Below are 55,269 nucleotides of genomic sequence, written 5' to 3' on the forward strand. Positions count from 1 at the left end.
CCGCCATCACCCACCCGGCCGAGCACATCTCGCATGAGGCGATCGGATACAGCCTCGACTGGTTCGCCAAGACCCTGCAAGGCGGCACAAAGCTGCCGGCCGACGACCAGATCTGGTTCCGCAAGGAGCTCGGCACGCTGATCGCGTTTGCAGGTTTCGTCGCCTTGTTGATCGGCACGTTCGACGGTCTGCTGGAGGCGCAGATGTTCTCCCGTCTGCGCCTGCCCGCCGTGCCTGACGGCACCATGCCGCCGCATCAGTCCGCGGCCGGCCGGCGTTGGACCACGGCCTTCATCCTGTCCGCCTTCATCCCGGCCCTGACCTATTACCCGGCCTTTGCGCTCGGCGGCACCTTCGTCACGCCGACGGCTTTCCTGCCCCAAGGCATCACCAACCAGATCCTGGTCTGGGCCGTCATCAACGGCCTGATCACCCTGGCGCTGATGGGCTTCGCCCCGAAGCGCAAAGGCCGGACCGGGCTGTTCGGCCAGTCCCTCGTGATCGCAATCGCCTCGGTCGCGGTTGGCTATGCCGCGCTGTGGCTCGCCGACCTCGTCTTCAAGATCGACTTCCGTTTCTGGATCGTCGCGTTGAAGCTGATGAACCCAAAGCAGGCTCTCATCTTCCTGATCTACCTGATTCCATTCACGGCGTTTTTCGTCGTGGCGCTGCACGTCCTGCACCGGAATTTCTCGACCATGGCGGCGCCGCGGGTCGCGCTCTACTTGACCAATATCCTGGCGCTCACGTTGGGCTTCGTCGTGCTGCTCGTTCTGCAATACGGCACGCTCTGGCTGACCGGAAAGCTGTTCAACCCACTTCCTGACCCCGGCTTCGTGCCGCTTTCGACCATCGTCGCCATCCAGTTTGTACCGCTGCTCGCGATCGTCGCCGTCATCGCGACCTTTACATGGCGCAGGACCGGATCGAGCCTGCCGGGCGCCCTGATCTCCGGCCTGTTCGTGACCTGGTACATCGTGGCGGGCACGGCCACTCAGGCCGCGTTTTAGAAGCGATCTCGGACGGCACCGGTCCGCACGAGGGACAGGTGCCCAAACAAGATGCGACAGCCGTCATTCCGACCTCTTCGGAATGGCGGTTCTCGGCGGAAAGATGGGCTTAAAGTGCATAACCGCTCCGCTTTCGCCCGCCCCCGGGCGGTGCTATAGCGCGGGTTAATTTCCACCGCCGCCGTCAAAAGCGCCGTTCCCAAGAGGGCATCTCCGATCATGGCAAAAATCAAGGTATCCAATCCCGTCGTCGAGCTCGATGGCGACGAGATGACCCGGATCATCTGGCAGTACATCAAGGACAAGCTGATCAACCCCTTCCTGGATGTCGAGCTGCAATATTTCGACCTGGGCATGGAGTACCGCGACCACACCAACGATCAGGTGACCATCGACGCTGCCGAGGCGATCAAGAAGGTCGGCGTCGGCGTCAAGTGCGCCACCATTACCCCGGACGAGGCCCGGGTGAAGGAGTTCAACCTCAAGCAGATGTGGAAGTCGCCGAACGGCACCATCCGCAACATTCTCGGCGGCTGTATCTTCCGCGAGCCGATCATCTGCAAGAACGTGCCGCGCCTGGTTCCCGGCTGGACCAAGCCGATCATCATCGGCCGCCACGCCTATGGCGACCAGTACCGCGCCACCGACATCAAGTTTCCGGGCAAGGGTACCCTCTCGCTGAAGTTCGTCGGCGAGGACGGCACCGTGATCGAGAAGGAAGTGTTCAAGGCTCCAGGCGCCGGCGTCGCCATGGAGATGTACAATCTCGACGACTCCATCATCGACTTCGCCCGCGCCTCGTTCAACTACGGCCTGCTGCGCGGCTATCCGGTCTATCTCTCGACCAAGAACACGATTCTGAAGGTCTATGACGGCCGCTTCAAGGACATCTTCCAGGAGATCTTCGACAAGGAGTTCAAGAAGGAGTTCGACGCCAAGGGCCTGACCTACGAGCACCGCCTGATCGACGACATGGTCGCCTCGGCGCTGAAGTGGTCCGGCGGCTACGTCTGGGCCTGTAAGAACTATGACGGCGACGTGCAGTCCGACACCGTCGCGCAGGGCTACGGCTCGCTCGGCCTGATGACCTCGGTGCTGCTCACCCCCGACGGCAAGACGGTGGAAGCCGAAGCCGCCCACGGCACGGTGACCCGCCACTACCGCGAGCACCAGAAGGGCAAGGAGACCTCGACCAACTCGATCGCGTCGATCTTCGCCTGGACCCGTGGCCTGTCGCACCGCGCCAAGCTCGACAACAATGCCGAGCTCGCCAAGTTCGCGACCACGCTGGAGAAGGTCTGCGTCGATACGGTCGAAGAAGGCTACATGACCAAGGACCTCGCGCTGCTGGTCGGCGCCGACCAGCGCTGGCTGTCGACCACCGGCTTCCTCGACAAGGTCGCTGACAACCTCGTGAAGGCGATGGCGGCCTAAGCTGCCATCCGCATTTCCGCCCGACTGGGCCAGACATCATCACGGGCCGCGTCTTTGAGCGCGGCCCGTTCTTTTTTATGAGAGCCCTTCGCGGAGAGATGCGACCATGTCGACCAAGCTTGCCGTCCCCTGTCTGATGTTGCTCGCGGCCATGATCGGGCCGGCCGCTGCCGCGGAGACCGCGGTTGATGCCCCTCGCGGGGGAATCCGGCTCGTCGGCAACCCCGACACCATTGAGCGCCCAGTCGTGACCCTGAACGCTCAAGGCGCTCAGGTTTATGAATGCAAAGCGACTGCAGACGGCAAACTCGCCTGGAGCTTCCGGGAGCCAATCGCAACGCTAATCGAGAACGGTAAGACCGTAGGACGGCACTACGCCGGCCCGAACTGGGAACTCCAAGATGGGAGCGCGGTGACAGCCAAGGTCCTTGGCAGCACCGGCGGGACCGAGAGCGACATCCCTTGGCTAAAGCTCGAGGTCACCGCCCACCGCGGCAACGGGACGCTTTCCGAAGTCACCACCGTCCAGCGCATCAATACCCATGGCGGCAAGCTCGACGGCGCGTGCGACAAGGCCGGCGAGTTCAAGAGCGCGCCCTACTCGGCCGAATATGTCTTCCTGAAGAAGGGCTGACCGGTCAGCGGCCGTCGCCCTCGCGCTCCCCTTGCGCAAGCTCCGCAGGGGCCAGATCGCCGCCGGTCTCCTCCAGCCGCGCCTTGGCCGTCCTGTGGACATGCGCTGCGAGCGTCGGCATGCGCGCGATCAGGGCATGAAAATCCTGGGCATCGAGCACGAGCAGCCGGGTCTTGCGCGTCGCGGTCACGGTGCCGCTCCGCTTCGTTTTATGCAGCAGCGCGATCTCGCCGAAGAAGGTGCCGTCGGCGAGCCGCACATGCTGGCTCGGCAGCGCGATCTCGACCTCGCCGGCGGTGATGAAATACATCGACGATGCCGCATCGCCCCGCCGCACCAGGATCTCGCCCTGCTCGACGGTGCGGGCGCGCAGGAGCCGCATGATGTCGGCGATCTCCGCAGCCGACAGATGCGAGAACAGCGGCACGCGCGCCAGCATGCCCCAGGTCACGACGAAGTCGCGCCGCTTCACCTCTTCGGCAAAGGCGGTCGAGATGATCGCGACCGGCAGCGCGATCATGGCGAAGCCGCTGATGATGGTGAAGACGGAGATGATCTTTCCGAGCGCCGTCACCGGCACGACGTCGCCATAGCCGACGGTGCCGAGCGTCACGATCGCCCACCACATCGCCTGCGGGATGGTGCCAAGCTTGTCCGGCTGCACGTCGCGCTCGATTGCGTAGAGCAGCGAGGCGAACGTCAGGACCGCGCCGGCCAGGATGACGAGGCAGCCGATCAACGCGCGCCGCTCGGCATGCACAGCCGCGAGCAGCGAGCGCATCGCCGGCGAGTATCGTATCAGCTTGAAGAATGGCAGCACACCGAGTGCGGCCAGCGTCGCGTGCCGGCCGGTGGTCAGCACGACCGCAGCGGGCAGAAATGCCATGAGGTCGATGATGCCGAGCGCCGAAAAAGCGTAGCCGAGCCGGTCGGCGAGCGCCGAGGCCTTGCGCGGCGTGTGGCCCGCCACCGTCCAGAGACGCGCGGCATATTCCAGCGCGAACACGATCACGCAGAGGATGGTGATGCCCGAGAACAGCACGCCGAATTGCGCATCCAGCTCCGGCACCGAGGCGAGCACCATCGCGACCACATTGAGCACGATGACGCCGATGATGATCTGGATGAAGCGCGACCCGATCGAGTAGGCGAGCGGATCGTGCTCCAGCAATTCATAGAGGCGATCCCTCAAATTGGGATCACGAAGCCCACGTCCTCGCGGAACGAGGCGCACGGCGCTTACGCAGCCCCCATCGCTTTTTCGATCGCCGTCAGCGCCTCGGACGCCTTGGCACCATCAGGGCCGCCGGCCTGCGCCATGTCGGGCCGGCCGCCGCCGCCCTTGCCGCCGAGTGCCTCGGAGGCGACGCGCACCAGGTTCACGGCATTGAAGCGCGCGGTGAGATCGGCGGTGACGCCGACCACGACGCCGGCCTTGCCGTCCTCGGTGACGCCGACGATGGCGACCACGCCGGAGCCGATCTGCTTCTTGCCGTCGTCGGCGAGGCTCTTGAGATCCTTCATCTCGATGCCCTCGACCGCACGCGCCATCAGCTTGACGCCGCCGGCCTCGCGCACGCCGCTCGCTGCGCCATTGCTGCCGGCGGCCGCGCCGCCACCCATCGCGAGCTTCTTGCGGGCATCGGAGAGCTCGCGCTCGAGCTTCTTGCGCTCCTCCATCAGCGCGGTAATGCGCGCCGGGACGTCGTCGAGGGACGTGCGCAACTCGCTTGCCGCGGTCTTGGCCAGCGCCATGGTCTCGTTGGCGTGCCGGCGCGCGTAGTTGCCGGTCAGCGCCTCGATACGGCGCACGCCGGAGGCGACCGCGCTCTCGCCGGTCAGCGTGATCAGGCCGATATCGCCGGTGCGCCGCACATGCGTGCCGCCGCAAAGCTCGACCGACCAGCCGAGCGCGTTGGCGCCGCGCTCGCGCGCGGTCTTGCCCATCGAGACGACGCGGACCTCGTCGCCATATTTCTCGCCGAACAGCGCGCGCGCCCCCGCCTCGCGCGCCTCGTCGACGCCCATCACGCGGGTCGTGACCTCGTCGTTCTCCAGCACCACGTCGTTGGCGATGTCCTCGACGCGGGCGAGCTCTTCCGCCGTGATCGGCTTCGGATGCACGAAGTCGAAGCGCAGACGATCCGGCGCCACCATCGAGCCGCGCTGGGCGATGTGGTCGCCGAGCACCTGGCGCAGCGCCTCGTGGATGAGATGCGTCGCCGAGTGATGCGCGCGGATCGAGGAGCGCCGTGAATGATCGACCTCGAGCTGCAGCGCGGTGCCGACCTTCAGCTCGCCGCTCTCGACGGTGCCGACGTGCACGAAGAAATCGCCGAGCTTCTTCTGCGTGTCGGTGACGCGGAACTTGATACCGCCCTCGCCGATCAAAACGCCGGTGTCGCCGACCTGGCCGCCGGACTCCGCATAGAACGGCGTCTGGTTCAGCAGAAGCGCGCCGGTGTCGCCGGCCTTGAGGTGAGCCACTTCCTGCCCGTCCTTGACCAGCGCGGATACCACGCCCTCGGCGCTCTCGGTCTCGTAGCCCAGGAATTCGGTGGCCCCGAGCTTCTCGCGCAGCGGGAACCAGATCGCCTCGGAGGCCGCTTCGCCCGACCCTTTCCAGGACTCGCGCGCCTTGGCCTTCTGCCGCTCCATCGCGTCGGTGAACGCGGCCTGGTCGACGCCGATGCCGCGCGATTTCAGCGCGTCCTGCGTCAGGTCGAGCGGGAAGCCGTAGGTGTCGTACAGCGTGAAGGCGACGTCGCCGTCGAACATGTCGCCCTTCTTCAGGGACGCCGACTTCTCGTCGAGAATGGCCAAGCCGCGCGACAGCGTCTTGCGGAAGCGGGTCTCTTCCAGCCGCAGCGTTTCCTCGATCAGGTTTTCCGCGCGCATCAAATCGGGATAGGCCTGGCCCATCTCGCGGACCAGCGCCCAGACCAGGCGATGCATCAGCGGCTCCTTGGCACCGAGGAGCTGCGCATGGCGCATCGCGCGGCGCATGATCCGGCGCAGCACGTAGCCGCGGCCCTCGTTCGAGGGCAGCACGCCGTCCGCGACCAGGAAGGCCGAGGAACGCAGATGGTCGGCGATGACGCGGAACGAGGCGACGGTCTGCTCGTTCGGCCCGCTGCCGAGCGCGGACGACGTCGCGTCGATCAGATGGCGGAACAGATCGGTCTCGAACACGCTGTCGACGCCCTGCATGATGCAGGCCATGCGCTCGAGGCCCATGCCGGTGTCGATCGAGGGACGCGGCAGATCCACGCGCTCCTCCTTCGTCACCTGCTCGTACTGCATGAACACGAGATTCCAGAATTCGAGGAAGCGGTCGCCGTCCTCTTCCGGCGAGCCCGGAGGACCGCCCCAGATGTGACCGCCGCGATCGATGAAGATCTCCGAGCACGGGCCGCACGGGCCGGTGTCGCCCATCGCCCAGAAATTGTCCGAGGTCGGGATGCGGATGATGCGGTCGTCGGAGAAGCCGGCGATCTTCTTCCAGAGCCCGTGCGCCTCGTCGTCGGTGTGGTAGACGGTGACGAGCAGCTTGTCCTTGTTGAGCCCAAAGTCCTTCGTGATCAGCTTCCAGGCCAGCTCGATCGCGCGCTCCTTGAAATAGTCGCCGAACGAGAAATTGCCGAGCATCTCGAAGAAGGTGAGATGGCGCGCGGTGTAGCCGACATTGTCGAGGTCGTTGTGCTTGCCGCCGGCGCGCACGCATTTCTGCGACGTGGTGGCGCGCTGATAGGGCCGCTTCTCGACGCCGGTAAAGACGTTCTTGAACTGCACCATGCCGGCATTGGTGAACATCAACGTCGGATCGTTGCGCGGCACCAATGGCGAGGACGACACGATCTCGTGGCCGTTCTCGGCAAAGAAGTTCAGAAAGGTCGACCTGATCTCGTTGACGCCGCTCATGTTCATCCAATCGGGTGTGCTTGGACCCGCTTTCCTGCCATCCAAACCGCCAGTTTGGGCTGATATCTGCGGATCAAAGCGCTTTTAGACAAGGCCAGCTTCGCTGTCCAGAAACTGTGCAAGGAGATCAGAGGGTTGCCGCAGGCGCGTAATCCCGTTGGAAAGCTGCAAAGGGCGCGTTGACAGGCTTGGCTGGCCTGTGGTCTGTACCCATCTGTATCGTACGGCCACGTCGGGAGAGACCGGCTACAGCTAGCCGGCGCCGAAGGAGCAACCGCCCCGGAAACTCTCAGGCAAAAGGACCGCGTGGCTTTGACGACATCTGGAAAGAGGCGCTGACGGGCTTGAGGTCCGGACTGCGTCCGCCGACGGGATAATACTCTCAGGCACAGCGACAGATGGGGCTTCGACTGGATCCATCGGGGAATCGTCCCCGGGGAACCGCCGAGGGCCCCTGTGATGCCTGCGCGTGACGACAAAGACTCCCTGAAACGTACCCCCCTCTACGACCTTCACGTGTCGCTCGGCGGCAAGATGGTGCCGTTCGCGGGCTATGACATGCCCGTGCAATACCCCGCGGGCGTGCTGAAAGAGCACCTCCATACCCGCAGCCAGGCCGGCCTGTTCGACGTCTCGCATATGGGCCAGATCGCGCTGCGGCCGAAGTCGGGCAAGGTTGAGGATGCCGCCCGCGCGCTGGAACGGCTGGTGCCGCAGGACATCGTGGCAATTGCGCCGGGCCGGCAGCGCTATGCCCAGTTCACCAATGCCGATGGCGGCATTCTGGACGATCTGATGGTCGCCAATTTCGGCGATCATTTGTTCCTGGTGGTCAACGCCGCCTGCAAGGCCGAGGACGAGGCGCATCTGCGCGCGAATCTCTCCGACGACTGCATTATCGATTCGCTCGCCGATCGCGCGCTGATCGCGCTGCAGGGCCCGAAGGCCGAAACGGCGCTGGCCAAATTGTGTGCAGCGGCGCCCGCCATGAAGTTCATGGATGCCGGCCCGCACGAGGTCGCCGGCCTCGCCTGCTTCGTCTCGCGCTCGGGCTATACCGGCGAGGACGGGTTCGAGATTTCGGTCCCCGCTGGCGATGCCGAGCGCCTCGCCAAAACGCTGCTCGAAAACCCCGACGTGATGCCGATCGGCCTCGGCGCCCGTGACAGCCTGCGGCTGGAAGCCGGGCTCTGTCTCTACGGCCACGACATCGACACCGCGACCACGCCGGTCGAGGCCGCGCTGGAATGGTCGGTGCAGAAGAGCCGCCGCACCGGCGGCGCCCGCGCCGGCGGTTTTCCCGGCGCCGAAAAAATCCTCGCTCATTTCGACAACGGCGCATCGCGCCGCCGCGTCGGTCTCCGCACTGAGGGCCGCGCCCCGGTGCGCGAGGGCGCGCTGCTGTTTGCCGATAGCGCGGGCGGCGCGCCGATTGGCAAGGTCACCTCGGGCGGTTTTGGCCCGAGCCTGAATGCGCCGGTTGCGATGGGCTACGTGCCCGCGAGCCTGAGCGCGCTCGATACGAAACTCTTCGCGGAGGTGCGCGGCCAATTTCTGCCGCTCACCGTCGCCGCCATGCCCTTCGTGAAAAACACCTACAAACGCTGAGGATCGAAAATGACCACGACGCTGTACACTTCCGACCATGAATGGCTGGCGATCGAGGGCGATGTCGCCACCGTCGGCATCACCGATTACGCGCAGTCGCAGCTCGGCGACGTCGTGTTCGTCGAACTGCCCAAGATCGGCCGCACCCTGAAGAAGGCGGAAGCCGCCGCCGTCGTGGAATCGGTGAAGGCCGCCTCCGACGTCTACGCGCCGATCTCCGGCGACGTGCTCGAGACCAACGAGGCGCTCGCCGCAGAGCCTGCGCTGGTGAACTCGGATGCGCAAGGCAAGGCCTGGTTCTTCAAGATCAAGATTGCCGACAAGAGCGAACTCGGCGGCCTGATGGATGAAGCCGCCTACAAGGCACATACGGCGTGAGATGACGAGAGATCGAGCCACATCGTCATGGCCGGGCTTGTCCCGGCCATCCACGTCTCTCTCTCGGCACGAAGAACGTGGATGCCCGGGACAAGCCCGGGCATGACGGCGACGACAGAAGACTCAAAGCGAGGACCCATGATGACCGCGCACCGCAAATCCAATGGCGAAACCACCTCTTTCGTTCGCCGCCACATCGGCCCCTCCGCGCGCGATGTCACCGCAATGCTCGAGGCGGTCGGCGCCAAAAGCGTCGACGCGCTGATGGCGGAGACGCTGCCGGCCTCGATCCGGCAGGCCGCCCCGCTCGATCTCGGAAAGCCCTTGAGCGAGACCGAGGCGATCGCGCATATGGCAGAGCTCGCCCGCCAGAACCAGGTTTTCACCTCGCTGATCGGCCAAGGCTATTCCGGCACGGTCTTGCCGGCGGTGATCCAGCGCAACATCCTGGAGAACCCGGCCTGGTACACGGCCTACACGCCCTATCAGCCCGAGATCAGCCAGGGCCGGCTGGAAGCGCTGTTCAACTTCCAGACCATGATCTGCGACCTTACCGGGCTCGACGTCGCCAACGCCTCGCTCCTCGATGAGGCCACCGCTGCGGCTGAAGCCATGGCGCTCGCCGAGCGGCATTCGCAGGTCAAGGCAAAAGCCTTCTTCGTCGACAAGGACGTGCATCCGCAGACGCTGGCCGTGATGCGCACCCGCGCCGAGCCGCTGGGCTGGAATTTGATCGTCGGCGATCCCCTCACCGATCTCGCGAAGTGTGACGTGCTCGGCGCACTGCTGCAATATCCCGGTTCTTCGGGCGCGGTGCGCGACCTCCGGCCCGTGGTCGCGGCGCTGAAGGCCAAGGGCGCGCTCGCGATCGTTGCCGCCGATCTGCTGGCGCTGACCCTGCTCGCCTCGCCCGGCGAGCTCGGCGCCGACATTGCAATCGGCTCCGCCCAGCGCTTCGGCGTGCCGATGGGCTATGGCGGGCCGCACGCGGCCTATATGGCGGTGCGCGATGCGCTGAAGCGCTCGCTGCCGGGCCGCATCGTCGGCCTCTCCGTGGATTCCCGCGGGATGCCGGCCTATCGCCTCGCGCTGCAGACCCGCGAGCAACACATCCGCCGCGAGAAGGCGACCTCCAACATCTGCACCGCGCAGGTGCTGCTCGCCGTGATCGCCTCCATGTACGCGGTCTATCACGGCCCCGAAGGCCTTGCGCAGATCGCCCGCACTGTCCATCGCCGTGCCGCCGTGCTCGCCGCGGGCTTGCGCAAGCTCGGCTTTGCGCCGCAATCCGAAACCTTCTTCGACACGCTCAGCGTCGATGCCGGCGCCAAGCGCGCCGAGATCATCGCACGCGCAGCGGCCGAGAAGATCAATCTCGGCGTTGGCGAAGCTGCGCTCCGCATCGCGCTCGACGAGACCACCACGCCCGCGACCGTCGAAGCCGTCTGGCGCGCCTTCGGCGGCACGCTCGCTTACGCCGAGATCGACGCCACCACGCGCGAGGCCCTGCCCGACGCGCTGAAGCGCGCGACCGCCTTCCTGACCCATCCCGTATTCCACGCGCATCGCTCGGAGACCGAGATGCTGCGCTACATGCGCAAGCTCAGCGATCGCGACCTCGCGCTCGACCGCGCGATGATTCCGCTCGGCTCCTGCACCATGAAGCTGAACGCGACCACCGAGATGATGCCGCTGACCTGGCCGGAGTTCGCCTCGCTGCACCCGTTCGCCCCACGCGAGCAGGCCCAGGGCTATCACGCGCTGTTCGCGCGGCTGGAAAAGTGGCTGTGCGACATCACCGGCTATGACGCGATCTCGCTGCAGCCGAATTCCGGCGCGCAAGGCGAATACGCCGGCCTGCTCGCGATCCGCGGCTATCATGCCGCGCGCGGAGAAAGCCACCGCAAGATCTGCCTGATCCCCTCCTCCGCCCACGGCACCAACCCGGCCTCGGCCGCGATGGTCGGCATGGACGTGGTGGTGGTCGCCTGCGAGAAGAACGGCGACGTCGACGTCAATGATCTCCGCGCCAAGGCGCAAGTGCATGCGAAAGACCTCGCCGCGGTCATGATCACCTATCCCTCGACGCATGGTGTGTTCGAGGAGCACATTCGCGAGATCTGCGACATCGTGCATGGCCATGGCGGCCAGGTGTATCTCGACGGCGCCAACCTCAATGCGCAGGTCGGCCTTAGCAGGCCCGGCGACTACGGCGCCGACGTCAGCCATCTCAATCTGCACAAGACCTTCTGCATCCCGCACGGCGGCGGCGGCCCCGGCATGGGCCCGATCGGCGTCAAGGCGCATCTCGCCCCGTTCCTCCCCGGTCATCCCGCGACGCAAGCTGATGCGCCGGTGGGGCCGGTGTCGGCCGCGCCGTTCGGCTCGGCCTCGATCCTCACCATCTCCTACATCTACATCCTGATGATGGGCGGCGAAGGCTTGAAGCGCGCGACCGAGATCGCGATCCTCAACGCCAACTACGTCGCAGCCAGGCTCGATGCGCACTTCCCGGTGCTCTACAAGAATGCCAAGGGCCGCGTCGCCCATGAATGCATCGTCGATCCCCGTCCGCTCAAGACGACGTCCGGCGTCACCGTCGACGACATCGCCAAGCGCCTGATCGACTACGGCTTCCACGCGCCGACCATGAGCTTCCCGGTGCCGGGCACGCTGATGATCGAGCCGACGGAGTCGGAATCGAAGGCCGAGCTGGATCGCTTCTGCGACGCCATGATTGCGATCCGCAAGGAGATCGCCGAGGTCGAGGCCGGCCGCTTCAAGATCGAAGCATCGCCGCTGCGTCACGCCCCGCACACCGTGCACGACATCGCGGACGACGACTGGAAGCGCGCCTACGCCCGCAGTGAAGGCTGCTTCCCCGCGGGCACCTCGCGCACCGACAAATATTGGTGCCCGGTGGGCCGCGTCGACAACGTCTATGGCGACCGCAACCTGGTGTGCTCGTGCCCGCCGGTGAGTGATTACGCGGAAGCCGCGGAGTAAGGGATCAGAGTGGGTTAGACCGCGGCCGCGCGAAGCGCAGTCGCGGTGCTGTCCTGTTTCCGACCTAAGTGACCGATCTTAAGAACGGGAGTGGCCTGATTTGAGATCGCTAGGTTTTCTTGAGCAGGCTTGGTTTGGGGCTCACGGTTTCCCACAGGCTTGCGATTTGCCTACATGCACCTCTGATGTCGCGAAGACGAACCGCATTGTCAGCAGCCGGTCCAATTCTCTCACCGAGACGAACGTCTGCCACGAAGCAAAGATCGCGGTCCGGAACGCCCATTGCGCCGTCCTGAGCTTCCAGAAGGAGTTGCTGCATAGCCACCATGTAGCGCGCCATCTCGCGGCGGATTTCCCCTCGCCGCTGCCGAGTTTCCGGTCGCTTGCCACCAGCCGGATCGGGGGCCTTCGCGACCCTCAGGATGGCTGCCCCAACCCGGCTCCGGCCGCCGCCGCCACCGACTATGAAATCGGGACGAACTGAAACCATGACCCCCTCAATCTCGATTGCCCCGAAGGTTGGTGCCGCGCTGAGAGCCATCGAGCGCATGCCCAGTGCGTTCTCATTCCGCTCGAACAAATCGATGATTTCGAGACACCGGAGGGCTTCATCCCGCTGCTTCGGCATGATACCGGGCGCCTCAGATTTTATGGTTAACGTGTCCTTAACTCGAAGCAGAGTGTCCTGCGAACGTCGAGGATCTTGGTTGTATGCCCGAAGCGCTCTCACGGCCTCGCCATTGGCGGTCACGATGGGCGGACGGGAGTACTTGCTGTCATGCAAGATGTTCTGTTGCCCATCCGGGCGCAGGATCAAATACTCGGCGAGAGCCGCAGCCGACATGCGCGGTTCGCGACGTTCGCGGACCGAAGGATGAAGTGCAGGAGACGAAGGCATGGATGAAGACCTATCTGTTGCAATCGACAACCACAAAACATTGTGGCTCACTGAGATTTCCCGCGTCACCTTTGAAGACCAAGCTCTTGACGATCTTGGGGGTGATGGTGGCGTCTTTGTCGTATTGGAAGATAGCGCTGAGGGGACGTTTGAAGTCCTTGCCAAGGCTACTTCAATTTGGTCTGGCGAATCACTCTTAAACCTATTTGCCAATGCGTTGCGTAAAGCGCCACACCTAACTTTGGTTTCTCAATCCTGACGCGGCAGAAGGCGTTTGCCTCTTAGGATGTCGTCCGAACAAGCCCGCGACATCGACGGTGCGCTCTCTGTAGAGCCTGCGTTGTCAACGGAAACGCCGCCAGATTGGCGCCGAATATTCGGGGTAATTCAGGACGGCAAATCTTAGGCTTCATTCTCGTCGTCGCCGAAATCTGCAGCTACGCGCTTTTCTATGACTTGCATTTCGATTGCTCGGACGATTCCGTTTTCAACGAATCGCCGTATCACGCCGGCCCGCCCGGTGCCGTACCCGCCGATCTTACCGAGCTCGTCGAGGTACTCCACGATGACGGGGGGCAACCTCACATTTACAACTGGACTTGCCATGACCTCACTGTATGCGGCCTGTATGTCAAATGGGAGTCAATTGACATACAGCCCTAAACGTGAGAGATTCAAATCGACTCCTAAGCGCAACGTGGGCTTAGAATGTCGAAGGGCGACCTGCTTGTGACAGGCCGCCCCTCAGTCCAAGTCTTTGGCGGACGACCCCGATAAACAGTCGGCGTCGTCCGCTCCTGCTTTTGGGGTCGCGTTCCCCAAAACTCTCTGCCGCGGGCGAGACAGCGCGGCAATTCCTCAGTCAATCACGAATTGGCGTCATGCTCTTCGTCTCTTGACGGAGCGCCACCTAAATCGTCTGACGTAACGACCAATGCCCCGTCGATCATGTATCTGCCATGACCAACGCGAACCGCCCTTTGCTTTCGCCACAAATAGTTCAGCGCGTCAGCAATGGCTTTTGCAGTAGTCGAAATTCCCTCTGCTCCAACCGCTTTCTTAACATCGTCGATCGTCACTTCTTGTCCACGAGGGACAAGCTTGAGGATCGTGGCGAGAACTTCGCGCGGGCGAGCCTGGGAAGATGATGGGAAAAGCTTGGTGCGAACACGTTCCTGCATCTCAGGAGAAAGTTCGCCTAGGAAGGTCTTGACCGCGGCAACGATCTCTTCCGCGCGCGCGTCGTCCGACACGTCCTTCGCGGCTGAGTTATCGTTGATTTTCGCAGCGGGGCTCATGCGATCTATATCGCACAGATGCCCTCGTGAGTCTCGAAGATTCTCTGACTCAGACTTCTGATATCCCCACTCCCCACAGGTAGCAACCAGGAACCTAGCTTGGCACCACATATGGGTGTGGACGAATCGAAAGCGCGAATAACGACTCTGAATCAGAAGCGATACGGAAAGTACACTGACCTAGTCCTCCACAGTCAATTGCGGTGACCTGCTCTAAATCCGCGGCTGGCCTATTTGGGCCACTACACACGCCTCATGTCCGAGCCCCCATACCCAAAAAGAAACGGGCACTGACGACGTCGGCAACTCAACGTCCTCAGCGCCCGCTCCTCGCGAAACTCTACTGGTACGGCTTACTCGTCCGCCGGCTCCTCGCCGTCGGCGTCGCTCTCGGGCGTGCCGGCCAAAATCTGCTCGGAGATCAGGCCGGAGTTCTGGCGGATCGCGGTTTCGATCTTGGCGGTGATGTCGGGATTGGCCTTCAGGAACGCTTTCGAGTTCTCGCGGCCCTGGCCGAGACGCTGGCTGTCATAGGAGAACCAGGCGCCGGACTTCTCGACGATACCGGCCTTGACGCCGAGATCGAGGATCTCGCCCATCTTGGAGACGCCCTCGCCGTACATGATGTCGAACTCGACCTGCTTGAACGGCGGTGCCAGCTTGTTCTTCACCACCTTGACACGGGTGGTGTTGCCGACCACTTCGTCGCGCTCCTTGATCGCGCCGATGCGGCGGATATCGAGGCGGACGGAAGCATAAAACTTCAGTGCGTTGCCGCCGGTCGTGGTTTCGGGCGAGCCGTACATCACACCGATCTTCATGCGGATCTGGTTGATGAAGATCACCATGGTGTTGGATTTGTTGATCGAGGCCGTGAGCTTGCGCAGCGCCTGGCTCATCAGGCGGGCCTGCAGGCCCGGCAGCGCATCGCCCATCTCGCCTTCGAGCTCGGCCTTCGGCACCAGCGCCGCAACCGAATCGACCACCAGCACGTCCACCGCACCCGAGCGCACCAGCGTGTCGCAGATTTCCAGCGCCTGCTCGCCGGTGTCGGGCTGGGAGATCAGGAGCTCGTCGATATTGACGCCGAGCTTGCGGGCATAGACCGGGTCGAGCGCGTGCTCGGCGTCGATGAAGGCGCAGATGCCGCCCTTCTTCTGCGCTTCCGCCACCGTGTGCAGCGCCAGCGTGGTCTTGCCTGAGGATTCCGGCCCGTAGATCTCGACGATACGCCCCTTGGGCAGGCCGCCGATGCCGAGCGCGATATCGAGCCCGAGCGAGCCGGAGGACACCGCCTCGATGTCCATCGAACGGTCGTTCTTGCCGAGCTTCATCACCGAGCCCTTGCCGAACTGGCGCTCGATCTGGGAGAGCGCGGCAGCCAGAGCTTTACTCTTGTCCATGGAAGATCCTTCGACGATACGCAGGGCAGTGGTGGACATTGGGTCGTGCTCCTTATGGCGAGGATTCGGGTGCGGGACAAACGGTTGGCGCGGCGGGTCGTCGATAAAAGCAATGTACACGATCTGTTCCATGTTCGCAATATGTTCTTTTGGGAATTCCCGAGTGTCCTAAGTTGAATTTGGGGGTGTCCTAATTTCCGAAGTTGAACCTTGGAGCCTCCGTCACGGTTCCCCATCTGTGTTGAAGCTGGGAGCGTGACAGAAGGAAACGGTCCAATGAGCAATATGTGGGGGCGCTCTGGCGCCCCGATGATTCAGCCCACCAAGGACGAGCTTCGGCAGTGGTTGCATGAAGCCCGTGAGGAAGCAGACACCGAGCGCGGACGGCGAGTTCAAGCTGAGCACGAGCTAAAGCTCGCAAGACGAAAGCTGGGGCGCCTGGTACTTGAAGGCAAGATCGCTATCCCCGCCGAGCAACTCGGGGAGATCGTTCTTCGGATGGCCGAAGCCGACGAGATTGAGGCTGAGGACCGTGAAAGAAGGCTTCTAGCTCAAGACTGAAATCGAAGAAGCCGCCACAGTTGGCGGCCTCTTTCATTTAGACATCCCGCTGCGAAGCCCGGTCACTGAAGGTCGGTTGCACATATTATCCACACAATTCACAGCTGAATGTTTGCCAACCCCTCATCGGCAAACATTTTGTTTGCTCTCCTATCCGCGACGCCTTCAACGGACGCACCTCGCATGGCGTGATCGTAAAGACCTACAGCGTGGTCAACCTGGCTGTAAAAGATGCGGCGCGGCGCTACAGCCCGGCCGAAGTAGTATCAGTAGAGCGCGAGGTAGTAAGCGGCATCCCGGGCCACATCTCGACCAGCTACGTGGAGCGCCAGAACCTGACCCTGCCTGTACGTGTCCCACTACAACCTCTGCCGGGTCCATGAGGCTCTGCGGACCACGCCAGCGGTCGCGCTGGGCATTGTTGATCGCGTCTGGACGATTGGGGATTTGATTGATGCGGTGCTGCCGCAGGAGCCGAACCGGCCTATTCGGGTAAAGCGAAGCTTCCGCGTAATCGAGGGCGGCAAGAAGTGAGGTAAGGTCTTGATTGTATTACACTTACCTAAAGTATTGAAAAATAAAGAGGAATCTATTATATTCGTGCTATGAGCGCAACTTCACAGGTTTATAGTTCCCGTTCGATTGCCAACTATTTGTTGGAGCAATGTGGCGCGCGCGGTGGTCTGGACCCCCTCCAAACCATTAAACTGACGTACATTGCTCACGGCTTTCATCTTGGCTTTTATGACGACCCGCTGATTGAGGATGACGTCGAAGCTTGGAAGTACGGACCTGTTGTTAGGCCCGTCTACTCGATGGTTCCCTACGGCAGTTCAAAGGTTACGCAGCCAATTACTCTTGAGCGCCCCAATCTCACTGCCCGGGATAAGGGTTTGGTTGATGCAATCATCCAAAACTATTCCGGGCTGAGCGGCTTGTATCTCTCAAGCCTGACTCATCAACAGGGGACACCTTGGGCGATCACTTGGCAGAGGTTCGGCCAAAATGCCGTCATTCCTCGTGAACTAATTCGCGAGCACTACAAGCGGGTGATTGCTGGTGGAAGCGCAGCCGTCGGCACTCTCGGGCTCTGATCCCGTCCCTAATGTCCCGCCACCGCCGCCAGCGAACGGCGGTGGGGATGATTCTTTCGCACGAAAAGAAGCGGATTTTCTCAATCGTAAGGGCGAGTCACTAACCACCTGGGCTGCCGCGAACAAAATTCGCCGCGACGAATTTCTGCGCCACTGCTTCTTCTACGGAATATCCGTCCTGATTATTCTTGCCGTGATCCTGTTCGGATCAACCCTGTGCATATGGGTTTGGCACCTAGTCGCACCAGACAAATGGCGATGGCTCTCCGCGTCAGAACTGGAAAAGGTCCAAGTGTTGGTCTTTAGCGGTGCGGCTAGTTCGCTGGCGACGGTGCTCGGTAAGCGCATACTTGGTACGGACGATCCAAAACCGTAGTGTTCTAATCCCCCTCCGCGACTGTCCTAATTAGGACAGCACCGAGAAACTGGGTACTGGCGTGTTTCCGACGTCAGTGGCCTAGTTTTGATTTTGGGAGTGGCCTGATTTGTTTGGCCAGACTGTCGGTATTCGACGCCAGGGCTGATCTGCTAGGGTCTTGTCGCCTCTGCAATAAGAGAGATGCATGGCGTATCTATTTTGTCCGGCGTGCGGTCGTTGGAAAAGACGCGACAAATGCCCCGATTGCGGCGTCGTTACACGGTCCAGTTGGAAGGATATCCTCGCAGAACTTCATATCCAGCTAGCCTTTTGCGCGCTTGGGCTTCTCACATGTTGGTTATTCGGGTTTCGGTAGGCCGCCGCTGTTGGTGGCCTCTCTCACTTCGGATCCACGCTTTCAAACGAATAGGTGAGCTTAGTTGTCATGGCGGCGGGGCGAGCGTTCCGCGCGCGCTGTGGTGACTACATGCCGCCCTCTCCCTTGTAGATCAGGTCTCAGCGCCGTCCGCGATGCCTTCGGCCCGAACGCATCGCATGGCGTCATCGAAAAGACCTACAGCGTAACCAACCTCGCCAAGGATGCCGTCACCCGCTACAGCCCGGCTCAAGTAGTAGCGGTAAGCCGTGACGTAGTATCAGGCGACCCGGAGCAGTACGTCTCGACCAGCTACGTCGAGCGCCAGAACCTCACGCTGCGTATGGCGTCACGTCGGTTCACGCGATTGACGAACGGCTTTAGCAAGAAGCTAGACAACCATATTGCGGCCGTCGCGCTTTAAGTCGCGCACTACAATCTGTGCCGTGTCCATGAAGTCCTTCGCATGACACCAGCGAAAGCGCTGGGGCTCGCCGACAAGACTTGGACCGTTGGTCAGCTTGTTGACTCTGCGCTCTCTGTGGCCCCCGCACTGCCCACTGAGACCCCGCCAGATCGGCGCCGGAAGTTCACGGTAATTCAGGGCGGCAAGCAATAGCGTCACCCTCATAATTGCGATAGCCTCCCCCTACAACTAGGGGGAGGCTCCATTATGGCTGCTGGGGAAATCGCCGCCGCTGTTACAGGCATTCGCGCGGCGCTCGATATCACGAAGGCAATGGTAGGTTTGCGCGACGCTGAGGCGTTTCGCGCCAAGTCCATTGAGCTTCAAGGTGTCGTCTTGGACGCTTTCGAGAAGGCTATTGAGGCCCGCGAGGCGTATTCGGTGCAAGCTGATCGCATACGCGCACTTGAAACAGAAGTGGCTGATTTGAAAACATGGGACGCTGAGAAGCAGAAGTATGAATTGAAGCCAATCGGGCAGGCGAGCATGGCTCGCATTCTGAAGCCAGATGCACGCGGCACCGAACATCCGCATTGGCTTTGTCCAAATTGCTTCGAGCGTGGAAAGAAAACGCTTCTTCACAACTCGAATAGGATCGAGCGGGGCCACCTCCTTGTTGCCTGCAATGAATGCAAGCTTACCCTTCCTGTGAACCGGGATGTCACCGACTGGGCTGATTGACACTGGCCTATTTCGCATCTGCGAGTGGCCTATTTCGGCCAGTACCATTGGGTTGGGCGCTGACCTTGGCCGGCACCAGAATTTGGGCGCTGCCCGCATCTGCCGCCAAGTGTCCCAAGTTGAAGTGTTCACTTTGGAACTGAAGCCGCCCCGCCTGCATATTAAGCTTCGCAGATACTCGAACCCAACGGTTAGGACCCGGAGCCACGAGGTTGCGTCATGTCGAAACGCCGCCGTTTCAAACAGACCCTTTCGCTTGAAGACCGCCTTGCCCAAGAAGCCGAACGCCTCCGAGAAAAGGCCAAATCCCTCCCCCCAGGCCCTCAGCGTGAGGATGCCCTCCGCAAAGCCAGACAGGCTGAAACCGGCGCTCACATGAGCGAGTGGCTGAGATCGCCCGGCTTGCAGCCACCAGAGTCGTTCTAGCAACCAAAGCCGCCGAAGCCGAAGCGATGCAAACACTGACCGGGATCGCCAAGGAATCCGTCTTCAAAGGCGAGCGGCCAGATCTGGCTGTGGAAGTACGCTCGACGACTGCACGGTTGTTCCGCGTTTCCATCATCGCTCGGAACGCGAGCACCAAGCAATAAGGCCGCCTCCGTTGGCGGCCTCCCTCATTTGGGTCCACGCATTCAAGTGAATCTGTGGACTTCGTTTCAATGTCCTCGCTCCGCCCCTGCAGATGTCTCTCTCCGGGACATGAACCTTGGCACGCGCTGTGCAGACTAATCCCTGCCGGGGTTTTGCATCCATCCCCCCGGGGCTGGAAAGCCGCCGTCCGCGATAGATTTAAGCGGGCGGCGTTTTTGCTCCATCCCCCGTCAATTTCTCAGTGTCCTAATTTCCCGGAATCGCCGTCCGAATTAGAACTGCACCGGAATTGGGGTGCTGTCCGCATTTGACCCGAGGTGTCCCGGTCCGGTGGTTAGCGGATTGTGGCCGCGATATGGTTCCCCGGTTGGAACAACAACTTTAAGGGGGCGACCAATGAAAATTGCGACTGCTCTTGGAATTGTATTTCTGGCGTTTTCTTTTTCGTCTGCCTTTTCATCTGCCTTCTCATCTGCCTTGGCCCAAACGCAATCGTGCAGCGCTCGGGCCGCTGAAGCGCAGATAACCTGCAAGGGCATGGGTTTTGACCTACAGCGATGCAATACGACCATCGCGGCTAGGTTGGCTCATTGCCGAGCCACTGGATGCTGGGTGACAACTACCGACAAATGCGGCTTCACGAAAAAATAAGCCATCAAGGCGGCGCGACAAACGGCGCGGGGGCGAAGAGAAAGGTTGCCCATCTGGCCGACAGACCGGTGATCTGATCGGCCTTCACGGACGCACAAAAAAGGCCCCAGCTCGCAGGGTTGGGGACATGAGCCGGGGCCATTTGGGGTCTGCCCTTTGGGCAAAGGGCACCGGGAAAACTCGGCAATCCAGCAATTGTTCCAAACCCCAAAAGCAAAGAGCCACTGCTTTGAACAGCGGCCCTTCCGGGTTTCAAATTTTTCGAAATGAAGTTCCTTATTGCCTCCCCGGAGTTTCCGGTTTTTCCCGACTCTCGACCATGATTGTCGGGTTGCGCCCGCCTCAATTGGCGGAGGCCGGGCGCTTCGCATCCCCCAGAATCAGCAGCGCCAGAGGCGCCAGGGGACCGACCGCGACGGCAATCCATAGCCACCTTCGCGGCGGCCTGTTGCGCTCGCGCGCCATGGCGCCTGCGAGCGGGATCGCCCCAATCGAGACAATGACGAAAAGCCAGAAGCCCATGGCCATCTCCGCTGTGACGCGGCAGGATAGCATGAAAGCAACCAGCGGCCCCGCCCTCCGCAAATGTGAGGCGATGCTTCTTCGTCGAAGATGATGCGCATCAACGTCCCGAAGCGATGCCGCCGTCATAATTTCGCAATCCTTCGGCACTGAACTTTTCCGCGGCCGTCGCGCTTTCCTTCGGGGAGTGGGCTGTCGCAATGGGGAATCGGATCATGACGGAAAACACGCAGCACGATGCCGGCAGGCGCAATTCCCTGCTCCAGGCGGCGCTCGAGGAAATGGCGAAGTTCGAGCGCAGGGAAAGCGAGTTCCGCAAGAAGGATCGCGCGGAGCGTGCCGCCGATCTGCGCCTGCCCCTGGACGAGATCAAGGTGCACTAGGAAAGGCGAGCCGGATCCGGCCGTTGCCTACTGTGCATGGGGTTGTTTTACGTCTTTGCCGGGATGCGCCGCTGCGGCCCGCCCCGTTCCCCGCTACATCAGCGCCAGCAGTACGATTCCGATCACCAACACCACGAAGCCAGCCGCCGTCGCGGCGGCGAATGACCGCTCTACCTTATCCATGATGCCACCCCGCTTTCGGCGCGCCACGTATCCCCCATGGCTTCGCCGTGCGTGCAAAGTGTCGCCAACGGATGTGTCCTAAATTGTGCGGGGCGATGTCTGAATTGGGACGTGAGAGCGCCTCCCAACGTCGCCGCAAGCCACGCACAAGCTTGCGTAAGGCGCCCGTCAGCCGGATGCTCTAGCGTTGCTTTGCCCGGTGGACCAACGCCGGGCCTCCATACCCAGTCGACCCCGCTCTCCGCCGAGCGGGGTCTTCTGTTTTGGGCGGCCGAACGACGAGGCCGCCGAACCACGACGACCAGATTCCAACACGCCCCGTCAGGCTGTCGTAAGCTGAGAAGGCTACGGTCGTTCCGCTATGGTGTTGCAGCCCAGCACCTCAGCCTCCAATAACCTCCTGCCCCGCCCGGCTCTCCCCTGGCGGGGTTTTTTCTTGTGCGATGGCGTGGACCCATGGCCAGCGCTCCGCGTATCTCTTCCGTGGTTCTCCGACCATGAACAGAGTTCCTGGCCGGGGTGTTTGCGCGGTTCGGGCAGCGGTTCCATACGCGTGAAGACGCATCCGCCGGTTCCATCTTTCGGAATCCGAGTTCGCTTGTTTCGAGCTGGGCGCGCTTACTGAATTCCGATGAACTATCCTCGACTTAACGGCAAATTTTGCTTGTCGATGGAATATTCCGAACCCCAACATGTTGTCCGACATGGCAAGGTGAATCGTGGAGGTGACCATGAATCACAGGGGCGTTGAGTTCACGGTTGCAAAGACGGCAGTCCCGGGCGTCTGGCAATGGCAGTTCCGGATCGGCGACGAGATCAAGTCAGGAAAGACCGAGACGAAGATCGACCTGTTGGCGATCCGTCGGGTGCAGTTGCGCATCGATCGGGAGCTGAAGGCCATCGGCCACGGCCTGACGCGTCGGGTTGAACGGCCGGACCGGGGCTAGTCGGCGCTGGGCAGCCGCCGCATGGTGAATTCGATATCGCCGCCGGGCAGTTCGCGCCAAGTCTCGACTTCGCTCATATAACCGGCCTTGGGGTAGCGCGCGAAGAAGGCCTGCGCCCTTGCCCGCGCCGCGGCGCGCGGCAGGGTGAAGCTCTCACGCAGATAGCCGTCACCGGCTTTGGCGGCCGGCTTGCGCCGGCGCGCCATCCGCTCGGCGAGGTCCCGCGGACGATCCGCCATATCTTGCCTCCTCAACGCAACACTGCGAGGAAATGTAGGATCAGGGCCCGGCGAAGGGGAGTCCCGCCGGAGGCGTCATCCGCCTCCGCGGAAGCGCGGTCAATTGGCCGCCGTGCCGGCCTTGGGCTTCTTGGGCGTGCCGGTGGCGGCCGAAGTCTTCGACGCCGGTTGCTTCGGCGGGTCGGCGCGCATTCCGCCCCAGGGATCGCTGGAGGCCTTGGCGTCCGGAATCTTCTTCAGCGTTTCCTTGTAGGCCTTCTCGCGCGCGGCATCCGCGGCTTTCTCGTCCTCGGACTTGGGCGGGCCATCCGCCATCAGATTGATATGGGGCGACTCCTGCGCGAAGGCCGGTCCAGCCACCAGCGCCAGCACCGCTGCCATACGGAAAACCTTCATCACTCACTCCTTGATCATCGATAGGGGGCGCGGATACCACATCCTGTCCGTCTTCGCAGCGCCAGGCGCCGCGTCAATCCGCTAGAGCCGATCCGATCTGCACGATTTCGGCCCGTGGAGCCAGTCCTCCCAGACCGGGCCGCATCTGGTGCAACCGCTCAGCGCCAAACCAAGCGCAGCCAGGCAAATGACAAGGACACTTCGACGCAACATCGTCCACCCGCTCCCGAGCGAGCATCATATCGGGCGAAGTCGGGCATTTTCAAGCCGACGGATCCCCGTGACTTTGCCGCGCCCAAGCGGGCAGAATGAGCGAAACATCCGGCAACACGGGAGGGAAAGACAGCAATGCCATCGCAGCCAGACACCGAGTTTGGGATCACTGAGGCCAGACGCATACTCGGCGAGGTCTTTGCGCCCTGGATCCAGGATCTCAACCTCTCCGTGGAGCGCATCGAGCACGTGCCGCCCCCCGATGCGCAGGACTGGCAACCGGGCGCGCTGCTCCGCATGCCGTTCTCCGAGCGGTTGTGCCGCAATGGCGGCGTGGTCTGCGGTCAGGCGCTGATGGCACTGGCCGATACCGCGATGGTGATCGCCAACCTTGCCGCCAACCGCGGCTATCGTCCGATGACGACGGTGGACCAGACCACGCATTTCATGCGCGCGGTCTCCTCATCGGACGTGCTCGCCGATGCCCGCGTGGTGCGGCTCGGACGCACCATGAGCTTTGGCCGCGTCACCCTGCTCTCCGCCGCCGACAACAAGCAGATCGCGATGGTGTCGAGCGCATTCGCCATGCTGCCCGGCTGAGCGTCATCCGAAACGAAGAGAGCCGCGTGAGCGCAAAGCGCACCGCGGCTCTCGATGACGATCGTATCGAATCAACAGACCGAGGCGCGATCGCGCCTCGGTCGAGACGCTTCCGAAAATTACTTGCCGAGGATTTCGTCGGCCGCGGTGACGACGCTGACGGTCGGATTCTTTCCGCAATAGGCACCGAACTTCTTGGCGTTCTCGATGAACACCTCGGTGTCGATGATCGCGTTGTCCTCGTCGCCCTTGTACCAGCCATCCATCCAGGTCAACACGACCGCGATGTTGTCTTCGCCGCTCTCCAGGAATTGCTTGCAAGTCATGGTCGAGAGGTCCCACTTGACCGCGTGAGCGGGCACCGACGACAGCGAGAGCGCTGCGGCGAACAGAAGCGAAAGCGTGGTCTTCATTGGAATCTCCATCGGCGCGTAACGCCATAAAGGAAAGGCTTGGGGATAAACTCGGCGGGAAGCAACTCGCTCGAACTGATGCGGTGAACCATGTTCGAGGCGGACGCCGCTGTTCGTCGCGCTGGTCATCGCGGCGCTGGGCTGGCGTCGCCTGCGTCTTATCACGCAATCATCATCGCGTTGTGGACACGATGCGAACGCTCGTTCACATGACACACATTATTGCACGAAGGCGAGGCCGATGCGCCGCTCGCTGCGCCAGACGGCGCGGCAACTCCGCCTGAAATTATCACGCGCGATCGAGAGGGTGAACGATTGCGGTAATGCGACAGGACTGTCGAGATCTATTGCCGCTCCGCCTTCCGATATGTTTCGCACCGTACACGCTACACCCCTATTTTCGTAGGTGATCGTGCCGCCCTTGAAGACCCTGTGACGTTGCGCTGCACGTTTCTCGGTCATCGACGCTAATCCATAATGGCGATTGAAAATTAGTGCATAGAAATTACGTTGAACTAAACTCAATACTGGCGCTCCTTGCACAGCGCTTCAGACTTCGTTTACGACGCTGAGGCGACCGCGCTGCAACGTCACGAGGGTGATAATCGAAAGCGCAGACCAACTGACCGACATTGTCGGACGTGATCTCCCGAAGACAAAAAGCCTAAACCGCCGGCATCGCCGCCCCGACTCGCCCGAGGGCGAAGTAGACATCTCCGCTCGGCCGGCCGCTTCGCTCTATTTCGGCTTCTTCGCGGGCTCGCTCGGACGCGCCCCGCTCCACGGGTCGTACTTTTCCTTGGACTCCGGAATGCGCTCGAGCGCGGCCTTGTAGGCCTTCTCATCGACCTTGGGCTTGCTGTCGGCCTTGGCGCCGCCCTCGTTGGCGTGGCGCCGGCCGCCGCCCATCTGCGCCTGCGCCGAAGCAACCGTCAGCGCCAGCACTGCGGCCGCTATGGCCAAAATCCTCATTCGCGCAATCCCTCTCATCCAAAGCACAAACTAGCCTGCAATCCGGTATTGGCAAATGCGGCTTGTAGCACCCCTTCAGCAAATGTTGATCGGGCGAGACTTCGTCCCGCCGGATTCGCGCCTATCTGTTGGTCCGCAGGGGATCTTCTCGAATGTTGCGGATTGTTGCTCATCTGGCGCTGCTCGCCGCCGCGCTCGCACTCGGCGCGTGCGGCTTTGCCGACAGCCGCGCGCCGGTGCCCGACTTCATGCGCCTCAAGGAGGCCGAGCAGCCTCCGCCTGAACCGCCGCCCGACGTCAAGCGCGTGGTCCGCGAGCAGATCGAAGTGGTCTTCCTCAACACCTCCTATCCGCGCGAGGTGCAAGTCGCCCTGCCCCATCATGAAGTCCGCGGAACGGGCTGGACCGCCTGCGTCCGCGCGCAACTCACCTCGGCCACCGGTTCGGCGCTGGGCACCCAGACCTACATCGTGACGATCAATGGCGGAAAGGTCATCGACCGGCGGCGCGCCGAAGCCGACGACATCTGCGGCTCGGAAGCCTACCAGCCGATCTAGCGATGAATAAGTGCCACACGACACCCGGTTCCGGGAAAAACCTGTAAATCAGCCGGAACGATCGTCGCCTCCCATTCTTGTTACCGCCGAGGGCAGTTTCGGAGGAGGACAGGATGAGGACGTTCACGATTGCACTGTTGGCCGGTGTCGGGGCTCTCGCGGCGGCGACCAGCGCGAAGGCTGCGGATCTTTACACCACCAGCGAATACACCAGCCCCGACCTCATTCAGGAGGTCCGGCTCGTTTGCGATGACGCCGGCAATTGCTATCGCACCCATGGCGGCGCGCGCGTGATCGTGCGCGACTCCTATGCGAGGATGCCGCGCGAACGCTATTACGAGCGTCGCACCTATCGCGACTGGGACGACGGCCCGCGCGCCGGCGTCGGCATTCGCGCGCCCGGCGTGAGCGTCGGAGTCGGTGTCGGCGACGACCGCTGGTAAGCAATACAGCATGACGGACGGGACCGGACGAGTGAGTTCGTCCGGACCCGTCCGCTTGACTTGACGGCAGATCAGTCAGGCAGCGACCGTCTGCCGCTGGAACTGCTCATATGCCGCGATCGCATCCGCGGCATACATCAAGGATGGGCCACCACCCATGTAGACGGCCATGCCAAGGGCCTCCTCAATCTCTTCGCGCGTCGCGGCAAGCTTGACGAGCGCCTCGGCGTGAAATCCGATACAGCCGTCGCAATGCGCAGCGACGCCGAGCGCAAGCGCGATCAGTTCCTTGGTTTTCTTGTCCAGCGCGCCGTCGCGCGTGGCCGCCTGAGCAAGCGCGGTAAATCCCTTCATCGTGTCAGGGATGTCGTTGCGCAGCTTCCTCAGATTGGCGGAGATATTCCTTGTGATGTCGACATAGTTCTTGTCCATCGGACCCTCGCTAGCTGGATTTGACTGTGGTCGAAGTCGCCTCGGACGGTGCGCGCAAGGCGATATAGATCGCGGGAATCACCAGCACGGTGAGCAGCGTTGACGACGCAAGCCCGAACAGAAGCGAGATCGCCAGTCCTTGAAAAATCGGATCGAGCAGGATGGTCGCGGCGCCGATCATGGCCGCAAGCGCGGTGAGAAGGATTGGCTTGAATCGAACTGCGCCAGCCTCCAGCACCACCTCGCGAACCGACTTGCCCTCTCCACCGCTGTGCCGGATGAAGTCGACCAGCAGGATCGAGTTGCGCACGATGATGCCGGCCAGTGCGATGAAGCCGATCATCGAGGTCGCGGTGAACGCCGCGCCCAACAGCCAGTGCCCGATCAAGATGCCGATCAGCGTGAGCGGAATCGGCGTCAGGATGACGAGTGGCAGACGGAAGCTCCTGAACTGGGCGACCACCAGCACGTAGATGCCGAGGATTGCAGCGCCGAAGGCCGCGCCCATGTCGCGGAAGGTCACCCAGGTAATTTCCCATTCGCCGTCCCACAGCAGTGTGGGACGCGACTCGTCCGACGGCTGGCCGTGCAGGCTGATCGCAGGTTTCGCCAGCTTGCCCCAGTCATGGGCATCAACCCGATCCGCAACCGCCAGCATGCCGTAGAGTGGCGCCTCGAAGCGTCCCGCGAGCTCGGCCATCACCATGTCTGCAAAGCGCCCGTCACGGCGGAAGATTGTCGGTGAGCCCTCTTCGGTCGTCGCCTTCACGACCTGTCCGAGCTCCACCACCGTCTTGCTGCCGGGCAACGTATTGGCTGGCACGGGCGTAGAGGCCAGCGCCTCGTCCCAGACCAGGTCGCGCTTTCCGAGATGCACCGCGATCTCGATCGGATTGCGGTCCTCGCCGCGATGCGAATAGCCGATCGAGATGCCGCCGAACAGCGCCTGGATCGTGTCGTAGACGTCACGCTGCTCGACGCCGAAGAATTCAAGCCGTTCCTGGTCGATCGAGAGCCGCAGCCGGGGCCGCTTCTCGCCGATGGAATCATCGATGTCGACGATGAAGGGCACCTCTGCGAAGATCTTCTTGAGTTCGGCCGTGACCGCACGACGCGTGGCGGCATCGGGACCGTAGATCTCGGCAAGCAGCGTCGAGAGCACCGGCGGCCCCGGCGGCACTTCCACCACCTTGATGCTGGTGCCCTTGGGTGGATCGAGCGTCTTCATCTTCTCGCGCAGCTCGAGCGCGATCTCGTGGCTGGCACGCTTGCGCTCGCCGCGCGCAGTCAGGTTGACCTGCACCTCGCCGAGTTCGGGCCGCTCACGCAAGTAGTAGTGCCGTACCAGGCCGTTGAAATTGAAGGGAGCCGGTGTGCCGGCGTAAGATTGCAACGAGGTGACCTCCGGCAATTGTCGCGCGAGCTCGGCCACGTCGAACAGCATGCGCTCGGTCGCCTCCAGACTCGCCCCTTCCGGCAGGTCGATGACAACGGCGATCTCGGATTTGTTGTCGAACGGCAAAAGCTTGACCGTCACAGACTTGGTCGCAAACAGCGTCATTGACAGCAGCGTCGCGATGCCGACACCGAGCAAGAATGTCCAGGCCGATCGCTTGCTCCGCACGATTGGCGTGGCGAAGCGCCGGTAGATCCGGCCGAGCCGACCCTCATCGTGCGTCGCATGGACCGGCGCAATGTCGCCCTTCGGCGCGAGCTTGAGCATCAGCCAGGGAGCCACCACCATCGCGACGAAGAACGAGAACAGCATGGCCGCCGACGCATTGGCCGGAATCGGCGCCATGTAGGGCCCCATCAGGCCCGACACGAACAGCATCGGCAACAGCGCGGCGACCACCGTCAACGTCGCGACGATGGTGGGGTTGCCGACTTCCGCCACCGCCTCGATGGTCGCCTGCAAGCGCGGCCGGCCGTCGCGCATGCCCCAATGCCGCGCGATGTTCTCGACCACGACAATGGCGTCGTCGACGAGAATGCCGATCGAAAAAATCAGCGCGAACAGGCTGACCCGGTTGATGGTGTAGCCCATCAGGTTGGCGGCGAACATCGTCAGCAGGATCGTCGTGGGGATCACGACGAAGGTCACCAGAGCTTCGCGCCAGCCGATCGCAATCGCGATCAGGACCACAATTGAGATCGTCGCGAGCCCAAGGTGAAACAACAGCTCGTTGGCCTTCTCGTTGGCCGTCTCACCGTAGTCGCGCGTCACCGTCAGCTGGACATCCTCGGGGATCAGGCGGGACTTCAGCCCTTCGAGACGTTTGGCAATGTTCTCGGATACGACAACGGCATTGGCACCGGCGCGCTTGGCCAGCGCCAGGCTGACTGCAGGCATCCTCCCCCACTGTCCCCCGGTGTCGCGCGTATCCGTCCAGACTCGATGCTCGATCGTGCTCGGGCCGACGACGACGGAGGCGACGTCCTTGACGTAGACCGGCCGGCCGTCGCGGGTCGTGATGAGCAGCAATCCTATGTCGGGGATGCCCGACAGCGTCTGGCCCGCCGCGACGTTCCGCACGATACCGGCATCGCGGACCTGCCCCGCCAGGAATGAGCGATTGGCATCCTTCACCTTGGCCACGAGCTGCTGCAGCGTGATGCCGAACAGCGACAGCTTTTCCGGATCGGGCTCGACCCGGATCTGTTGCGGCGCGCCGCCGGAAACATAGGTCAAGCCGATATCGTCGACCTTCATCAGCTCCGCGCGCAGCTTGTCCGCAAGCTCGTAGAGGTCCTTGTCGGTCCAGCGGCTGGCCGCTTCCGGCTTGGGCGAGAGCGTCAGCACGGTCACCGCGACGTCATTGATGCCGCGACCGACGATCAGCGGCTCGGGGATGCCGACGGGAACGCGATCGAGATTGGCGCGGATCTTTTCATGGACCCGAAGGATCGCGTCCTCGAACTTGGTGCCGACCAGAAAGCGCGCGGTCACCATCACGCGGTCGTCCTCGGTCTGGCTATAGACGTGCTCGACGCCGTCGATGCCCTTGACGATCGATTCCAGCGGCTTTGTCACCAGCTCGACAGCGTCCGGTCCGCGCAAACCATCGGCGGTGATGCGGATATCCACCATGGGAACGCTGATCTGCGGCTCCTCCTCGCGCGGGATCACCACGACGGCGATCAGCCCCACGACGAGTGCCGCAAGCAGGAACAAAGGTGTCAGCGGCGAAGCAATGGTCGATCTGGTCAACCGTCCTGACAGTCCGAGATTCACGGTTGCACCAACCGGTCGCCGGCATGGATGCCGGACAGGATTTCGAGCCCGTCAGGAAGCTCCGGCGTCGGCAAGCCGCGTCCACGTTGCACCGGGACGTCGATCGTGACATCGCTTTTCCGGAGCTGGACGTAGTCGATGCCGAACCGGGTCGTCACATAGCTCGATGGGATAATGTAGGCCGGCCGCGTGCCGCCGGAGATCCAGACCCGCAGGCGGTCCCCGACGAAATATTCGCCGAGCCCTTCGACGGTCGCGTCCGCAATAACACGCCCTTCCTCGATCTGTGGATAGACGAGGTCGATCAGGCCCCATTTCGAGGCCTCCCCCGCGAGCTCCGCGCCATCGATGCGGATCTTGTCGCCGGCCTTCAGGAAGCGCGCGTGGCGCTCCGGCACGCGCAACCGCAACTTGAAATTCTGCTGGGCGACGGTCACGATCGGGTCGCCGGCGAGCACGACCGATCCCACGGTGATCAGCCGCTTCAACACGCGGCCATCGGCCGGCGCGAGCACCTGGCCCTGGTTGAGCTGCTCGTTGATGACGGCGCGTTCTGCGGCCTTCGCGCGCAGGCCGTTGTCGGCAACGTTGAGCGCGGTACGTTGCTCGTCGAGCTTGACGCGCGGCAGGATGCCGCGTTCGACCAGGCCTTCGGTGCGGGTGAAGTCGATCTGCGCCTGGTTGGCCTGCGCCTGGAGCGCTTCGATCTGGGCGTCGAGCGATTTCATCTGGAGGACGAGCTTTTCGTCACCGATGATCGCAATGGCCTGGCCGGCTGCGACGCGGTCGCCTTCCCTCACCTTGAGCTGTGCAACGGTGCCGCCGATGCGGCCTCGGGCGGGGACCACGCTGATACTCTCGACGGTGGCGAACACGGCCTTCTCGTCGATGACCGGCTGCTGCGCCACGGTCAACATTTCCGCGGCGGCTCGGGACCCCACCGGCACGCCGAGCGCGGCCAACAGCACTAGAAATCCGAGGCATCGCGTCAGATATTCCACGGGATCCATCCGTGTCATCATCAGGTTCACCACGCCGCAACGCGACGCCCTCTCATTTCATCGACATCTGGCGGGCGCGCGTTGATCTCGCGCAAAGCGCTCCTGCCCGCCGTTTCCTAGGCTTCATCGCGTCCTTGCGGACTTCGGTGCGCAAAACACCTGGTAGAGCGTCTTCAAGACCTCGCGGGCCGGCTCGCTGGCGATCGAATAGAAGATGGTCTGCGCATCACGCCGCGAGGACACCAGGCCATCCTTGCGAAGGAGCGCAAGATGCTGGGACACCGTGGAATCCCTGAGATTCAGGAACTCGGCCAGCTCTCCAACCGAGCGCTCGCCGTCGATCAACTGGCAGATGATGAGAAGCCGGTGACGGCTGGAGAGCGCCTTAAGCAATTCGCTCGCCTGATCGGCCGCCCGCTCCATGACGTCGCTATCTATTTTCATACTTGCGTATATACGAACTTATGAATATATAGTCAAGCGCTGCGATACAGCCGGAACTGAACCGGCGGAGCAGCCTGATCCAACGGAGGTACCCATGGCGGAAGTCGTCGTAATCGGAGCCGGGCTGAGCGGAACGCTGATGGCCTATGAACTGCTGCCCCAGTTGAGAAGTGAGGATCGCCTGACCCTGGTTGCGCAGGGCGCAGCCTATCATTTCGTGCCGTCCAATCCCTGGGTGGCGGTCGGCTGGCGCAAGCGCGATGAGATCGAGATCAATCTCGAGGAGGTCATGAAGCGCAAGGGCGTGCGCCTGCTGACGCAGGGCGCCAAGCGTGTCCGCCCCACGGAAAACCGGGTCGAGCTCGGCGACGGGACCTCCATCGACTACGACTATCTGGTGGTCGCAACCGGTCCCGAGCTTGCCTTCGACGAAATCCCGGGGCTTGGACCGGAAGGCTACACTCAGTCCATCTGTCACGTCGATCATGCGACACGCGCCAAGGAGGCGTTCGAGATACTCGCCGCGAACCCCGGCCCCGTAGTGATCGGCGCGGTGCAGGGGGCTTCATGCTTCGGGCCGGCCTATGAGTTCCTCTTCATCCTGGAAACGGAGCTGCGCCGGCGAAAGCTGCGCGACCGGGTTCCGATGACGTTCGTCACCTCGGAGCCGTATATCGGCCATCTCGGTCTCGACGGCGTCGGTGACACCAAGGGCCTCCTCGAAAGCGAGATGCGCGAGAAGCACATCAAGTGGATTACCAACGCGCGCGTCGATAGCATTGCCCCCGGCGTGATGTCGGTGGAGGAGTTCGCGGACAACGGCACCTCCCACAAGGCCCACGAGCTACCGTTCGCCTATTCGATGATGTTGCCGGCTTTTCGCGGCGTCGAGGCGGTGCGGGGCATCGAGAAACTGACCAACCCGCGCGGCTTCGTCCTGGTCGACAAGCATCAGCAGAACCCGACCTTCCCGAACGTCTTTGCCGTCGGTGTCTGCGTCGCGATCGCGCCGGTCGGCGCGACGCCGGTGCCGGTCGGTGTGCCGAAGACCGGCTTCATGATCGAGTCCATGGTGACGGCGACCGCCATGAACATCGGCGCCCTTCTCCGCGGCAAGGCGCCGACGGCGCAACCGACCTGGAACGCAATCTGCCTCGCCGACTTCGGCGATTCCGGCGTTGCCTTCCTCGCACAGCCGCAGATTCCGCCGCGCAACGTCAACTGGTCGTCCAAGGGCGAGTGGGTGCACTACGCCAAGGTCGCCTTCGAGAAATACTTCCTTCGCAAGATGCGGCGCGGCGAGAGCGAGCCATTCTACGAGCGCTTCCTGCTCGACAGGCTGAACATCGCCAAGATCAAGGAGGTCCGGACAGGCACATGAGCACCACACGCCAGATCGTTTGTGGTAGTTGCGGGCGCATCAATCGCCTTCCCGCCGAGCGCGCGCCGGAAGGAGCGCGCTGCGGCGCTTGTCACCAGTCGATGTTCACTGGTCATCCGATCGAGGTGGACGAAGCAGCGTTCGGCCGCCATGTCGCCAACAACGACATTCCCGTGCTGATCGATGTCTGGGCGCCATGGTGCGGTCCATGCCGCGCCATGGCGCCGATGTTCGAGCGCGCCGCACAACAGCTGGAGCCGAAGGTCCGGCTGCTGAAGCTCAATTCGGACAACGCGCCTGCCATATCGTCACGTTTCAACATCAGTGGCATCCCGACCTTGCTGTTGATGCGTGACGGCCGTGAGATTGCCCGCCAAGCGGGCGCGATGGATGCACGCAGCATCGTAGCCTGGACTGAAGCCAGCCTGACCCGTTCGGAACGTGATCATACCTGAGAGGAGCATGCCATGAATGTCGACAAAGCCGTTCTCGCCTTCGCAGGATTCGTCGTCCTGCTCGGACTTGCATTGGGCACATACGTCAATGCGTACTGGTACCTGCTGACGGCCTTTGCCGGGCTGAACATGTTGCAGGCCTCGTTTACGGGCTTCTGCCCCGCGGCGATCGTGTTCAAGAAGCTAGGCCTGGGCAGCGGCTGCGCGTTCTCGTAGCGCACCGATCTAGACTGTGATGCGGGGGAATTTGCCATGACCGACGACACCTTCATCGAGGGGCCTCTCTACGAGAAGCGAAGGAAGGTCTATCCGCAGTCGGTGCACGGCCCGTTCCGCCGCATCAAATGGGCAATTCTCTGCGTGACGCTCGGGACCTATTATCTGCTACCGTTCGTGCGCTGGAATCGCGGGCCCGGCCTGCCCGACCAGGCCGTGCTGATCGATTTGCCGCATCGCCGCTTCTATTTCTTCTTCATCGAGCTGTGGCCGCAGGAAGTCTATTACTTCACGGGCCTCCTCATCATCGCGGCGATGACGCTGTTCCTGATGAACGCAGTCGCCGGCCGGCTTTGGTGCGGCTATTTGTGCCCGCAGACCGTATGGACCGACTTGTTCTACGCGGTCGAACGCTGGGTCGAGGGCGACCGGCGCGAGCGCATGCAGGGCGACAAGCGCTATTGGACGTTTGACCACGTCCGCAAGGTCGCACTGAAGCATTTTCTCTGGATCATGATCGCTTGGTGGACCGGCGGCGCATGGGTGCTGTATTTCGACGACGCGCCAACACTGGTGAAGGAGCTCGCCACCTTCCAGGCGCCGTTCATCGCCTATCTCTGGATCGGCATCCTGACCGGCACGACATATCTTTTTGCCGGGCACGCCCGCGAACAGACCTGCATCTACATGTGCCCCTGGCCGCGCATCCAGGCGGCACTGACCGACGAGTGGGCACTCAACGTCACCTATCGTTACGACCGCGGCGAGCCGCGCATGTCGGTCAAGAAGGCGGAAGCCGCCCGCGCCCATGGCGATGTCGCCGGTGACTGTGTCGACTGCCACCAATGCATCAATGTCTGCCCGACCGGTGTCGACATCCGCCATGGAATTCAGCTCGGTTGCATCCAGTGCGGCCTTTGCATCGACGCATGCGACAACGTCATGCGCGACATCGGCCGGCCTACCGGCCTGATCGGCTACGACACCGACATCAACATGCAGCGCCGCCACGACGGCAAGGCGCCGGTCTACCGCATAATCCGCCCGCGCACGCTGATCTATGCTGCCGCCATCGCCGTCGTCGGGACCATCATGCTCTATACGCTCGCCACGCGCGCGACGATGGACGTCAACGTGCTGCACGAACGCAATCCGCTGTTCGTCCAGCTCTCGGACGGCGGCGTGCGCAACGACTACACCGTGCGCATCCTCAACAAGGGCGCGGAGCGATCGTTCACGCTCGAGGTCTCCGGCCTGCCGGGCGCAACCCTGCGCGTCGCCGGCGTCGAGGCTGGGCCCGAGGGCAAGCCAGTCGTCGCGGTCGGGCAGGATCAGACACGCGAGATCCGCCTGTCCGTGCAGGTCGGCCCGGCCAATGTCCCGCCGGCGGCGCGCGACATCAACATCGCCATTACCGACACGGCCGGCGGCGGACACGCAAGCGCCCGCGACCACTTCATCCCAGGTGACCAGTGACATCCACATCCGGCGGTGTGCCGCCGGATGCTCAACGAGACGTTAACAACACCCCTCGAATTGAAGCCGCATCCCAACGGTATTTTCCAATCTTTGCGCTAAGCATGACGGCGTAACGCCGGCTTTTGCCTTAGCGTGAACGGGGACGACGGGACGTGGTCGACATCGCGCATCAGGCTGCGATCAATCCGGCATCGGCGAAGGATGCAACGGCCGCGCTCGTCCCGCTGACGGCGATCGAGCCCGGTCAGTGGCGCGCGCTGGCGCAGCGGGCGATCGAGCCGAACGGCTATTACCTGCCCGCCTGGGAGCTCGCCGTCAGCGCAACCGCGCGCGGCCGTACCGGCGCCTCGGCCTTGTCCGTCTGCGGCGGCTCCTCGACGCGGCTGATCGGGTTGATGCCGGCGGTCTCGCTCTGGCAGGCCTGGAAGATTCCCCTGCCCGCTTTGGTGAGCGCGCATCCCTATGGCACGCTGTGCAGCCCGCTGATCGACCGCGACGCTCCCGTCGAGGCCGCCTCGCGCCTGTTGCAGCAGGCGCGCAGGGCCGGTGCGCATGCCCTGATCCTGCGCGATGTCGCTCTCGATGGCGCCGCGATGGTGTCGCTCAAGGAAGCGCTCGCCAATGATCGCCTGAAGCCACGCGTGCTCGGCTCCTATATCCGCGCCAGCCTCGATGCGACACAGGATGGCGACAGGCTGTTGCACGAAGCTCTCGGCGCCAAGAAGCTCAAGGAGCTGCGCCGGCAACGGCATCGCCTGGAGGAGCATGGCGCAATCAGCTTCGACGTCGCGCGCAAGCCGGACGAAATCCGGCCCGCGCTCGAAACGTTTCTACAACTCGAAGCCAGTGGCTGGAAGGGCGAGCGCGGCACCGCGCTGATTCAGGACGCAGGCGATGCGGCCTTCGTCCGCCGTGCCGTGCCAGCGCTCGCCGAAACTGCGCAATGCGACATCATCACGCTCCGCGCCGGCACGACGGCGGTCGCCGCCGGCATCGTGCTGCGCCACCAGGACCGCGCTTTCTTCTTCAAGCTCGGCATCGACGAGCGCTTCTCGAAATATTCTCCGGGCGTGCAGCTCACGCTCGATCTGACGCGCCACCTCTGCGCCGACCCGGCCATTGCGAGCGCGGATTCCACTGCGAGCGCCGATCACCCCATGATCAACCCGGTCTGGCGCGGCCGTTTTGCGATCGGCGACGTGCTGATCCCGCTGCGGCGGCATGATCCGATCGTGGAGCTGATTCACGCGGCTTTGATCGCGCGCGGCCTGGCGCGCGAGACAGCGCGTCGGGCGGTCCACCTGCTCCGAAAATAGGCGCTACTCTGCCGCCTGCGCGTTGATTTCCGCCGAGACCTGGCGGATGGCACGGGCGAGCAGGTTGGGATCCTGGGCGCCGGAGACGGCATATTTCTGCGCGAACACGTAGGTCGGCACGCCGGAGATGCCCTTCTCGGCAGCCTCCTGCGCGTCGGCCGACACGCGTGCAACGTCCTCGTCGGTGGCAAGGCGCTTGCGCACGTCGTCGGCATCGAGGCCGATATCGGCAGCCGCCTGCACCAGCACGTTGACGTCGGTGAGATCGCCGCCGTCGCGGAAATAGAGCTCCATCAGGCGCTGCTTCATCTCGGGCGCCTTGCCGATCGCTTCGGCCCACAGAATCAGGCGGTGGCAGTCAGTGGTGTTGGGCTGGCGCGCGACCAGTTCGGGCTTGTAGACGAGGCCCTCTTCGCTGGCCGCTGCGACCACACGCCCTGCAATGCCCTTGTAGGCCTCGACCGAACCGAACTTGGTGGTGAGATAGTCCTCGCGGCTGATGCCCTCGCGCGGCACCCAGGGATTGAGGAAGTAGGGGCGGAAATTCAGCTTGACCGGAACGTCCGGCACCAGCGCGAGCGCGCTCTCGATCCGGTGCTTGCCGATATAGCACCACGGGCACACCACGTCGGAGACGACATCGATCTGGAGCGGCTTTAGCGTGCTCATCAGCACCTCCTTCGGGCGAATAAGGGTTGTCCCAAGATAAGCCGAACCCGCCCCGGAGCAAGGGCGCTAAGTCATGGCTGCGGCCATCTGCCTGAGCCGCTCGGCGGTGCGCTCGTCAGCCGGAAAGAACGTCTCCAGCGCCAGCTCTGACAGGGTGATGTCGACGGGCGTGCCGAACACCATGGTGGTGGAGAAGAAACTTAGTATCTCCCCGTTCTGACGCAGCTTGAAGGGGATCGCGACATTATCGCCCGACAGCGGCCCCGCACGTGCCGGGATCGGATAGCTCTTGAGGTCGTGATAGAGCTTGATGAGTTCGGGATCAGCCGTCACCTCGCATTGCCGGTGCAGCCGCTCGAGCAGATGCGCGCACCATTCCGCGAGATTGACCGTGCGCGGCGCGAGGCCCTCGGGATGAAAGGCGAGCCGCAGCACGTTGAAGGGCTGGCCGAGCAGCCGCTCCGGGACGCCGGCGAGCAGCGGCGCGACCATGCGGTTTGCGGAGACCAGGTTCCAGTGCCGGTCATAGGCCAGCGCCGGATTGGGCTCGTGGGCTTTGAGGACAAGGTCGATCGCCTGCCGGGCTGATTTCAAGGCGGGATCCTCCAGCGGACGCTGCGGAAAGGCCGGCGCGTAGCCGGCCGCGACCAGCAGTACGTTGCGTTCGCGCAAGGGCACGTCGAGACGTTCGGCGAGCCGAAGCACCATTTCGCGCGAAGGCGCGGCGCGGCCGGTTTCCACGAAACTCAAATGCCGCGCGGAAATCTCGGCCTCTCCCGCCAGATCGAGCTGGCTCATGCGGCGGCGCTGCCGCCACTCGCGCAAATGGTCGCCGATATGGATCGGCTGGCTGCGCTCGGCCTGGGCCGTGGATGCGTGTGCGTTCATGGCCGAAAACCTACCACGCGCATTTCACCCCATCCATTACCCCTGAGGTAATCGAATCGGACGCCAAACCAGCGCATCTTCGGTCGCAACAGGAGATGACCATGATCGCGCTGCTGCTCTACCGCACTCTCGTCGACCACATCCTACCCTGGGCCGTGACGTTCGCGACGAGGATGCTGGCGCGCGGGCTCAACATGCCCGAGCCGCTGGTGCATTCGACCGGCGACTATGTGGTCGCACAGGTCACGGCCTTCGAGCACAGCGTCGGCAGGGGCCTCTGCCCGTTCCGCCTCGCCCGCCTGCTTCGCGCCTGGTGGCGCGGAGTTCGCTGAGTTCCCCCGCGTCCACCCCAACCACGGAGACCTCCGATGATCGATGCATCCACCTTCCTTCGCCGCGCCCTGCTCGCCGACGCTGTCTTCAGCGGCGTCTCCGCACTCGGCCTTACTTTCGGGGCCGGCGCATTCGCGGCGCTGTTCAACCTTCCTGAGGCGCTGTTGCGCGAAACCGGCCTGTTCCTGATCGCCTACACCGCGCTGGTCGGCTGGCTGGCCTCGCGCACAGCGGTGCCGAAACCGCTCGTTCTGCTGGTCGTGGTCGGCAACGCCGCCTGGACGGTAGGCAGCATCGCACTGCTGTTCTCGGGCGTGGTGTCACCAAACCTCGCCGGCGAACTGATGGTCGTGGCGCAGGCGATCGCAACCGGCGTGTTCGCAGAACTGCAATATGTGGGTTTGCGGAAGAGTGCGAGCGTGGCGACTGCGTGAGGCCACGAAGCCCTGCGTCAGTAGGGCATGACAGAAGAGGTCAGAGCAACGCGCGGATTACGCCCGCGCGCGGCTCTTCTTGGCAACGGCGTGGCCGTTGAGCTTCTTCGGTTTGGCGCCCTTGTTGGAACTCTTGGCGTCCGCCTTCTGGGCTTTCTGTTCCGCGCGCGCCTTCACTTTGGCGCGTTCGACACGCGCTTCGGCGCGCTGCTTCTTGCGTTTGTTTTCGCACGAGGGGCACTTGCAGCCGATCGGCTTCAGATAGGCTTTGAAATAGTCGGTGCCGTAATCATAGTTGATCTCGTCGCCCGGCTCGATGTTCTTGATGGCGCGGATGAACACCTTGCGCTCGCGCGGGCGGACGTCGGATTCCGCATTCGGGCGGCAGGAATGGTTGATGTAGCGAGCGAGGTTCTTGCGCACCGAGCCGTCAATGGTCCAGCGGCCATTGAGCTCGAACAGATATTTGTTCTCGATCTCGTCCTGCTCAGGAATGCGGCAGTCCAGGATCGGTCCGAAATAACGGATGATCCGGGTGCCTTTCTTGATCGGCATGGTGGCGAAGAGGCCAAGTCCGGTCTTGGAACGGCCGACGCGATAGGATTTGCGGGGAGCGATGGCTGGCATGATCGAGAGGAAACGTGGACGCGAACAGGGCCGAATGCCCAAGCGAGGCCGCTCTTCTAGAACGATTCCGCGCCGCTGTCAGGTCTATCCGGCCCGCGTCTGAGCCTTGCCCACAGTGAAGATGTCGATTGATGGAGTTCCGCAAGCTGCAGACACCATCACGGCGACTGTCACATCGGCCTGCCCGGCACTAGCACGGCAGTTTCCCCGCCACAGTCGACTTCAGGATCGCTTCCAGAAGCTGTTCGGCCGTCGTGCCCGCGGGCAGCCGCTGCAAAATATCCTCGAGCCGACCGTCGAGCAGCAGCATGGTGAAGCCGTGCACCATCGACCAGGCCCGTGCGATCGCAGCCCCCTGCTCGACGGTCAGCGCGTCGCCGCTGATCGGCTCCTGCCGCATCGCGCCGATGGCATTGGCAAGTCCGGCAAAAGAGGATTCTGCGGCCTCGTGCAGCGAAGGCCTGGAATAGTCGAGCCGCTCGGTGCGGAACATCAGACCGTACATGCCGGGATGGGCCTGGGCATAGGCGACATAGGCTTTGGGCCGCGCCAGCGCCCGCTCCAGCGGCGAGGTAGCCATATCGCAAGCCGAGGACATCGCCGCGTTGAACTGGCGAAAACCGATCGCGGCGAGCTCGCTGACGAGCCCGGTGAGATCGCCGAAATGATGGGTCGGCGCGGCGTGCGAGACGCCGGCCTCGCGCGCCACTGCGCGCAGCGTCAGACCGGCGAGCCCGTCGCGCTCCAGCACGCGCTCGGCGGCCTGAAGCAGCGCCTCGCGCAAGGCGCCGTGGTGATAGGGCGTCTCGGCCTTCGCGCTCGCCGGACGGCGCGCCGGGCGAGATGCCGGCAGCAGCTTCCTCGGGGGGCGTGCGAAGCGCGCCGTTTCGCTCTTGGTATCGCTCTTGGCCATTTACAAGCTATATGACGCAATATTGACAGTGTAAAGATTTCACTTGACGGATGCCGTGAAGAGCCCTACTCGATCTTGACGATGTAAAGATAGGGAGGGATGCGCCGTGCAGCAGGATGCGACCGCCGAGCGCCGCAACAATATCGCGCCGATTCCGTTCGAGGCGGACGCGCCCTTCCTGAAGATCATCGGCGAATTGCCACGCGAGCTGAACGGCACGCTCTATCGCAACGGCCCCAATCCGCAGTTCGAATCCGCCGGCGCCCACTGGTTCGTCGGCGACGGCATGCTGCACGCCTTTCATCTCGAAGAGGGCCGCGCCTCCTATCGCAATCGCTGGGTCCGCACGCCGAAATGGCTCGCCGAGCACGATGCCGGCCGCGCGCTGTTCAGTGGCTTCGGCCGCAAGCTGCCAGATGCGCCGCAAAACCTCACCGACGGCGGCGTTGCCAACACCAACATCATCTTCCATGGCGGCAAGCTGCTCGCGCTGGAAGAAGCGCATCTGCCGACTGAGATCGAGCCGGGCACGCTGGCAACGCGCGGCTACCACAATTATCAGGGCCGCGTCGCCGGCAGTTTCACCGCGCATCCGAAGATCGATCCCGTGACGGGCGAGCTCGTATTCTTTGGCTACAATGCGGCGGGACCGCTTACATCAGCCCTCTCTTACGGGTCGATCGACGCGTCCGGAAAAGCCACACGCTTCGAGCGTTTCGAAGCGCCCTATGCCAGCATGGTGCACGACTTCATCGTCACCGAAAATCACGTGCTGTTTCCAATTCTGCCCCTCACTGGCAGCATGGAGCGCGCGATGAGCGGTAAGCCGCCCTATGCCTGGGAGCCGGAGAAAGGCGCCTATGTCGGCGTGATGAAGCGCAACGGCACGGCGAGGGACATCGTCTGGTTCCGTGGCGAAGCCTGCTACGTCTTCCACATCATGAATGCGTGGGAGGACGGTGGCCGCATCGTCGCCGACGTCATGCAGTTCGAGCAGGCCCCGCTGTTTCCGCATCCCGACGGGCGGCCGACGGATCCGGAGAAGTCGCGTGCCCGCTATTGCCGCTGGAGCTTCGACCTCTCGGGCAATACCGACCGCTTCCAGCAGACTTATCTCGACGATCTCACCGGTGAATTCCCGCGCATCGACGATCGCCGCGCCGGGTTGAAGAGCCGTCACGGCTGGTACGCCTGCGCCAATCCACGGTTGCCGATGTTCGGCGCGCTGTCCGGCATCGTCCATGTCGACGGCGCAGGAAAGCGGCTCGGCCAGTATCTGTTGCCGGCCGGTGATACCATCTCAGAGCCCGTCTTCGTCGAGCGATCGAACGATGCGCCCGAGGGCGACGGCTGGCTGCTGGCGGTGGTCTGGCGCGCGCGGGAGAACCGTAGCGACCTCGCTGTGTTCAACGCCACCGACATCGAGGCCGGCCCCGCCGCGCTGGTGCAACTCGGCCATCGCGTGCCCGACGGCTTTCACGGCAATTGGGTAGGCGCGCAGTAGCGCCCCATTCCCGGGCACGCGAAGCGTGAACTGCGATGCGCAATTGCGCGCTTGAGAATCCATTTCGCCACAGAAGTTGCCGCCCGATGGATTCCGGGCTCGACGCGTCGCCCCGGAATGACGAATAGAGGAGGCCTCGCATGCACGTCCCCACGATCACGGCCAACTATCTCGCCGTCCTCGCTCTGATCTACGCCGCGCTCGCGCTGCAAGTCGTTCGGTTGCGGCGGAGCAGCGGCGCTCCGTTCGACGACGGCGGCGATGCGAGCCTGCGCAGCGCGATCCGCGCCCATGGCAATTTCATGGAGTACGTCCCCATTATCGCGCTGATGGTCGCAATGCTTGAAATGTCGGGCGCATCGCCCTTGCGCATTCACCTGCTGATGGGCGCGCTGGTGCTGTCGCGGCTGCTGCATCCGCTCGGCATGTACGCGGTACCCGGCTCGCTCAAATTCACGATCTGCCGCGCCGGCAGCATCTTCCTGACCGTCGGCCTTCTGGTCTACTCCGCGCTGACCATCCTGTCGCGCCTGCCCTGGGCCGCATTCGCCGACGAGGTATCAGATCAAGCCATTGCAACAATTGAGTTTTTACAAGTCATTCATATCATTTTGACACTGTAAAGATTTTGCTTGACCCTGTGTCGGCCCTGAACTATCAATCTTGACATTGTAAAGATTGGTTCGACCGAGGCGACCATGACGATCTTCCTGATCCTTGCCCCCTACGGCGTCTACACCTTCCTGATGTTCATGACCTCGGCCACGATCAGCGTGTTCGCGGCCTCCGCGATCTGCCTTGCCACGATCGCAATCGACGTGGCCTGCGGCCGCTCGGTGAAGATCCTTGCCGCCGGCTCCGCGATCCTGTTCGCAGGCATTGGCGCCTACCTCGCTCTCCGCGACCCCACGTTGAGCACGCTCGGCGTCAAGCTTGCGGTCGATATCGGCATCTTCATCATCTCCCTCGGCTCGATGCTCCTGCGCCGGCCCTTCACACTGCAATATGCCATCGAGGCCGTTCCGGCCGAGACCGCGGCGATGCCCGGCTTCCTCACCGCCAACTACATCATCACCAGCGCATGGACCGTGGCCGCTCTGCTGATGATGGCCGCCAACATCGTGCTGCTCTACTTCCCTGGCCTGCCGGTCTGGCTGGGCCTCGCGGTCGCCTTCGCCGCCCGCAACAGCGCGATCTATTTCACGAAGTGGTATCCCGAATATCGCCAGATCAAGTATTGTGCGCCGGCCGGCGCTCTGCCCGAAGCCCAGTGAGACAGGACCGACAATGAAGGACGTATTCGCCCGCCTCGCCTCCGATTTCCTGTCTGCCATCGTTTTCCTGGTGATCTATCTGGTTACCGACAACGTCATCCTCGCAACGTCGGTGGCGATTGCCGGCGCGATCGCGCAAGTGATCTACGCCCGCATCAAGCAGCGCGAGCTTGGCTACATGACCTATGCGAGCGTCGCGCTCGTCGTCGTGCTCGGTACGGTTACGCTGTTGACCAACGATCCCCGCTTCATGCTGGCCAAGCCTGCGGTCGCGCATTTTGCGATCGGCGCTATCATGCTCAAACGCGGCTGGATGCTGCGCTACATGCCGCCGATGGTGGTCGAGACCGCGCCGGAATATGTCACTGCCGCGGGCTATGCCTGGGCCGCGCTGATGTTCGTCCTCGGCGCCGGCACGATCGGGGTCGCCGCCACCGGCGATCTGAAACTGTGGGCTTTCTACATCTCGGTGGTCGCGGGCGGCGCCAAGGCGCTCGCCTTTGCCGTGCAATACCTGGTGCTTCGGCTCATCGTCACCAGCCGCCGGCGCGCCGCCGCCCGCGCCTAAAGCGCGATATGATCGCGCCTTAGGTTGTTGTTTGAGCATGATCTTATCGGAAAACCGCTGCACACTTTTCCGGATCATGCTCGTATGCCCCGATCGACGAGTTAGGCAGTGGCTTCAAGTTGCGCTATAGGCTCGGATCAGGACTGGCTGCGGATCATCGCAGCCCGCCGGGACATTGTTCGGGAGACGCGAATGGCCGTGGACGGCAACTGGAATCTGACCATGACGACGCCGATGGGCGAACGCCAGGCGACGCTGAGCGTGAAGGCCGCGGGTGGCACGCTCACGGGCACGCAGGGGGCGGAAGGTAATACCGCCGAGATTTTTGACGGCTTGGTCAGCGGCGACAACGTCTCGTGGAAAGTCTCGATCACCAACCCGATGCCGCTGACGCTGGAATTCACCGGCACCGTCGCCGGCGACAGCATCAACGGCGAGATGGGCATCGGCCCGATGGGCAGCTTCCCCTTCACCGGCGCGCGCGCATAAGGTCGCGCGGCATCCATGCGTGCGCTCCGTCTCATTGCGGCAACGATCCTGTGTGTCGCAACACAAGCGCCGCGCGCGGATGACACCGAACCGGCGTGGCGCGCAAGCGCGCTCGCCATGGTGCCGGCTGGCTACGTTGCCGGCACGGCCTACCGGACCGAGGGTGCGACCGGCTATCTCGCCGTCTATCCCGCGACATCGAACGATCCGAAGACGCCCGCAAGCGTGTTCACTGCGCGTCAGGCCCTCGTCGTTGCGCTGACGCCGGATGCGACCCGTGCTGTCTCGGCCGAGTTGAGGCCGCGCACCGAGCCCGATCCGGAGGGTGATGAAACCGATTTCGCGAAACTGCACGCCGACCTCGCCGCCAAGCGTGCAACGCTGCCCGAAGGGACCGAGCCCTGCGATCTCGGCGCCTGGTCGATCGACAAGGATCCAAACGGCCTCAACGTGCGCGCCGAGCCCTCGGTCAAGGCGCGCGTGCTCGGCACGCTGCCGCCGCCCTACAAGCTCAGGCTTGGCGGCGCCGAGAACACGCCCGATGGCGGCTGGCTCACCGAATTCCGCATCATCGGCTTCAAGGACGGCTGGTTTCTGATCGAAGGTGCGAAGCCCCCGGGCAAGGACTACGAGGACGAGAAGAGATATCCGCGCGGCGCGCCAAAGCCGTATGCGGGACGCGGCTGGGTCGCCTCCAACAAGGTCGGCGCGTCTTACGCCAACGGCGCGACGCGCATGGGCGGCCTGTTTCAGGCGCCTTTCGTCGATGCCGGGTGGATGCCCGCCCAGCGCGAGCTCGGCGGCCCGATCGACACCGATGGCGGGCCGAAGCGCATCTTCGCATGCAGCGGCGTCTGGGGCCTCGTCGAGAGTAAGGACAACGTCCGCGGCTGGTGGCGCTCGCTGTGCTCCAACCAGGTCACGAATTGCAGCTAGAAGCGGCACGGCACTTAGGGCACCAACGCCTTCCGTCTTCATGTCCGGGCTTGTCCCGGCCATCCACGTCTTTCAGTGCACCAAGAACGTGGATGCCCGGGACAAGCCCCGGGCATGACGATCGTTCGTAAGGCGCATTCACAATCACTCGCGCGCGAACGCGGCCGAGGCAGCTAGCCCAGATTCAACTCCTTGAAGAAGTCGTTCCCCTTGTCATCGATGATGATGAACGCCGGGAAGTCGACGACCTCGATGCGCCAGATCGCCTCCATGCCGAGCTCGGGATATTCGAGCACCTCAACCTTCTTGATGCAGTGCTCGGCGAGGTTCGCCGCAGCACCGCCGATCGACCCGAGATAGAAGCCGCCATATTTCTTGCAGGCCTCGCGCACGGCAGGGGCACGGTTGCCCTTGGCCACCATCACCATCGAGCCGCCGGCGGCCTGGAACTGGTCGACGAAGGAATCCATGCGGCCCGCAGTGGTCGGACCGAACGCGCCGGAGGCGTAGCCCTCGGGCGTCTTGGCGGGGCCGGCGTAATAGACCGGATGATTCTTGAAGTAGTCCGGCAGCGGCTCGCCCTTCTCCAGCCGCTCGCGCAGCTTGGCGTGCGCGGAGTCGCGCGCGACGATCATGGTGCCGGTCATCGACACCCGCGTCTTGATCGGGTGCTTCGAGAACGTCGCCAGAATGTCCTTCATCGGCTGGTTGAGGTCGATCTTGACGACCTCGCCGCCGAGCGACTCCTCGACCTGCGGGAGATATTGCGCCGGGTTATGCTCGAGCTCCTCGAGATAGACGCCGTCCTTGGTGATCTTGCCGAGCACCTGGCGATCGGCCGAGCACGACACGCCGAGCCCGATCGGCAGCGAAGCGCCGTGACGCGGCATGCGGATGACGCGGACGTCGTGGCAGAAATATTTTCCACCGAACTGCGCGCCGACACCGAGCGACTGCGTCATCTTGTGGATTTCCTTCTCCATCTCGACGTCGCGGAAGGCGTTGCCGTCGGGCGAGCCGTGGGTCGGCAGTGCGTCGAGATAGCGGGCGGAGGCGAGCTTCACCGTCTTCATGCAGAGCTCGGCCGAGGTGCCGCCGATCACGATGGCAAGGTGATAGGGCGGGCACGCCGCGGTGCCGAGGGTGAGAATCTTTTCCTTGAGGAAGGCGAGCAACCGGTCCTTGGTCAACACCGAGGGCGTCGCCTGGAACAGAAAGCTCTTGTTGGCGGAGCCGCCGCCCTTCGCCATGAACATGAACTTGTAGGCCGAATCCACTTCTGAAGAGCCGCCCTCGGCGTAGATCTCGCACTGCGCCGGCATGTTGTTGGCGGTGTTCTTCTCCTCGTACATCGTAAGCGGCGCGACCTGCGAGTAGCGCAGATTGCGGCGCAGATAGGCATCGCGCGCACCTTCCGACAGCGCCGCCTCATCATCACCGTCGGTGATGACGTTGCAGCCCTTCTTGCCCATGATGATCGCGGTGCCGGTGTCCTGGCACATCGGCAGCACGCCGCCGGCCGCGATGTTGGCATTCTTGAGGAAGTCCAGCGCGACGAACTTGTCGTTCGGGCTGGCCTCGCCATCCTCCAGGATCGCGCGGAGCTGCTTCAGATGACCGGGCCGCAGATAATGGTTGATGTCGCCAAAAGCCGCCTCCGACAGCGCCCGCAGCGCCTCGCGCGACACGACCAACATGTCTTTCCCCAGAACTTTTTCGACCCGGACGCCCTCGGCCGTGATCTTCTTGTAGGGCGTCTCGTCCTTGCCCAGCGGGAACAGAGGGGTGTGCTTGTAGGGCGGAACGGGCTGGGACTTATCGGGGAAGGCGGTCGGAGCGTTCATGGGGCGATCTCGGGTTTTGGAGCCCTTGCGGGCCTCTAAGCATAGAAGCGTTCTAAGCTTTTTTGCCACAAAGGGAAGGCGTTCTGGCGCGGCCGGGGCATCCGGATTTGGCGCCGCGGCGGCCATTTTGCGGCCCCTCCTTGATCAGCGGGTGGTCGCGGCTGCGCTCATCAAGCCCGATGGCACCCCTTGCGCTTCGCGCGTCGCGACGGTTGAATGCGCGCCCTCAAGGGGCTTTTCATTATGATTTCCAGACTGCACGTCCGCGGCGCGATTGTTGTCGCCGCAGCAATCATCGGCCTTGTGACCCTCGCCGCGCCGGCGCGTGCCGACCAGTGCGACGACATCGCAAAGCAGCTCGCCGGCGGCATCGACGGGCTGAAGGTCAACTTCAAGGCCGCCAACATCATCTACCTCACCCACCCCGCGGCGAAGGAGCTGTCGCTCGGCTGCCGCGCCCAGGGACAGGCCTATTCCAACGAGCTCTATGCCAAGGGCGACCGCAAGCCGACGCCGCAGTTCTACGATCTGGTGGCGTCCGCGGCGGCGATCATCTTCACGGTGACGAAGGACGACACCACGACCGGCGCGACGCGCTGCCTGAAGCGCATGGGCCTCTTGCGCGGCGACAAGGTCACGATGCGCTACAAGCGCCTCAACATGGAATGCACGCGCACAAAGACGGACGCTGCGATCGCAATCACGCGGCCGAAGGACGAGTAGGCACAGCGCTTTCTCTACGGGCGCGGCGTGCGCGCCTCGGCACCTCGCTACCACGCACCCGTCATTGCAAGCGAAGCGACGCAATCCAGAATCCTTCCGCTGAGAGATTCTGGATTGCTTCGTCGCAAGAGCAATGACGAGGAGAGGCGATCGCCGCCCTCGACGGCGCAATGTCAGGCGAGAAGAACGCCTCCCTCACCGCACCTGATCCTTCGCATTTTAACGATTGCCTTGAAGGAAATTTCGCTCCTCGCGGCGCAGGGTCAATTGTTTCCATATGTGAGGATTTGTGGATGAGCGTTTCTACCGTTGCGCCGCCGCCGATCGCGATCGTGGTGCCGAGCTACGACACGACCAAGCAGCAGGACGACCAGACCAAGACCAAGGATACCGACCCGACCTACAAGCCGCAGCCGCCTGCGCCGCTGCCGCCGGGCCAGGGCACGCGGATCGATCAGCTCGCCTGATCCGGCTTGTCTTCGATGAATCGCCCGGTCCGGTCGACCGGGCCTTTCGCGCGTCCGGAATTGCCGGACAGCGCGGCCAAAGCGTGCGAGGCGATCCAGCAACGCCGCACGATCGCACGCCTGGTGTTGCATGATTCGATTGCTGCTTTTTCGAAGGGCGAGCTGCGCACGGCTGGCCTTCGGCTCGATTGTTCCCAGCCATGACCGCCGGCGCTCCGGCACCAAGCTGACCTCCTTTGGCAGTTGAAGGCGTCGCGGGCGTGCCTTCAAGTGTGATCCGCCTCATCAAATTTCCACATCCGGCGTGCTCATCTGCGAGGCCGAACAAGCCCAACCATGCGCTGATGGGACGAGCCAATGGAACTGAGTGAAGAGCTACTCTCGCTGGTGGGGGACATCTACGATGCGGCGCTCGACGATTCCCGATGGACGTCGACGCTTGGCGGCATCGTTGACCTCGCGGGCGGACAAAGCGGTGGCCTGGTCCGAATCGGGGCCGCCGGCGAGGCCGTGATCGCGCATGCTGTCGGCGTCGACCCCACCTTTGTTCAATCCTATATCGAGACTTACGAGCCGTTCGATCCGTCGCGCGCCGTGCTCCACGCACCGGTCGGACAAATCCAGACGATCGGGGATTGGATCGACGTCGACGAATTCCGGACGACCATGTTCTACAACGAATGGACACGGCCGCAGGGTCTCGAGGATGCCGCCAACATCCTGCTCGACAAGTCCGCTGCTGGTTTGTCCCGCCTCTCGATCATGAAGGCCGGCGGTCTCGTCGATCGCAGGATGTATCGGGTGATCTCCCACATCACGCCGCACATGCAGCGGGCCATGCTGATCCGACAGAAGCTGCAGCAGCAGAACGCATTGGAGACGACGTCGACCCACACGCTCGACGCCCTGCGAGCCGCGGTGCTGCTGCTTGATGCCAACGGCCACATCGCGCACTCCAATGCGAGCGCGCGGGAGATTTTGGACGAGGCCGACGTTCTCCGTTCGGTCCATGGACGGCTCGCAACAGCAGACCTGAATGCGGATCGCATGCTGCGGCAGGCACTGGCGGGCGCGGCCCTTGGCGAGCGCGCGACGATGGGCATCTCGCTGCATCTGACTGCCCGCGATGGTTCGCATTACGTGGGGCATCTCGTGCCGCTGACCGCTGGGCGCCGGCAGATGTTCGGAGCAAGCTACGAGGCCTGCGCCGTCCTGTTCGTCAGCAAGGCCGCGCTCGATACGATCGTCGCTCCGGACCTCATCCGGAAGCTCTTCAAATTGACGCCGGCCGAGCTGCACGTCTTCCTCTCCATCATCGAGATCGGCGGGGTTCCTGACGTAGCCAGAAGCATGGGCGTCGCCGAAACGACGATCAAGACCCACCTCGCCAGGATCTTCACGAAGACCGGAACCAAACGGCAGGCAGATCTGGTGCGGCTCATTGCGGCCTTCACACCTCCCATCAAGATCTGACGCAAACCCTGTCGCGCCGGCCGCATGTTGGTCGGAAGCGTGCTATCAATGCATCGGCGTGATGGAGCCGGATCGAACATGATCGCACGCCTGCTGTTGCAGAACATGATCTTCACCGCCGCGATGGGCGTGCTGCTGCTCGCCGTCGCGGGCACGCTGCATTGGCCGGGCGCGTGGGTGTTTCTCGTCACCTCAGCCCTATTTGGTCCGCTCTGCGGTTGGTGGCTCTACCGGATCGATCCGGCGCTTTTGGCCGAGCGTCTGCGCCCCGTTCTTCAGAAGAACCAGCCGGCCGCCGACAAGGTCTTCATGGTCGTCTTCATCGCAGGGATGCTGGGCTGGCTGGTCGCAATGGGGCTCGACCGGCGCCATCTTGCATCCGACATGAACGTCGCCTGGCAGCTGCTCGGCTTCGTGCTATTCCTCGCCTCGACGCTGTTCACATTGTGGGTCTTTCGCGAGAATTCGTTCGCCGCGCCCGTGGTGAAGCTGCAGGCCGAGCGCGCACAGCGCGTGATCTCGACCGGCCCCTACGCCCATGTTCGCCATCCCATGTACAGCGGCATGATCCTGTTCTTCGCCAGCGTGCCGCTGATCCTCGGCTCGTGGTGGGGGCTTGCGATTGCGCCGCTCTTCCTGGTCTTGCTCGCGGTCCGCATTCGCATCGAGGAACGCACGCTGATCGCGGGTCTGCCGGGCTATGCCGATTATACCGCGCGGGTGCGCTATCGCCTGCTGCCCGGATTGTGGTGAGCGCGCGTCACGTTCGTGCCTCCCGAAAAGCCTTGTGGGTCCTCCGATCGACTGACGCTACAGCCGCCGGACCTCTTTAGAGAGGAACCGCACCTGCGCGCTATTCCGATCCGGATCCACAACGCGAGTCGCGATGATGTTCTGCAAGCCACCCTGCCCCGACGAGCATGACCTCTCTTCCGTTCCCGATCATGCCGACGATCAATCTGGTCCCCGACGCGCGCAGCCTGTCGGGAGCCATGACGTCTTTGGGCGATCGATCGCGCCCGATGCGACCGGTCCGGAGCGGAGGCTGCCGCCAGTCTCCGTCCGGACCGGCTAATCATCGAGCTCCCTGTATTGCCGGAAGATGCCCTGCTCGTTGAAGGGAATGCGGCGATCGCTTGCGAGATAGGCCTTGATGTTCGGCCGCGCGGCCACGCGGTCGCGCAGGCCGACGAGACCGGGAATTTTCTTCTCAAACGCCTTCATCCGCTTGGGGAAGGCGTAGCGCAGCCCATCGACGATCTGGAACAGCGAGAGATCGACATAGGTCAGCCTGCGGCCGGTGATGTAAGCGCCACCATTCTCGGTGAAGAGCTGCTCGAAATAGCCGAGATATTTCGGCACGCGCTCGTCCCAGAACTCGGCGGTGCGCTTCTTCGCCGGCAGCTTCTGATCTTCATAGTACAGCGACGGCCCGAGCGGATGATGGGTGTCGTGGATCTCGACCACGAGATCGGTGACCGTCAATTGAAGCTGGTGCACCCAGAGTTTGCCGGCCTCAGTCTTAGGCGCGAGGCCGTGACGGGCACCGAGATAGAGCAGGATGTTGGCGGTCTGGCCGATGACGAGCTTGCCGGCTTTGAGGAACGGCGGCGCGAAGGGCGGCGTGCCTTTATGGACCTCCATCATCTTCATCATGGCGGCCGAGCCACGCGAACCGCGTGCGACATCGACATAATCCGCCCCCGCCTCCTCCAGCGCCAGCCGCACATATTCACCGCGGCCCTGGATCTCGGGCCAGTAATAGAGCTCGTATTTCATGGAAGGGGTCCGTGTGCGTGGAAGCGACGGAACCAATGTAGCACGCGACCGAATGTTCCGTCAGCGTGAGGCGGAACGGCGGCACCGCGTCCGCCGTCATTGCGAGCGTAGCGAGGCAATCCAGACTGTCGCCGCGGCGGGCCTCTGGATTGCTTCGCGGAGCCTGTCGGGCCGCGCTTCGCGCGGATCCGGTGGCTCGCAATGACGCAGGAGAGAACTCAGCCCCTCAGTTCGCCGCGAAACAATACATCAGCCCATCACCACCGGTGGTTTTCAAGTCGGCCTGCGAGCAGCCGCCGTCGGGGCCGCGCGAGGGGTGGGAGCTGTTCCAGGATCTAGACGGCTCGTCGTCGCGCAGGCCCTGGCGATCGGCATGGCCGAGCATCGCCGCGCCTTGCTTGCTCGACGTCCAATTCTTGCAGGTCTTGTCGTCACCCGCTGCAAAGGCGGTGCCGTCAGGTTGCGATCCCGTCAGGATGTCGTGCCGGTTCGGCGTGTCGCCGCGGCCGTTGATGACCTCGCCCTTCTCGCTGAGCGCGGTCTGCTTGGTGAGATTGTTGGCCGCGCTATGCAGGTCGGCAACGTCCTTGGCAATCACCGCACCCTTGGCGTTTTGCCACGGTCCCTTGCCGATGCGGTCTTTTGCGTTGACGGCGGGCTTGCCGTCGGCTGCTTGCGTCGAGAGATATGCGCGCCAGGTCTTGGTGCCGGCGCCACCGGCTTGTGCCAACTTCTGGCATTGCGCATCAGCTCCCTCCAGACCGCCGAGATCGGCCCCCTTGCCCGGGCCGTTGGAGGTCACGAAGAACGTCATATCGGCCGACTGCGCTTGCGCCGATGGCGCCGCAAGCAGGGCTACAGCGAGCGCGAGGCCTGACATCGTGACTGATCGCTCGATACGGATCATCTTGTCCTCCCAGTTGGTTTTTATTTGGCCGCACGATGTCAACCCGACGCGCGCCCGCTTATTCCGATGCCGCGATGCGAGACATCCAAAGAAAAAGGCGCCGTGCGGGAAGCACGACGCCTTGATTTCTCATATTCAGGCGATCAGTTGGTCTGCTGAATCGCCGACAATTCCCAGGGGCTGCCCGGGCGGCGGGCGAACGTCCAGACTTCGGTGACTTCACCCGGCTGCTCGCTGCCGGCGACGATTGCGCCGGTGTTGCGGTCGACCGTCTTGTCGGTGAGCGCGAAGCGCATTGCCACCGTTGCGTAGTCTGTCTCGCCTTCGCGCCAGGCTTCCGCGAGGTCGCCCTGCAACAGCTTGACGTTGGTCACCTTGTTGACGGCGTTGCGTGCGCGGTTCTCGGCGAGATCCTTCTCGAAATAAGAGACCATCTCCGGCGTCGCCAGCGTATGCAGTTTTGCAACGTCCTCGTTCGACCATGCGGCCTGGATGTCGCCAAGCAGCCGCTCAAACGCCTCGTAATCATCAGGCTTGATCTCGAGCGGCGCATTGTTGGCGCCGAAGCCGAAGCCGCCACCAAGACCTGAACCGAGGCCACTGCGATAGCTCGCCTGCGCTCCCGGCCCGGCGCCACCATCAGCACCGGCATAGGCCGCCTGCGGCGCATTGCGGCGCTGCCACCAGGACATCGCCAGCCGCACCACGAACACGACGAGCACGATCTGGATGATCAAGCCCAGGATCGACGACAGGCCGCCGAGACCGCCGAACAGGCCGCCGCCGAACAGCATGCCCAGAAGGCCCGCGCCGAGAAAGCCAGCGGCAAGACCACCCAGGAAGCCGCCACCGCGGCCGAACAGGCCGCCGCGCGCGGGCGCAGCCGTGTTCATGCCGGCGCCCGGCTGGCTGTAGGTGCGGTTGAATTGCGAGGTCGAGCCCGGCGCGGTCGTGGTCGACGGTGGGGCCGAGAAGGTCCGCGAACCGCGCGAACCCGATGAGACGCCGCCGCCGACGCGGGCGTCAGCGGAGGAGATCGCGAGCGCCGTCGGCAGCGCCAGCGCCAGAACGACGGCAATCGTCTTCACGAGACTGCGGGACCATTGCGAGAACTTCATGTGCGTTTCCCAAATCCCCGGCATGGGGACGTGTCAGTAAGATGGGCAGCCTTCACCAAAAGGGAAGCCGGTTTCGGAACCCGCGGCTGCGGCCCTCAGTCGCGGGGATGTGGCAAAAGCCCATATTTGCCGGGCACTTGGCTGGATGCGGACGGGAACTGTGGTCGCCGATTACCGGCGTTATTTCGATTCAGGATGAACGGCTTTCGCGGCTGGCAATGATGGCGAAATGTGGGGCCGACACGCCGGCCCTCACCCCTGCTTCGTCATCGTCTCCTTCACGGCCGCCACGAGCTGGCTCAGAGTGAACGGCTTTGGCAGGAAGTCGAACTGCTGCCCCTCGGGCAGGCTCTTCTCGAAGGCGTCCTCCGCGTAGCCGGAGACGAAGATGAAGCGGATATCCGGGTTCTTCTCCCGCATCGCCTTAAGCAGGGTCGGCCCGTCCATTTCCGGCATCACGACGTCGGAGACGACGAGATCGATCGCACCGCTCTGCTCTTCCAGCGCTTCCATGGCCTCGACGCCGTTCTCGGCCTCGACCACGGTGTAGCCGCGCGAACGCAGGCCGCGGGCGTTCAATGCGCGCAGGCCCTCTTCGTCCTCGACCAGCAGGATGGTGCCCTGCCCGGTGAGATCGGTGCGGGACTTGGTCTCCACCGCTGCAGGCGCAGCTTCCTTCGCGGCGCCATTCGTCACGCTCGCCGCTACCGGCTGCTCGACCTGGACTTCAGGCTCGGCATGATGGCGCGGCAGGAAGATGTGGAACGAGGTGCCCTGCCCCGGCTCGGAATCGACGTAGATGAAGCCGCCGGTCTGCTTGACGATGCCATACACGGTCGAAAGACCGAGGCCGGTGCCCTTGCCGACTTCCTTGGTCGAGAAGAACGGCTCGAAGATCTTGTCGCGGATGTCGGCGGGAATGCCGGTACCGGTGTCGGCGACTTCGATCCGCACATAGTCCGCCGCCGGCATGCCCTTATAGGCGAGCTTGCCGGCCTCTTCCGTGGCGACATTGGCGGTGCGGATGATCAGCTTGCCGCCATCGGGCATGGCGTCGCGCGCGTTGACCGCGAGGTTGACGATGACCTGCTCGAACTGGGAGACGTCGACCTTGACCGGCCAGAGATCGCGGCCGTGGACCAGGTCGAGCTTGACCTTCTCGCCGATCAGCCGGCGCAGCAGCATGGTGAGATCGCTCAGCGCATCGCCGAGATCGAGCACCTGCGGCCGCAGCGTCTGCCGCCGCGAGAAGGCGAGCAGCTGCCGCACCAGCGTCGCAGCACGCGTCGCGTTCTGCTTGATCTGCATGATGTCCTGGAACGACGGGTCGGTCGGCTTGTGCGCGTTCAGCAGGAAGTCGTTCGCCATCATGATAGCGGAAAGCACGTTGTTGAAGTCGTGGGCAATGCCGCCGGCGAGCTGGCCGACCGTCTCCATCTTCTGCGACTGGTTGATCTGGTTCTCCAGCGCGCGCCGCTCGGTGGTCTCGAGCATGTGCACGATCGCGGCTTCAGCGTCGTTCTCGGCCGCATCGACCGGCGTGACGAAGAACTGGCCCCAGCGCTCCTTGGGTCCCTCCAGCGCGACCTCGACTGGCGCGATGTCAGCCTGGCCTTCGGCAGCCTGGTTGATCGCCGCAATCACCAGATGGCGGTCCCGCGCGTTGATAGCGCGGAAGATCGACTTGCTGGCGCTGTCGAGCCCGAGGGCTTGCGCGAGCTTGGCGTAACGCGCATTCGCTCGCACGACGTTGCCGCCGCGATCGACGGTAGCGATCGCCATCGGTGTGTGGTCGAAGAAGCGCATGAAACGCACTTCGGCGGCGCGGTCGGGGTCGCTGCGCTCGTCGCGGGCACGGCTGATGACGAGCGTGCGCGACGGGCCCGGCGCGCCATCGGCGCCGAAGGCGAGCTTGTGATAGAGCCGGACCGGCATGGTCTTGCCGGTGCGCATGCGCAGGTCGATGTCGAAGACTTCGGTCTTCACCTCGCCCGGCACGGCCACAATCGCGCTCAGCAGCGAGGCGCCGTCGCCGGAGACGATGTCGGCGAGCCTCAAGCCGCCGGAGCCGATCTCGGCGAGGTCGTAGTCGAGCCAGTTCGCCAGCGTCGCATTGACATAGGCGAGC

The 55,269-nt window shown here is 63.3% G+C and carries 59 protein-coding genes, 2 pseudogenes and 1 riboswitch (2 of these 62 only partly in view); of the genes and pseudogenes, 37 read left to right on the forward strand and 24 right to left on the reverse strand.

The features are described 5' to 3' along the window. The 3 genes from JQ587_RS10860 to JQ587_RS10870 all read left to right on the forward strand — a co-directional run. A protein-coding gene (locus JQ587_RS10860; protein WP_249154248.1) for an alpha/beta hydrolase family protein crosses the window boundary here: on the forward strand, positions 1-1,010 show its 3' portion. It extends 718 nt beyond the left edge of the window; 1,010 of the gene's 1,728 nt are visible here — the last part of the coding sequence; its start codon lies off the left edge, out of view; the stop codon is at positions 1,008-1,010. A 219-nt stretch (positions 1,011-1,229) separates the two neighbouring features. Further along, a complete protein-coding gene (locus tag JQ587_RS10865) occupies positions 1,230-2,444 on the forward strand; it encodes an NADP-dependent isocitrate dehydrogenase (protein ID WP_212303000.1) in 1,215 nt (404 codons plus the stop codon). A 106-nt stretch (positions 2,445-2,550) separates the two neighbouring features. Beyond that, positions 2,551-3,078 carry a DUF3455 domain-containing protein gene (locus tag JQ587_RS10870; protein WP_212425285.1) on the forward strand — a complete coding sequence of 176 codons (528 nt, stop codon included), beginning with the start codon at positions 2,551-2,553 and terminating at the stop codon, positions 3,076-3,078. A gap of 4 nt (positions 3,079-3,082) precedes the next feature. On the opposite strand, the gene JQ587_RS10875 is transcribed toward JQ587_RS10870, so the two are convergent. Continuing rightward, entirely contained in the window at positions 3,083-4,312 is a 1,230-nt protein-coding gene (locus tag JQ587_RS10875; protein WP_212425286.1) for a cyclic nucleotide-gated ion channel, read from the reverse strand. 5 nt (positions 4,313-4,317) lie between these two features. Then, positions 4,318-6,999, reverse strand: coding sequence for an alanine--tRNA ligase (alaS, locus tag JQ587_RS10880; protein WP_212425287.1), 2,682 nt, complete (start codon positions 6,997-6,999; stop codon positions 4,318-4,320). A gap of 223 nt (positions 7,000-7,222) precedes the next feature. Further along, positions 7,223-7,313, forward strand: a riboswitch (glycine riboswitch). Between the two features lie 145 nt (positions 7,314-7,458). On the opposite strand from alaS, the gene gcvT reads away from it, so the two are divergent. The 3 genes from gcvT to gcvP all read left to right on the forward strand — a co-directional run bounded on the left by gcvT (position 7,459) and on the right by gcvP (position 11,991). Next, the gene (gcvT, locus tag JQ587_RS10885; RefSeq protein ID WP_212425288.1) at positions 7,459-8,607 is read left to right on the forward strand and encodes a glycine cleavage system aminomethyltransferase GcvT; all 1,149 of its coding nucleotides are present in this window, start codon (positions 7,459-7,461) and stop codon (positions 8,605-8,607) included. 9 nt (positions 8,608-8,616) lie between these two features. Beyond that, positions 8,617-8,985 (forward strand): glycine cleavage system protein GcvH, encoded by a 369-nt coding sequence (gene gcvH / locus JQ587_RS10890; protein ID WP_212302995.1) that lies wholly within the window; start codon positions 8,617-8,619, stop codon positions 8,983-8,985. 141 nt (positions 8,986-9,126) lie between these two features. Then, on the forward strand, positions 9,127-11,991 hold the full coding sequence (gene gcvP / locus JQ587_RS10895; RefSeq protein ID WP_212425344.1) for an aminomethyl-transferring glycine dehydrogenase: 2,865 nt from the start codon (positions 9,127-9,129) through the stop codon (positions 11,989-11,991). A gap of 109 nt (positions 11,992-12,100) precedes the next feature. Here the strand turns inward: gcvP and JQ587_RS10900 are convergent, their stop codons facing one another. Further along, positions 12,101-12,835 (reverse strand): hypothetical protein, encoded by a 735-nt coding sequence (locus JQ587_RS10900; RefSeq protein WP_212425289.1) that lies wholly within the window; start codon positions 12,833-12,835, stop codon positions 12,101-12,103. Positions 12,836-12,887: 52 nt separating this feature from the next. On the opposite strand from JQ587_RS10900, the gene JQ587_RS10905 reads away from it, so the two are divergent. Beyond that, positions 12,888-13,148: a hypothetical protein gene (locus JQ587_RS10905; protein WP_212425290.1), complete on the forward strand. Its 261-nt coding sequence runs from the start codon at positions 12,888-12,890 to the stop codon at positions 13,146-13,148. Between the two features lie 607 nt (positions 13,149-13,755). Here JQ587_RS10905 and JQ587_RS10910 read toward each other — a convergent pair. Beyond that, a complete protein-coding gene (locus JQ587_RS10910) occupies positions 13,756-14,187 on the reverse strand; it encodes a hypothetical protein (protein WP_212425291.1) in 432 nt (143 codons plus the stop codon). Between the two features lie 353 nt (positions 14,188-14,540). After that, entirely contained in the window at positions 14,541-15,629 is a 1,089-nt protein-coding gene (recA, locus tag JQ587_RS10915; RefSeq protein ID WP_212302993.1) for a recombinase RecA, read from the reverse strand. A 237-nt stretch (positions 15,630-15,866) separates the two neighbouring features. Here recA and JQ587_RS10920 point away from each other — a divergent pair, with 237 nt between their 5' ends. From JQ587_RS10920 to JQ587_RS10940, 8 genes and pseudogenes are all read left to right on the forward strand, one after another. After that, the gene (locus tag JQ587_RS10920) at positions 15,867-16,151 is read left to right on the forward strand and encodes a hypothetical protein (RefSeq protein WP_212425292.1); all 285 of its coding nucleotides are present in this window, start codon (positions 15,867-15,869) and stop codon (positions 16,149-16,151) included. A 128-nt stretch (positions 16,152-16,279) separates the two neighbouring features. Further along, positions 16,280-16,685: pseudogene (locus JQ587_RS37155) on the forward strand (transposase); the annotation flags it as partial. Between the two features lie 71 nt (positions 16,686-16,756). After that, positions 16,757-17,245, forward strand: a complete 489-nt coding sequence (locus JQ587_RS10925; protein ID WP_212425293.1) for a Panacea domain-containing protein — start codon at positions 16,757-16,759, stop codon at positions 17,243-17,245. After that, on the forward strand, positions 17,211-17,621 hold the full coding sequence (locus JQ587_RS10930; protein WP_212425294.1) for a hypothetical protein: 411 nt from the start codon (positions 17,211-17,213) through the stop codon (positions 17,619-17,621). Before JQ587_RS10925 ends, JQ587_RS10930 begins: the two co-directional genes overlap by 35 nt. Positions 17,622-18,124: 503 nt before the next feature. Continuing rightward, positions 18,125-18,598 (forward strand): annotated as a pseudogene (locus JQ587_RS36665) (transposase); the annotation flags it as partial. A 54-nt stretch (positions 18,599-18,652) separates the two neighbouring features. Further along, positions 18,653-19,126 carry a hypothetical protein gene (locus JQ587_RS10935; protein ID WP_212425295.1) on the forward strand — a complete coding sequence of 158 codons (474 nt, stop codon included), beginning with the start codon at positions 18,653-18,655 and terminating at the stop codon, positions 19,124-19,126. Positions 19,127-19,345: 219 nt separating this feature from the next. Then, positions 19,346-19,552 (forward strand): hypothetical protein, encoded by a 207-nt coding sequence (locus JQ587_RS36670; RefSeq protein WP_249148905.1) that lies wholly within the window; start codon positions 19,346-19,348, stop codon positions 19,550-19,552. Next, positions 19,510-19,716: a hypothetical protein gene (locus tag JQ587_RS10940; RefSeq protein WP_212425346.1), complete on the forward strand. Its 207-nt coding sequence runs from the start codon at positions 19,510-19,512 to the stop codon at positions 19,714-19,716. The genes JQ587_RS36670 and JQ587_RS10940 overlap by 43 nt, the downstream gene beginning before the upstream one ends. Before the next feature lie 994 nt (positions 19,717-20,710). Here JQ587_RS10940 and JQ587_RS10945 read toward each other — a convergent pair. Then, entirely contained in the window at positions 20,711-20,890 is a 180-nt protein-coding gene (locus tag JQ587_RS10945; RefSeq protein ID WP_212425296.1) for a hypothetical protein, read from the reverse strand. A 215-nt stretch (positions 20,891-21,105) separates the two neighbouring features. On the opposite strand from JQ587_RS10945, the gene JQ587_RS10950 reads away from it, so the two are divergent. Both JQ587_RS10950 and JQ587_RS10955 read left to right on the forward strand, forming a co-directional pair. Continuing rightward, positions 21,106-21,273 carry a hypothetical protein gene (locus JQ587_RS10950; protein ID WP_212425297.1) on the forward strand — a complete coding sequence of 56 codons (168 nt, stop codon included), beginning with the start codon at positions 21,106-21,108 and terminating at the stop codon, positions 21,271-21,273. Positions 21,274-22,187: 914 nt separating this feature from the next. Continuing rightward, the gene (locus JQ587_RS10955) at positions 22,188-22,403 is read left to right on the forward strand and encodes a hypothetical protein (RefSeq protein ID WP_212302990.1); all 216 of its coding nucleotides are present in this window, start codon (positions 22,188-22,190) and stop codon (positions 22,401-22,403) included. Here the strand turns inward: JQ587_RS10955 and JQ587_RS10960 are convergent. Both JQ587_RS10960 and JQ587_RS10965 read right to left on the reverse strand, forming a co-directional pair. Then, positions 22,400-22,642 carry a hypothetical protein gene (locus JQ587_RS10960; RefSeq protein WP_212302989.1) on the reverse strand — a complete coding sequence of 81 codons (243 nt, stop codon included), beginning with the start codon at positions 22,640-22,642 and terminating at the stop codon, positions 22,400-22,402. The genes JQ587_RS10955 and JQ587_RS10960 overlap by 4 nt on opposite strands. A 99-nt stretch (positions 22,643-22,741) precedes the next feature. Continuing rightward, positions 22,742-23,038 carry a lysozyme inhibitor LprI family protein gene (locus JQ587_RS10965; protein WP_212425298.1) on the reverse strand — a complete coding sequence of 99 codons (297 nt, stop codon included), beginning with the start codon at positions 23,036-23,038 and terminating at the stop codon, positions 22,742-22,744. Positions 23,039-23,386: 348 nt separating this feature from the next. Here JQ587_RS10965 and JQ587_RS10970 point away from each other — a divergent pair, with 348 nt between their 5' ends. Continuing rightward, a complete protein-coding gene (locus tag JQ587_RS10970; RefSeq protein ID WP_212425299.1) occupies positions 23,387-23,851 on the forward strand; it encodes a PaaI family thioesterase in 465 nt (154 codons plus the stop codon). Between the two features lie 119 nt (positions 23,852-23,970). Here JQ587_RS10970 and JQ587_RS10975 read toward each other — a convergent pair whose 3' ends face one another. From JQ587_RS10975 to JQ587_RS10985, 3 genes are all read right to left on the reverse strand, one after another. Next, positions 23,971-24,264 carry an HdeA family protein gene (locus tag JQ587_RS10975; protein ID WP_212302986.1) on the reverse strand — a complete coding sequence of 98 codons (294 nt, stop codon included), beginning with the start codon at positions 24,262-24,264 and terminating at the stop codon, positions 23,971-23,973. A 219-nt stretch (positions 24,265-24,483) separates the two neighbouring features. Beyond that, positions 24,484-24,726, reverse strand: coding sequence for a PilZ domain-containing protein (locus JQ587_RS10980; RefSeq protein ID WP_212425300.1), 243 nt, complete (start codon positions 24,724-24,726; stop codon positions 24,484-24,486). A gap of 276 nt (positions 24,727-25,002) precedes the next feature. Next, complete coding sequence (locus JQ587_RS10985; protein WP_212425301.1) at positions 25,003-25,236, reverse strand: hypothetical protein; 234 nt, start codon at positions 25,234-25,236, stop codon at positions 25,003-25,005. Positions 25,237-25,388: 152 nt separating this feature from the next. Between JQ587_RS10985 and JQ587_RS10990 the strand changes: the two genes are divergently transcribed. Together JQ587_RS10990 and JQ587_RS10995 are read left to right on the forward strand one after the other, a co-directional pair. Continuing rightward, positions 25,389-25,793 (forward strand): hypothetical protein, encoded by a 405-nt coding sequence (locus tag JQ587_RS10990; protein ID WP_212302983.1) that lies wholly within the window; start codon positions 25,389-25,391, stop codon positions 25,791-25,793. Between the two features lie 113 nt (positions 25,794-25,906). Then, the gene (locus JQ587_RS10995) at positions 25,907-26,236 is read left to right on the forward strand and encodes a hypothetical protein (RefSeq protein ID WP_212302982.1); all 330 of its coding nucleotides are present in this window, start codon (positions 25,907-25,909) and stop codon (positions 26,234-26,236) included. Between the two features lie 75 nt (positions 26,237-26,311). Here the strand turns inward: JQ587_RS10995 and JQ587_RS11000 are convergent, their stop codons facing one another. The 4 genes from JQ587_RS11000 to JQ587_RS11015 form a co-directional block, all read right to left on the reverse strand. Then, a complete protein-coding gene (locus JQ587_RS11000; protein ID WP_212302981.1) occupies positions 26,312-26,668 on the reverse strand; it encodes a carboxymuconolactone decarboxylase family protein in 357 nt (118 codons plus the stop codon). A gap of 10 nt (positions 26,669-26,678) precedes the next feature. Beyond that, entirely contained in the window at positions 26,679-29,903 is a 3,225-nt protein-coding gene (locus JQ587_RS11005) for an efflux RND transporter permease subunit (protein ID WP_212425302.1), read from the reverse strand. Further along, positions 29,900-30,925 (reverse strand): efflux RND transporter periplasmic adaptor subunit, encoded by a 1,026-nt coding sequence (locus JQ587_RS11010; protein ID WP_212302979.1) that lies wholly within the window; start codon positions 30,923-30,925, stop codon positions 29,900-29,902. The genes JQ587_RS11005 and JQ587_RS11010 overlap by 4 nt, the downstream gene beginning before the upstream one ends. A gap of 102 nt (positions 30,926-31,027) precedes the next feature. Continuing rightward, positions 31,028-31,348, reverse strand: a complete 321-nt coding sequence (locus JQ587_RS11015) for an ArsR/SmtB family transcription factor (RefSeq protein ID WP_212302978.1) — start codon at positions 31,346-31,348, stop codon at positions 31,028-31,030. A 94-nt stretch (positions 31,349-31,442) separates the two neighbouring features. Between JQ587_RS11015 and JQ587_RS11020 the strand changes: the two genes are divergently transcribed. The 5 genes from JQ587_RS11020 to JQ587_RS11040 all read left to right on the forward strand — a co-directional run bounded on the left by JQ587_RS11020 (position 31,443) and on the right by JQ587_RS11040 (position 36,195). Then, a complete protein-coding gene (locus JQ587_RS11020; protein WP_212425303.1) occupies positions 31,443-32,729 on the forward strand; it encodes an NAD(P)/FAD-dependent oxidoreductase in 1,287 nt (428 codons plus the stop codon). Beyond that, a complete protein-coding gene (gene trxC, locus JQ587_RS11025; RefSeq protein WP_212425304.1) occupies positions 32,726-33,184 on the forward strand; it encodes a thioredoxin TrxC in 459 nt (152 codons plus the stop codon). The genes JQ587_RS11020 and trxC overlap by 4 nt, the downstream gene beginning before the upstream one ends. 12 nt (positions 33,185-33,196) lie before the next feature. Next, positions 33,197-33,400 carry a YgaP family membrane protein gene (locus tag JQ587_RS11030; RefSeq protein ID WP_212302975.1) on the forward strand — a complete coding sequence of 68 codons (204 nt, stop codon included), beginning with the start codon at positions 33,197-33,199 and terminating at the stop codon, positions 33,398-33,400. Positions 33,401-33,436: 36 nt separating this feature from the next. After that, positions 33,437-34,876: a cytochrome c oxidase accessory protein CcoG gene (gene ccoG, locus JQ587_RS11035; RefSeq protein WP_212425305.1), complete on the forward strand. Its 1,440-nt coding sequence runs from the start codon at positions 33,437-33,439 to the stop codon at positions 34,874-34,876. Between the two features lie 155 nt (positions 34,877-35,031). Further along, on the forward strand, positions 35,032-36,195 hold the full coding sequence (locus JQ587_RS11040) for a GNAT family N-acetyltransferase (protein WP_212425306.1): 1,164 nt from the start codon (positions 35,032-35,034) through the stop codon (positions 36,193-36,195). Positions 36,196-36,198: 3 nt separating this feature from the next. On the opposite strand, the gene JQ587_RS11045 is transcribed toward JQ587_RS11040, so the two are convergent. Continuing rightward, positions 36,199-36,864: a DsbA family oxidoreductase gene (locus JQ587_RS11045; protein ID WP_212425307.1), complete on the reverse strand. Its 666-nt coding sequence runs from the start codon at positions 36,862-36,864 to the stop codon at positions 36,199-36,201. Between the two features lie 66 nt (positions 36,865-36,930). After that, entirely contained in the window at positions 36,931-37,752 is an 822-nt protein-coding gene (locus JQ587_RS11050) for a helix-turn-helix domain-containing protein (RefSeq protein ID WP_212425308.1), read from the reverse strand. Between the two features lie 101 nt (positions 37,753-37,853). Between JQ587_RS11050 and JQ587_RS11055 the strand changes: the two genes are divergently transcribed. Both JQ587_RS11055 and JQ587_RS11060 read left to right on the forward strand, forming a co-directional pair. Beyond that, the gene (locus JQ587_RS11055) at positions 37,854-38,084 is read left to right on the forward strand and encodes a hypothetical protein (RefSeq protein ID WP_212302970.1); all 231 of its coding nucleotides are present in this window, start codon (positions 37,854-37,856) and stop codon (positions 38,082-38,084) included. Positions 38,085-38,120: 36 nt separating this feature from the next. Continuing rightward, complete coding sequence (locus tag JQ587_RS11060) at positions 38,121-38,519, forward strand: hypothetical protein (protein WP_212425309.1); 399 nt, start codon at positions 38,121-38,123, stop codon at positions 38,517-38,519. Positions 38,520-38,576: 57 nt separating this feature from the next. Here the strand turns inward: JQ587_RS11060 and JQ587_RS11065 are convergent, their stop codons facing one another. Both JQ587_RS11065 and JQ587_RS11070 read right to left on the reverse strand, forming a co-directional pair. Then, entirely contained in the window at positions 38,577-39,146 is a 570-nt protein-coding gene (locus JQ587_RS11065; protein ID WP_212425310.1) for an SET domain-containing protein, read from the reverse strand. 190 nt (positions 39,147-39,336) lie between these two features. After that, positions 39,337-40,059: a TetR/AcrR family transcriptional regulator gene (locus JQ587_RS11070; protein ID WP_212425311.1), complete on the reverse strand. Its 723-nt coding sequence runs from the start codon at positions 40,057-40,059 to the stop codon at positions 39,337-39,339. 106 nt (positions 40,060-40,165) lie between these two features. Here JQ587_RS11070 and JQ587_RS11075 point away from each other — a divergent pair, with 106 nt between their 5' ends. The 6 genes from JQ587_RS11075 (at position 40,166) to JQ587_RS11100 (ending at position 44,830) form a co-directional block, all read left to right on the forward strand. Next, positions 40,166-41,563: a carotenoid oxygenase family protein gene (locus JQ587_RS11075; protein ID WP_212425312.1), complete on the forward strand. Its 1,398-nt coding sequence runs from the start codon at positions 40,166-40,168 to the stop codon at positions 41,561-41,563. A 140-nt stretch (positions 41,564-41,703) separates the two neighbouring features. Further along, on the forward strand, positions 41,704-42,186 hold the full coding sequence (locus tag JQ587_RS11080) for an MAPEG family protein (RefSeq protein WP_212302965.1): 483 nt from the start codon (positions 41,704-41,706) through the stop codon (positions 42,184-42,186). Between the two features lie 75 nt (positions 42,187-42,261). Then, the gene (locus JQ587_RS11085; protein ID WP_212425313.1) at positions 42,262-42,837 is read left to right on the forward strand and encodes a hypothetical protein; all 576 of its coding nucleotides are present in this window, start codon (positions 42,262-42,264) and stop codon (positions 42,835-42,837) included. Between the two features lie 13 nt (positions 42,838-42,850). After that, positions 42,851-43,405 (forward strand): inner membrane-spanning protein YciB, encoded by a 555-nt coding sequence (locus JQ587_RS11090; protein ID WP_212302963.1) that lies wholly within the window; start codon positions 42,851-42,853, stop codon positions 43,403-43,405. Between the two features lie 192 nt (positions 43,406-43,597). Next, a complete protein-coding gene (locus JQ587_RS11095) occupies positions 43,598-43,894 on the forward strand; it encodes a hypothetical protein (RefSeq protein WP_212425314.1) in 297 nt (98 codons plus the stop codon). Between the two features lie 15 nt (positions 43,895-43,909). Beyond that, complete coding sequence (locus JQ587_RS11100) at positions 43,910-44,830, forward strand: SH3 domain-containing protein (protein WP_212425315.1); 921 nt, start codon at positions 43,910-43,912, stop codon at positions 44,828-44,830. Positions 44,831-45,003: 173 nt separating this feature from the next. On the opposite strand, the gene JQ587_RS11105 is transcribed toward JQ587_RS11100, so the two are convergent. Continuing rightward, a complete protein-coding gene (locus JQ587_RS11105; RefSeq protein ID WP_212425316.1) occupies positions 45,004-46,674 on the reverse strand; it encodes a fumarate hydratase in 1,671 nt (556 codons plus the stop codon). A gap of 243 nt (positions 46,675-46,917) precedes the next feature. On the opposite strand from JQ587_RS11105, the gene JQ587_RS11110 reads away from it, so the two are divergent. The 4 genes from JQ587_RS11110 to JQ587_RS11125 all read left to right on the forward strand — a co-directional run bounded on the left by JQ587_RS11110 (position 46,918) and on the right by JQ587_RS11125 (position 50,090). Beyond that, a complete protein-coding gene (locus tag JQ587_RS11110; RefSeq protein WP_212302959.1) occupies positions 46,918-47,397 on the forward strand; it encodes a hypothetical protein in 480 nt (159 codons plus the stop codon). A 293-nt stretch (positions 47,398-47,690) separates the two neighbouring features. Further along, a complete protein-coding gene (locus JQ587_RS11115) occupies positions 47,691-47,864 on the forward strand; it encodes a hypothetical protein (protein WP_165425181.1) in 174 nt (57 codons plus the stop codon). A gap of 357 nt (positions 47,865-48,221) precedes the next feature. Next, positions 48,222-49,337 (forward strand): helix-turn-helix transcriptional regulator, encoded by a 1,116-nt coding sequence (locus JQ587_RS11120; RefSeq protein ID WP_212425317.1) that lies wholly within the window; start codon positions 48,222-48,224, stop codon positions 49,335-49,337. A gap of 78 nt (positions 49,338-49,415) precedes the next feature. Next, positions 49,416-50,090: a methyltransferase family protein gene (locus tag JQ587_RS11125; RefSeq protein WP_212425318.1), complete on the forward strand. Its 675-nt coding sequence runs from the start codon at positions 49,416-49,418 to the stop codon at positions 50,088-50,090. A 318-nt stretch (positions 50,091-50,408) separates the two neighbouring features. Here the strand turns inward: JQ587_RS11125 and JQ587_RS11130 are convergent, their stop codons facing one another. From JQ587_RS11130 to cckA, 4 genes are all read right to left on the reverse strand, one after another. Next, entirely contained in the window at positions 50,409-51,116 is a 708-nt protein-coding gene (locus JQ587_RS11130) for a glutathione S-transferase (protein ID WP_212425319.1), read from the reverse strand. Between the two features lie 226 nt (positions 51,117-51,342). Next, complete coding sequence (locus JQ587_RS11135; RefSeq protein ID WP_212425320.1) at positions 51,343-52,023, reverse strand: lectin; 681 nt, start codon at positions 52,021-52,023, stop codon at positions 51,343-51,345. Positions 52,024-52,166: 143 nt separating this feature from the next. After that, complete coding sequence (locus JQ587_RS11140; RefSeq protein ID WP_212302954.1) at positions 52,167-53,165, reverse strand: Tim44 domain-containing protein; 999 nt, start codon at positions 53,163-53,165, stop codon at positions 52,167-52,169. Positions 53,166-53,393: 228 nt separating this feature from the next. Next, positions 53,394-55,269 carry the 3' portion of a cell cycle histidine kinase CckA gene (cckA, locus tag JQ587_RS11145; protein ID WP_212425321.1) on the reverse strand. It continues 707 nt past the right edge of the window, so 1,876 of the gene's 2,583 nt are visible here — the last part of the coding sequence; its start codon lies off the right edge, out of view; the stop codon is at positions 53,394-53,396.

Origin of the sequence: Bradyrhizobium manausense (genome assembly GCF_018130615.1) — a bacterium.
In the GTDB taxonomy this organism is placed as follows: domain Bacteria; phylum Pseudomonadota; class Alphaproteobacteria; order Rhizobiales; family Xanthobacteraceae; genus Bradyrhizobium; species Bradyrhizobium manausense_A.

Coding starts and splice junctions, on each gene's coding strand:
- gcvH (WP_212302995.1), top strand. CDS start 8,617: ATGACCACGACGCTGTACACTTCCGACCATGAATGGCTGGCGATCGAG.
- JQ587_RS11105 (WP_212425316.1), bottom strand. CDS start 46,674: ATGAACGCTCCGACCGCCTTCCCCGATAAGTCCCAGCCCGTTCCGCCC.
- JQ587_RS10945 (WP_212425296.1), bottom strand. CDS start 20,890: ATGGGCTTCTGGCTTTTCGTCATTGTCTCGATTGGGGCGATCCCGCTC.
- JQ587_RS10980 (WP_212425300.1), bottom strand. CDS start 24,726: ATGACCGAGAAACGTGCAGCGCAACGTCACAGGGTCTTCAAGGGCGGC.
- JQ587_RS10870 (WP_212425285.1), top strand. CDS start 2,551: ATGTCGACCAAGCTTGCCGTCCCCTGTCTGATGTTGCTCGCGGCCATG.
- JQ587_RS11115 (WP_165425181.1), top strand. CDS start 47,691: ATGAGCGTTTCTACCGTTGCGCCGCCGCCGATCGCGATCGTGGTGCCG.
- JQ587_RS10905 (WP_212425290.1), top strand. CDS start 12,888: ATGGATGAAGACCTATCTGTTGCAATCGACAACCACAAAACATTGTGG.
- JQ587_RS11125 (WP_212425318.1), top strand. CDS start 49,416: ATGATCGCACGCCTGCTGTTGCAGAACATGATCTTCACCGCCGCGATG.
- JQ587_RS10995 (WP_212302982.1), top strand. CDS start 25,907: ATGAGGACGTTCACGATTGCACTGTTGGCCGGTGTCGGGGCTCTCGCG.
- JQ587_RS11055 (WP_212302970.1), top strand. CDS start 37,854: ATGATCGCGCTGCTGCTCTACCGCACTCTCGTCGACCACATCCTACCC.
- JQ587_RS11135 (WP_212425320.1), bottom strand. CDS start 52,023: ATGATCCGTATCGAGCGATCAGTCACGATGTCAGGCCTCGCGCTCGCT.
- JQ587_RS11000 (WP_212302981.1), bottom strand. CDS start 26,668: ATGGACAAGAACTATGTCGACATCACAAGGAATATCTCCGCCAATCTG.
- JQ587_RS10900 (WP_212425289.1), bottom strand. CDS start 12,835: ATGTCGGCTGCGGCTCTCGCCGAGTATTTGATCCTGCGCCCGGATGGG.
- gcvP (WP_212425344.1), top strand. CDS start 9,127: ATGACCGCGCACCGCAAATCCAATGGCGAAACCACCTCTTTCGTTCGC.
- JQ587_RS10920 (WP_212425292.1), top strand. CDS start 15,867: ATGAGCAATATGTGGGGGCGCTCTGGCGCCCCGATGATTCAGCCCACC.
- JQ587_RS10965 (WP_212425298.1), bottom strand. CDS start 23,038: ATGAAGGTTTTCCGTATGGCAGCGGTGCTGGCGCTGGTGGCTGGACCG.
- JQ587_RS11140 (WP_212302954.1), bottom strand. CDS start 53,165: ATGCCGGGGATTTGGGAAACGCACATGAAGTTCTCGCAATGGTCCCGC.
- JQ587_RS10955 (WP_212302990.1), top strand. CDS start 22,188: ATGAATCACAGGGGCGTTGAGTTCACGGTTGCAAAGACGGCAGTCCCG.
- JQ587_RS11095 (WP_212425314.1), top strand. CDS start 43,598: ATGGCCGTGGACGGCAACTGGAATCTGACCATGACGACGCCGATGGGC.
- JQ587_RS10865 (WP_212303000.1), top strand. CDS start 1,230: ATGGCAAAAATCAAGGTATCCAATCCCGTCGTCGAGCTCGATGGCGAC.
- JQ587_RS11130 (WP_212425319.1), bottom strand. CDS start 51,116: ATGAAATACGAGCTCTATTACTGGCCCGAGATCCAGGGCCGCGGTGAA.
- JQ587_RS10975 (WP_212302986.1), bottom strand. CDS start 24,264: ATGAAGACCACGCTTTCGCTTCTGTTCGCCGCAGCGCTCTCGCTGTCG.
- JQ587_RS11100 (WP_212425315.1), top strand. CDS start 43,910: ATGCGTGCGCTCCGTCTCATTGCGGCAACGATCCTGTGTGTCGCAACA.
- alaS (WP_212425287.1), bottom strand. CDS start 6,999: ATGAGCGGCGTCAACGAGATCAGGTCGACCTTTCTGAACTTCTTTGCC.
- JQ587_RS10970 (WP_212425299.1), top strand. CDS start 23,387: ATGCCATCGCAGCCAGACACCGAGTTTGGGATCACTGAGGCCAGACGC.
- gcvT (WP_212425288.1), top strand. CDS start 7,459: ATGCCTGCGCGTGACGACAAAGACTCCCTGAAACGTACCCCCCTCTAC.
- trxC (WP_212425304.1), top strand. CDS start 32,726: ATGAGCACCACACGCCAGATCGTTTGTGGTAGTTGCGGGCGCATCAAT.
- JQ587_RS11090 (WP_212302963.1), top strand. CDS start 42,851: ATGAAGGACGTATTCGCCCGCCTCGCCTCCGATTTCCTGTCTGCCATC.
- JQ587_RS11080 (WP_212302965.1), top strand. CDS start 41,704: ATGCACGTCCCCACGATCACGGCCAACTATCTCGCCGTCCTCGCTCTG.
- JQ587_RS11045 (WP_212425307.1), bottom strand. CDS start 36,864: ATGAGCACGCTAAAGCCGCTCCAGATCGATGTCGTCTCCGACGTGGTG.
- JQ587_RS11110 (WP_212302959.1), top strand. CDS start 46,918: ATGATTTCCAGACTGCACGTCCGCGGCGCGATTGTTGTCGCCGCAGCA.
- JQ587_RS11010 (WP_212302979.1), bottom strand. CDS start 30,925: ATGATGACACGGATGGATCCCGTGGAATATCTGACGCGATGCCTCGGA.
- JQ587_RS36670 (WP_249148905.1), top strand. CDS start 19,346: ATGTCGAAACGCCGCCGTTTCAAACAGACCCTTTCGCTTGAAGACCGC.
- JQ587_RS10910 (WP_212425291.1), bottom strand. CDS start 14,187: ATGAGCCCCGCTGCGAAAATCAACGATAACTCAGCCGCGAAGGACGTG.
- recA (WP_212302993.1), bottom strand. CDS start 15,629: ATGTCCACCACTGCCCTGCGTATCGTCGAAGGATCTTCCATGGACAAG.
- JQ587_RS11070 (WP_212425311.1), bottom strand. CDS start 40,059: ATGGCCAAGAGCGATACCAAGAGCGAAACGGCGCGCTTCGCACGCCCC.
- JQ587_RS10960 (WP_212302989.1), bottom strand. CDS start 22,642: ATGGCGGATCGTCCGCGGGACCTCGCCGAGCGGATGGCGCGCCGGCGC.
- JQ587_RS11065 (WP_212425310.1), bottom strand. CDS start 39,146: ATGCCAGCCATCGCTCCCCGCAAATCCTATCGCGTCGGCCGTTCCAAG.
- JQ587_RS11085 (WP_212425313.1), top strand. CDS start 42,262: ATGACGATCTTCCTGATCCTTGCCCCCTACGGCGTCTACACCTTCCTG.
- JQ587_RS11030 (WP_212302975.1), top strand. CDS start 33,197: ATGAATGTCGACAAAGCCGTTCTCGCCTTCGCAGGATTCGTCGTCCTG.
- JQ587_RS10985 (WP_212425301.1), bottom strand. CDS start 25,236: ATGAGGATTTTGGCCATAGCGGCCGCAGTGCTGGCGCTGACGGTTGCT.
- ccoG (WP_212425305.1), top strand. CDS start 33,437: ATGACCGACGACACCTTCATCGAGGGGCCTCTCTACGAGAAGCGAAGG.
- JQ587_RS10950 (WP_212425297.1), top strand. CDS start 21,106: ATGACGGAAAACACGCAGCACGATGCCGGCAGGCGCAATTCCCTGCTC.
- JQ587_RS11060 (WP_212425309.1), top strand. CDS start 38,121: ATGATCGATGCATCCACCTTCCTTCGCCGCGCCCTGCTCGCCGACGCT.
- JQ587_RS10925 (WP_212425293.1), top strand. CDS start 16,757: ATGAGCGCAACTTCACAGGTTTATAGTTCCCGTTCGATTGCCAACTAT.
- JQ587_RS10990 (WP_212302983.1), top strand. CDS start 25,389: ATGTTGCGGATTGTTGCTCATCTGGCGCTGCTCGCCGCCGCGCTCGCA.
- JQ587_RS11120 (WP_212425317.1), top strand. CDS start 48,222: ATGGAACTGAGTGAAGAGCTACTCTCGCTGGTGGGGGACATCTACGAT.
- JQ587_RS10935 (WP_212425295.1), top strand. CDS start 18,653: ATGGCTGCTGGGGAAATCGCCGCCGCTGTTACAGGCATTCGCGCGGCG.
- JQ587_RS11015 (WP_212302978.1), bottom strand. CDS start 31,348: ATGAAAATAGATAGCGACGTCATGGAGCGGGCGGCCGATCAGGCGAGC.
- JQ587_RS11050 (WP_212425308.1), bottom strand. CDS start 37,752: ATGAACGCACACGCATCCACGGCCCAGGCCGAGCGCAGCCAGCCGATC.
- JQ587_RS11020 (WP_212425303.1), top strand. CDS start 31,443: ATGGCGGAAGTCGTCGTAATCGGAGCCGGGCTGAGCGGAACGCTGATG.